Here is a 54,118-nt window from a genome sequence, read left to right on the forward strand (position 1 = left end):
GGTCGCGACCGAACAACCCGTCCTGTTTTGGGGACTCATCGCCTCGATGTGGATCGGCAACCTGCTTCTCGTCGTCCTCAACCTGCCTTTGATCGGCCTGTGGGTGAAGCTTCTGACGGTTCCCTACACGGTGCTTTTCCCCGCGATCCTCGCCTTCGCCTCCATCGGCGTCTACAGCGTGAATTCCAACACGTTCGATCTTTACGTGATGGCAGCGTTCGGCGTGTTCGGCTACGCTTTGTCGAAACTGGATTTCGAGCCTGCGCCCATGCTGCTGGGCTTCGTCCTCGGCCCCCTGCTGGAAGAGCATCTGCGCAGGGCGATGACGATTTCGCACGGCGACATCTCCGTCTTCGTCACGGGCCCATCAGCGTAGGGCTTCTGGCGGTCGCCCTCATGGTGCTGGTCGTCGCCTTTGTCCCCAACATCGCGAGACGTCGCAACGAGGTCTTTGTCGAGGAAGACTGATCGAATTGGAGCATAGCCTTGGAAAACAGAACCAACCGCGTACACAAGATCGCCTCCATCGCCGGAGACGGGATCGGGAAGGAGGTCGTTCCCGAAGGCATCAGGGTCCTCGAAGCGGCATCGAAAAAGTTCGGCTTCGAGCTCCGGATCGACAGCTTCGACTTCGCATCCTGCGATTATTACGTGAAGCACGGGCAGATGATGCCGGAGGACTGGAAGTCGCAGATCGGTGGTCACGACGCCATTTTCTTCGGAGCGGTCGGCTGGCCGGACCTCGTCCCGGATCATATTTCCCTCTGGGGTTCCCTGATCCAGTTCCGGCGTGAATTCGACCAGTATGTCAGTCTTCGGCCTGTGCGGCTGATGCCCGGCGTTACGTCGCCTCTGGCCGGGCGTGGCCCAGGCGACATCGACTTCTATGTCGTCCGTGAGAACACCGAAGGTGAATATTCGTCGATCGGCGGACGCATCTTCCCGGGAACCGAGCGGGAAACGGTTCTCCAGGAAACGGTGATGACGCGGATTGGCGTCGATCGAATCCTGAAATTTGCCTTTGATCTCGCCCAGACCCGCCCTCGCAGACGGCTCACCTCCGCGACCAAGTCAAATGGCATCTCCATCTCGATGCCGTATTGGGACGAGCGGGTGGAGGAAATGGCAAAGTCCTATCCGGATATCACCTGGGACAAATATCACATCGATATACTCTGCGCCCATTTCGTACTGAACCCCGACCGCTTCGACGTGGTCGTGGCATCGAACCTGTTCGGCGACATCCTTTCGGATCTGGGGCCGGCCTGCACGGGTACGATCGGCATCGCGCCTTCGGGAAATATCAACCCGGAGCGGAAATTTCCTTCGCTTTTCGAGCCCGTTCACGGAACGGCCCCGGACATCGCAGGGCAGGAGATTGCAAATCCTATTGGGCAAATATGGTCGGCGGCAATGATGCTGGATCACCTCGGCGAGCGTGAAGCCAGCGCTGCGGTGATGGCCGGCATCGAGACAGTTCTCGCTGATGAAAGGCTTCGAACACGCGACTTGGGTGGACAAGCGGATACTGTCACATGCGGAAAGGCTGTTGCGGAAACCCTCCGCTGAAAGCTCCGCTGCGGCATCGCGAAGGGCGCTGCGGCGTGCATTGAAGCCAACATGGCATTGCGAGCATATCGACGTGTGGAGACGGATCGACCCATACAGCCCAGTTATTCAAGTCTAATGGTGAGATTTCCATCACACACAATATACTTCGGCAATGCCAATTCGGCACCAATACAAATCATTCCGGCATTGGAATGTTCGACGTCGTTCTACTACTAAGGCTACGATCGGTTTGTCCGATCACTGCGGGGGTAGTCAGACATCCAAATGCTTAGAAACCGGAGATCAAAATGCGTATCGTAGACGTCTGCGAAGTTACCAAGCCTATCGCGTCGCCCATCCGCAACGCCTATATAGACTTCTCGAAGATGACGGCCAGTCTCGTTGCCGTCGTGACCGATGTCGTCAGGGACGGCCGCCGCGTCGTCGGCTACGGCTTCAACTCGAACGGCCGATATGGCCAGGGCGGCCTGATCCGCGAGCGGTTCAAGGATCGCATCCTGCAGGCGGATCCCGAAAGCCTGATCAACGACGCTGGCACCAACCTCGATCCGCACAAGATCTGGTCGACCATGATGATGAACGAGAAGCCCGGCGGTCACGGCGAGCGCTCGGTCGCCGTCGGCACCATCGACATGGCGATCTGGGATGCGGTTGCCAAGATTGAGGGTAAGCCGCTCTTCCGCCTGCTCGCCGAAATGAAGGGCCGGGAAGCCAATCCCAAGGTCTTCGTCTATGCGGCCGGCGGCTACTACTACCCCGGCAAGGACAACAGTGCGCTCCGCAACGAGATGCGCGGCTATCTCGACCGCGGCTACAACGTCGTCAAGATGAAGATCGGCGGCGCCTCGATCGAGGAAGACCGCGGCCGGATCGAATCCGTCCTGGAGGAAATTGGCTCGCAGGCGAAACTGGCGGTCGATGCGAACGGCCGATTCGATCTGGAGACCGGCATCGCCTACGCCAAGATGCTGCGCGACTATCCGCTCTTCTGGTACGAGGAAATCGGCGATCCGCTCGACTACGCGCTGCAGGCCGCGATCTCCGAATTCTACGATGGCCCGATGGCAACCGGGGAGAACCTCTTCTCCCACCAGGATGCCCGCAACCTGCTTCGCTACGGCGGCATGCGCGCCGACCGCGACTTCCTGCAGTTCGACTGCGCCTTGTCCTACGGTCTTGTCGAGTACCTGCGCACGCTTGACGTCCTTCGCCAGTTCGGTTGGTCACCGTCCCGCTGCATCCCGCATGGCGGTCACCAGATGTCGCTTAACATCGCGGCGGGCCTCGGCCTCGGCGGCAACGAGAGCTATCCGGATCTCTTTCAGCCATACGGCGGCTTCCCGGACGGCGTGAAGGTCATCGACGGCCACATCACGATGCCGGAACTGCCGGGTATCGGCTTCGAAGGCAAGTCCGACCTGATCAAGGTCATGCGCGAACTCGCCGAATAACGGCGTATCCCGTGGGGAGCGTTCCTGCCGCTCCCCACGCTATCTTATTAAGGATTGCTCGCCATCATCGATGACGTCCGACATAGGCGGAAGTAATACCTACGGCCTTGCCATTGCGCAGAACTGATACGATTTTGAACGGCTTGTAGTCTTCCATCGTCACGAAACGGTAGCAGAACGCGCATGTTCCGACACTAGTCCCTTCGGATTAGGGCGCCGTTCCAGTTGTTCCTGAATCCCATAAAAGCCAAGACACCAAACAGGAGATTCCACTCACCACCAGCATGAATGCATGGCCATAGATAAGCCGGTCTCGGTTGCCCATTCTGGCTTCTTTGTCGGTGGAATCCCCGTGATAGATTTCGACGCCGCTATCGACTGAATAGTCCCAGTCGTTGTTTCGATAGAATGCAAAGTCCTGGTAAGCCTTCCAGATCGAATGCAGGAAGACGGCCAGAAACAGAAGAAATATGAAGAGCAAGTAGGTTATCCCCTATAGCGCGTTCACTAGAGGCAATATGTATCTCAGCTTCGAAGAAATACAAGTCAGATCGGTTAGGTACTGCTTGTCAGAGATCTGTTCCAAAATAAAAGTTAACGAATTCGACTAGGCGGTCGTATGAATATAGCAAGGAAATGGCCATCAATAGACCAATACCGGTCCAGGTAAGGATTTTTGCGAGATAACCGCGTTTTGCCACGCCAAGTAGTTTTTCGGTCAAGAAATCAAAGAAGATATCCATTCAGTTCTCGCTGTCTATTTTGTGCTCGGCTGCAATACCCGTGCGCGTTAACCAAGACCAAGCGCGCGCTGATACACTCTCAGAATATCTTCCAGTACCAGGCGATTTACGTTCAACATCGCTGGTGAAATGTTAATCGTCCTAGTGTCCGATTCTGGATCGAAGTCGCCGCGAAAGCCCTTGTAAGTTGGAGAGAATGCTAGCTGGCTGGCATTATTAACGCGAAGCAGTATTTGCCACGCACGATCGATCTTTCGAGTTTCGATGCTCTGAATTCTTGTCCACGGAATAACGTCCGGCGATACCCGCATATCCTTAATGCCTTGAGCATTGATCGTCACAAGGTTTTTTGGTGCTGTTATTAACGAGCATAACATCAAACCGATGCCGCATACCCCAATCGGCATACAGACTGTTGAAATGAAATATCCCCATTCGGGTCGGTAGACGAGCTCGCTATAGCCAAAGACAATTCTGCCGCTAGAGAATGTCACGACTACCAGCCCGAGAATAATCAACGCGATCTTTAACCGCGACAAGCCGAACTCGTGGATTGTGGACGTATGCAACTGTTCAGGCCTTCTGTGTGATGGGTTCAACATTGTGTACGGCGGGAGCGCTCGCAGGATTACATGGAAGCTGATGATAATTGATCTTCCATTCATCGCAAGCGGGCTAACGGCCGCATCTTCGACCTTGACGAAATGGGAATATGTTCTCATTTTGTTCCCATGACAAGAACCATGAAGACTCTGGGGCAGGCGGCGCGCCAAGGCATGTTGGTACAGGTGATGTGCCGCAAATGCGAGAAGACTGGTTTCTTTGTTGCCAGCGATCTTGCCACCGTCAACGGCCACGGTCGTACATTCAGAAGCCTGAAATTTCGGTGCAGGGAATGTGATGTCGTCGATTGCGAGGCAATTCCCTTTGAAGATGACCGTGACCGCGTCAACAAGAAGCGAATCGTCTGGCGTCCGGTGCATGAATGAGCACGTGCGAGGCCGCTACCAAAACGATCAAGCAGTTAGCGCAAGGGTTTTCTACACCCTGGGTTACAGGTTCAAGTCCTGTCGTGTTCGCCAAATGAAACCACCACAGATTCGGGGCGAGCGAGAGCCACATGTCTCGCCCCATCCTGACGCCTGATCGGAACAGCGGCGAGGCGACCATTAAGGCCTCGCACCACGACTAATCGGCTTGTTGGTCAGCTCTTTGCCACAGGCTACGCCTCTTGGAATGCGGTATAAAAAACGTCACCCCCGTATACTTCCCCTTCATAGCCTGGAACTTTCACATTGATTTTTTTGAACCACCCGTTTTTGATCGATAAGGAATCCGGTCGACTGGCTTTGAAACCTTCATAAACGTCATTAGTCATCAGTATTTCTGGGGTGGTCGCGCGGATGGTTACTGGCTTTGTCGTTCGAATGAAGCTTTTCCAATATTGGTTTCGGTGAGATATCCAAGGGCGACCGCCTGAATGCTGCACCTCCAAATTCAACAAGAAATCGGTGTGGTCTTCTTCCTGCCAGGTCCAGCCCGATCCATAGTCGTAAGCTGCGCTAACGATAGCGTAGTTAAAGACCTCTCCTGATTTGTTGGCCAAATCAGTTAGCTTGGATGCAACGTTCGCGGCGCGACCTAGCCAAACAAGATTTCTATAGTTGTTCTGTTCAACTCCTTTTCGCCGAAATCCGGTCTTAGTCGCTAACATTCTTCCTGCATCGATGCCGATACCACATTTTACTTCGTCACTCTTGAAGTGCTTGTTTATGACATACCTAGCCGTCGAATTCATCAGAATGGCTGTGTCGACTGCGTTCGCGTACGCATTCTCTTTGTCAAATATGACCATCACCCTGTCGCCGATAATGCCGCGTACGTGCCCTCCGTAATGCCGCGCGCACTTTGTCATAGCTCGCACGAACGACGAATAAAGTTTTGCGACCGTTTTGGCTTTATGGGTGAGATTCAACTCCGTCGACCTGCGAATATCGATATACAACACACACGTCTCGATAAGTTTGCATCCCTGCGTTTGCGCATCTAGGTTTGGGAACGTTATTGACGGGTCGCCCGAATGCGGGACGCTATTGGTGTTGGTCACGTCGATCGTAAAACTGTTAGATAAAATGGTTGCCACTTCTTCGAGCAGCTCGTCGCGTATTTCTGGTATCGTTACCATTCAAATCCCCGTTGCAATCGTCCGCTTAAAGATGCTCATCTATGAAAAACCAGTAGAACAGGAGAGCAATTGGAGGCGTTAGCCAACCGATCAGTGCTATCGAAATGGCATACCGGAACAGCCGAAATTTCTTTGCCGCTATTCTGGAATTTACGATCATCTGTTGGATAAGCGACCTTTCCATGGGATTGGGGGGATCCCCAACTAGCCCATATTTTGCTAGCTCTCTGGCGTATCCACCTATACCTCCGCTATATCCCCGAAGAAGAGAAGGCTCGCAGGTTCTCGATTGTACCATTCGCCAGATTCGCGATGAAGCGAAGTCCTAGGATAGAATGTCGAGAAGGCCAATATTCCAGAGACGGAAAGAAAGGCGACGAGCACTTCGACGTAAATCTTTACCCAGAAGTTGTCGAAGATGCCCACGTTCCACGCCGCACCAATACCAACTATGATCGTGAAGTTTAGTACTGCAAGAGCGCCGTTTTTTGACTCGGCAAACTGAAGCATTGAATTTATGTTTTGAAATATTTCCGCTAGTGCGAGCGGTGATTTCAATAATTCTTGCGCGGCATTCGAATCGTTTTCTGACATATCGTCTCCTGCAACCTACCATAGCAGAATGCACTGATTCACAGTGGACACTACTCCGCAGATACACGGATATGCACAGTTGGTATGTTAAATACTGCCGCAATTGGCTTTGCTATCCTCGCAGCAGATCGCCAATTGCCAGGATCGTCTTCTGGGTGATGATGTGCAAGTGCCGTAGGTCGCCGGATAGAATATCTAGCTTTGGTCCGTACGTTCCGTCACCCAAGCTATAAAACATTTCCTCGATATGTTTGTTGAATGGCTTGTATCCGTCTTCCGCTCCCGTGTAATCGGAAACGAATATTTTGATGCCTGCGAGTTTTGCCGGTTCTTGGGTGATTTCAATGTCGGCCTTGGCAAATGCAATAACGGGGCCGCTGCTCTCCCACTTTGCCCATCCACCGTCTGCTCCGTTCAAAAGACGGCATGGGTCTACGGCCTATTCGTTACCCCACGGTTCCTTCCACTCTCGCTCCATCTCGACCCGCTCCAAATCGACGTATTCTTTATCTACCGCAGGTCCTGATACCGCGAGTCGGCCAAGATACTTCCGTGGTGTAAATTTATCAGAACCTCGTAAGACGAGATCATTTCTTCGCGACTAGTCATCTCCTAGACCCTACAGTTTGTGAGGAGTGCTCGATTTCTGTACGTCCTGACTAACCGTCAGCTCGCCGCGACGAAGCAGAATTAAAGGCTGACCGGGTGAGTGCATGACGGGTCTCAATATTCACGCATTTATGAGCTGAATTGATAAGGGCATTCCAGTTTTCAGGTCTAAAATGAATGACTACAGCGCATTAAATGTCCCTAACGCCAACCCCGTGCCTGGCCCCCCCCTTTGGGAGATCGATGATGGAACGCAAACTTGCCGCAATCATGGCCGCTGACGTTGTCGGCTACAGCCGGCTGATGGCTGAAAACGAGGCGTCCACTTACGCGGACCTGCGCACGGTGTTCGACGATCTCATCGGCCCCACAGTCGTGCGGCACGGCGGCCGCACTTTCAAAACAACCGGCGACGGCTTTCTCGCGATATTTCCGAGCGTCAACGAGGCCGTTGATGCGGCCCTAGCCATCCAGCAGGGTTTCGACAAGGGGCCGTTCAAGCTGCGCATCGGTATCAATCTCGGCGACGTTATCGAAGACAATGGCGATGTGTATGGCGATGGCGTCAACGTTGCCGCCCGTCTTGAGGCCATGACCGAACCCGGCCAGATCTTCGTCAGCGATGCTGTTGTAATGGCCGCTGACCGCAACCGCGCCGGTATTTTCGCTCGTGTGGGCCGCAGGCGTGCAAAGAACATTCCCGAGCTCCTCAACGTGTACCGCGTGCGGCGCATGGATTCGCCGTGGTCAGCCTGGCGGAGGCTGCCACACGTTCTGCGCGGCACCGCCGCCCGCTGGTCTTACGGCGTCGCCGCCACAGCCCTCATTCTCATCGGCACCCAGATCGCGCCCCTGCCGCTGGCGGCAATGGTCAGCCGTATTCCGGCTGCCCTGTTCCCTAACCAGACTCGCGAGGACCCGAGACCGTCGGTTGCGGTCATGCCGTTTACCACGATGAGCGGCGGGGGACAGGAACAGTCATACTTTGCAGACGGTTTGACGGAGGATGTGACCACGGCGCTCGCCCGGAACTCAGAACTTCAGGTTATCGCGCGCGACTCAACCTACGCCGTGCGCGGGCAGGATAGTGATGTGCGCAAGCTGGGGCAAAGGCTGGGCGTTTCCTACGTGGTCGAAGGCAGTGCCCGGCGCGAGGGTGACAGGCTTCGCGTCTCGGCACAGCTGATTGACGTCAAGACCGGCGCGCATCTGTGGTCGCGCAGCTTTGACAGGCAGGTTGCGGACGTCTTTACGGTCCAAAGCGAACTGACAACGGAAATCGTCGCGCAGCTCGCGCCGTATATCGGGAGGAGTGAAGCGGCCGCCGCCGCGCAGCGCCCGACAGACAATCTGCAGGCCTATGATCTTGTGCTGCAGGCCCGTAATCGTTACCGGCATGGCGCTAACGATGCCAAAGGCCTTTTGGAGGCGCGCGCCCTTTATCAGCGCGCACTGGAAATGGACCCGGCCTATGCCGCCGCTCGGGCGGGTCTGGCCCTGACCTATATCGCTGAAGTCGCGCAGCGGCCGGACGGCCAAACTGGCGGACTGGATACCGGTCTCAGTGAAGCGCGCCAGGCCGTGCGCCTCGATCCTAATCTCGCTCTCGGCTATCAGGTGATCAGCTTCGGACTCGCGGTGCAGGGCGACTACTCAGGTGGGTTGCAGGCCGCAAAACGCGCGGTAGAACTCAACCCCAACGACCCGGACAGCATGATGGCGCTCGCGAAGGCCCAGGTCCGGTTCGGTGAATATGATGACGCCGTCGTTAATGCCGAGCGGGCACGCCGGCTCCACCCCATGGCTCCGGAGTACTATGCCTACGTGCATGGTCAGGCCCTTTACGCCGCCGAACGGCGCGAAGAGGCCGACACTGTCATCTCGGAGTGTCTTGTGAGGGCACCCCGGGACACCAACTGCCTGCTGATACAGGCGGTTTTGCAGAGCGCTCGCGGTGACATAGAGGCAGCGCAGCTGACCATAGCGAACCTGATAGAGGCCCATCCGACTTTCTCGTTGGAAGCAGAGCGCGCTTATCGCCGGTTCGGCGACAGGCCGCTGATGGACCAGTTCTTAAGTGACTTGGCGCGCGCGAAGGCTCCGGAAACTGCCTGATCCGCTACCTTCCACTCGCGGAGGGAGCGCTCCTGCGGGTGCGTCATTCGCTAGCTTGAGATATCATCCATCCATGTCCCATCTGGCATTGCTTGTTTTCCGGAAGAGCTCTGATGCTGGTGACACGCCGTCGGTTGCTCGTTTCATAGAGAAATAGGAAATAATCCCAGATCGATACGAGCCGGCCTTCATTGGTCGCGGTGATTTCTGGCAACTTCGCCACCCCCCGTAAGCCATCTTGCATCAAACCAGCGGTCCGCCGGACCGTTATAGGGCAGCCGCGTGACATCCCAGTGGCTGACGAAGCGTGCGTAGGCGTCCCAGACCGGTGGGCCGCCGCCGATGAAGACGACACGGCCAGCAAAGCGCCTGAGCGTGTCCTCGGGATCCATGCTGGAGCGAACGACGACAAGTTCCCGATCCACCCGAGCAAAATCCGGAACGCTCGCGATCGTCTTGGGGCCGGCGAGCAAGACGTGTCCTCTCGTGACGTCGAAAAACCGTGCAACGTCAGCGACGAACTCCGGCGACCGGTCGCCTTCCCATGGAAGGCCGCCTTTGAGGCCGAGCTGCCCCGCTTGGCCGATGGCACAGACAACCCTAACGACAGCCTTCTTCATGAGAACTCCATCCATAGCTGGTCAAAATCGCATAATGGCTCGTACGGAACCGCATTTCAGAAACCATAAGTGGCTCTGCGGTTGGATTACGCCCAAGGCGATTATAACGTTTTGGTTGTGGCCCAAAGCCAACATTTGTTCGCGATGTCATAGAACCTTCATCAAGCGCCGATAGGCCCGTTTCCACGTATCGGATACGGGATCGTGGTATGCTGGCACCTAAATCATACGTCATATGCGGGACACCAAGAAGCGGTAGCACGCTCTTGTGCGATCTCTTGGAGAGCACAGGATTGGCTGGTCGACCCGCTTCGTACTTTCGAAGCCAGTCGATACCGCGATGGAGCCACCGCTTGAACGTTCCGATCACGGAAGATGCGCCTCCGGCCGATTTTGATTGTAGCTATATCAATGCCGTGATGAAAGCCGGTAGGGGTGGGACCGACGTATTCGGCCTTCGCCTGATGTGGGAAAGTGTCGATGAATTGTCGAGGCGGCTCGACGCCCTCTTTCCGGGACTGAAAGATGATCATGCTCGCTTCGAAAGGGCATTTGGACCAATGCTGTTCATCCATCTATCACGCACCGACAAAGTGTCCCAGGCCATTTCGCGAGTCAAAGCCATGCAGACCGGGCTATGGCACGTAGGCTCCGATGGGTCCGAACGGGAGCGAACCGGCCCTGCCCGGGACGCCGTATATGATCGTGACTGCATCGGGAAATATGTTGAAGAACTGACGGTACAGGACCAAGCTTGGACCGATTGGTTCGTGGATAATCGGATTGAGCCCGTACGTCTCACCTACGAGGCACTTTCTCAAGAGCCTAAAGGTACTTTGGAGACTGTATTGTTCGCCTTGGGTCTTGACCCGGCCATCGCCGCAGCCATTGAACCTAAAACGGCAAAGATGGGCGATTTCGAGAGTCAAAATTGGGAATTGCGTTTCCGTGCCAAACCAGATGCTCTCCGTAACTGACTCTTTTGGGCGATGTCTCCCAAATACGGTTCTTCCGCGATAAACCAGACAAACGACCGCTGTTGGCCGCGACTTTCAAACATAATAAGCTAGACGTTTCTTGCAGCAGCTCGGCGATTGTAGATTTTTTGGCGCCAATCGGATTCGACTAAAAATCCGTTATTATCGGCATTTTCAAACGAAGGTTTCCTGACAGGTTTTGTAATGAACAAATGCCGAATCCTGAGCAAGGATGGTCAAGATTTACCTGTTGGGAGGTGGGTTCGATACCGCTCAAGGCCTACCACCTAGCTCACCGTTTTAATAATGGTGGCTCGCGGTGGGGCGTAATGGGTGTCAGAATGAACTCTGCCCGTCTGCAGGTTTGGGTCCAAGTAGATCAGTTTGACAAACTTTGCCAAACTCAGTTAATCTGGGCGCAAATGGAGGCTTGTATGGCTACTATGAACGTGTCTCTACCGGACCCAATGAAAGATTGGGTCGAAGCCCAAGCAAGGACCGGGCGATATTCCAATGCTAGTGACTATGTGCGCGACCTGATTCGAAGGGACCAAACGCGTAGTGATAAGATTGCTGCCATGCAACGCTTCGTCGATGACGGTCTCAAAAGTGGTGTTGGCGGCCGATCGAAGGACGAACTCTTCGCCGCGGCTGCCGCGCGCACGGAAACGGCGCGCGGCAGCAGATAATGCGTTTTAGCCTTTCTGTCGAAGCGGAAGAGGACATCATTGTCATCACCGAGCAAGGTATCCGGATGTTCGGATCTCTACAGGCTAGGCGGTACCATGACGACTTGTTCGCGGTACTTGAACTGATCGCCGCGAATCCCCGAATGGCTCGTGAGCGAGAAGAGATTTCGCCGCCGGTTAGGATCCATCCGTTCAAAGCCCATCTGATTGTCTACCGTATCGAAGAGAATGGAACCATTTTCGTGATCCGAATAGGCCATGGACATGAAGATTGGGCCAGCGAACCTGCTTAGGGTCCGCCGATTGAACATACAAGCGCAGTTAAATTTAGAGTTAACCGCTAGGAATGTAACGCGTCTGAGATGGCCATTCCCTAAGCTGCAGTTATGCCGCTGAATCATCTCCGCATATCGTTTCAGATCGATGGTTCAATTCCCATCAAGGCGGTCACCGCAGCAGCCCTCATCTTTAGCTCGACATATAGAGGCACATCTGTAGCGATCTCACTAAACTGATTTTTACACGGAGCGAAAAAGAGGTTTCGCGCTGCTGCTCTTTCTCCGCCGGAGTCGCAACCTATAGTTCCATGGTTCCATCGTAACAGAATGTGGCCATCTACCCATAGCGGTCCGACGGCCGGTCCCACAGAGCTTTCAAGGGCGTCGCTTGAACATGTCGTGCCTCGTCATGCCGCCTTGAATCAGAATCCACCCGGCTTGAAATACCTCCAGACAGGATGTCACGTTACTTGCAAATTCATAAAATATAGGGTAGGGGGTTATGCTATGTCACATACAACCAAGGAAAAAGCCAAGCTGCTCGGACGCATCCGTCGCCTCAAGGGGCAGATGGAGGCCGTGGAGCGGGCTCTGGAAGCCGAAGCGCCCTGTGGCGACATCCTGAACCTTGTCGCTTCGGTGCGCGGCGCTGTGAATGGCCTAATGGGCGAACTCATCGAGGATCATATCCGCATGCATGTCGTGGATCCCGACAAGGAAGCCGATGCGGAGCGCGCCCAGGGTGCAGCAGAACTCATCGATGTTGTGAGGAAGTATCTCAAATGACCCATGACCACACAGTGCATCCGGAGGCAGGTGCTCACGACCATGTTTTTCTCGGTGACAATCATGAGCGCAACGAACGCCGCACGTGGCTCGTCATTGCCTTGACCGCAACGATGATGGTGGCGGAGATCGCGGCGGGAACGGTGTTCGGCTCGATGGCGCTGGTCGCTGACGGCTGGCACATGTCCACGCACGCGGCCGCCATGCTGATTGCGGCGTTTGCCTATCTCTATGCGCGCAAGAACGCCCGCAATCCGAGGTTCACTTTCGGGACCGGAAAGTTCGGCGATCTTGCCGCCTTTGCTAGTGCGGTCGTGCTTGCCCTGATCGCACTGCTGATCGGATGGGAGAGCTTTCTGCGCCTTGCCAACCCGATTCCGATCAGCTTTCCCCAGGCCATTTCCGTCGCCGTGATCGGTCTTGCCGTCAATCTTATCTGCGCTTGGCTCTTGCGCGACGACCATTCACACCACGGCCACGGACACTACCATGATGACCATCATCATGGTCACGGTCATGACAACAATTTGCGTGCGGCCTATCTGCATGTTCTCGCCGACGCCTTGACGTCCGTCCTCGCCATTGCCGCGCTTCTTGCTGGAAGCGTCTACGGCTGGCTTTGGCTCGATCCGGCGATGGGCATTATCGGTGCGCTTGTCATCGCAAAATGGTCGTGGGGTCTCATACGCGATGCAGGCGGCGTGTTGCTGGACTATGTTCCTTCGAGCGAAGATCTGCCGGAAGAAATCCGTGTCGCCATCGAGGAAGAGGGCGATGTGATCACCGATCTGCATGTCTGGCAGCTTGGTCCTGGACACCATGGCGCGATCGTTTCGCTGGTCAGCGACAATCCGAAAGCCCCTTCATCCTATCGCGCCAAACTTGCCCATATCCATGATCTCTCTCACGTGACGGTCGAAGTCGAGCCGAAGGCGGCTTGAACTTCAATCCTGGCTAGATCGACTTCGTGGTATTCGCCTGCTCGCGAAAGCCGTCACTCATCCCATCCTTGCCCGGGCGCACCGGACATCAGGCGAGTCCCGCTAGGCACCCGCGGTGTGCAATTGATCTACATCATTTCGTCCAATTGATTTGTTACGACCGTTACATTATGAAGTAGCGATGGTTAAAATCACTTGGCTGCTGCTCACCTATAAGGTTCCACCTGATCCGGCCTCCAAACGGGTCGCGCTGTGGCGTCGGCTAAAGGGTATGGGGGCGATATATCTGCAGAACGGCGTTTGCCTGCTGCCCAAGGCCGACGACCATGTTCGACGGCTCAAGATGCTCGGGAACGATATTGCCGAGATGGGCGGCGAGGCCGTGATTTTGGAGACTGTCGCATTGGATCGCAGTCAGGAAGACAAGGTCGTAGCCCGCTTCAAGGACGACCGGGACGAGCAGTATCGTGAATTTCTTGGCCGATGCGCCGATTTTGAGGCCGAGATCGCCAAGGAGATCGCGATCAACAAATTTACCTACGCAGAGCTCGAGGAAGAAGATACCGACCTGAAGAAGCTCCAGGGCTGGCTGGAAAAGATCCGAAAGCTTGATTTTTACGGAGCCACATTGGCTGACGAGGCTGCCGAAAGGCTTCGGGGCTGCGAGGCGTTGCTGGAAAGCTACGCACAGCGCGTCTTCGATGCCCACGATGAAAACAAATGAAACTGGAAGATCGGCAGCATCCGATGACAGACAGTATTGCAACGCCACAGGCGACTTGGCGCAATCTTCCAACGGGCGTGTGGGCGCTGGGGTTCGTTTCCCTGCTGATGGATATCTCTTCGGAAATGGTTCACGCACTGTTGCCCGTGTACATGGTGACGGTGCTCGGCACGTCGGCGCTGACCGTCGGCATTATCGAAGGCATTGCCGAAGCGACCGCCTCGGTCACCAAGGTCTTTTCGGGTGCACTGAGTGACTGGCTTGGCAAGCGCAAGCTCCTGGCCATCATCGGCTATGGTTTGGCGGCATTAACCAAGCCGATCTTTCCGCTCGCTGCCTCGGTTGAATGGCTGATTGCGGCCCGGTTCATTGACCGTATCGGCAAAGGCATTCGGGGAGCGCCCAGAGACGCGCTTGTTGCCGACATCAGCCCTGTTCATTTGCGCGGAGCCAGTTTTGGCCTCAGGCAGTCGCTCGATACGGTTGGGGCTTTCCTCGGACCGGTTTTAGCCATCGGCCTGATGTGGATGACGGCGGACCAATTCCAAGCGGTTTTCTGGATTGCCGTCATTCCGGCATTTTTGTCGGTCGGGGTACTTGTCGTAGCTGTCCGCGAACCGGAGCGCCCAAGAAATCTGCGCCGCGTTGCCATGCCATTGCATCGCAGTGAACTGAGGCGGCTGGGCACAACCTATTGGTGGGTCGTCGCCATCGCAGTCGTGTTCACCTTGGCAAGATTCAGTGAGGCATTTCTGGTGCTTCGGGCACAGTCAATCGGTCTGCCCCTGATGCTGGTTCCTGTCGTTCTGGTAATCATGAACATTGCCTATTCGGTGTCGGCGTTTCCGATGGGTATCCTGTCGGACCGTATCGACCGGATTCCACTCCTCGCCGTCGGTCTGGTGCTTCTGCTGGTTGCCGATGTGGTTCTGGTATTTGCGACTGACATTGTTTGGGTCGGCGTGGGTGTGGCTCTGTGGGGGCTGCATATGGGGTGTACACAAGGCTTACTTGCCACACTGATTGCCGACGCCGCACCCGAGGAACTCCGCGGAACTGCTTTTGGCATGTTCAATCTACTCACCGGACTGGCGCTTCTTGCCGCAAGCATCATCGCAGGTGCCGTATGGGAACTGCTGGGCGCGCAGAGCACGTTCCTGACGGGGGCAGCATTTGCGATGATTACGTTGATCGGTGTTGTTTCCGTACGTGGGCGCTTGATCGCCATCGAGCACAAGTGAGGGCCGGGTGTGGTCCAATTTCATAGCCGTCTGACCAACTGCGTCCGCTTAGTCAGGAATGTGCTCCTTCCTGTTCGCGTGCTCGGTAGAGAGCGTCGATAGCCGTCTGGATGTCCACCAGGTTCTTGAGCGGTCCCGGGTTTGCACCGTTTTGTGCAATCTGCAGGATTTCTTGGCGACGCGAAAATATCAACTCCTTTATCGCCGCATCGATTTCCTTGACGTGCTGAGCTGCCATTTGAGTCCTCCAAGACTGCTGAAGTTGTGATGTGATGTGCCGCCCGGGGAGATGGAAGTCAATCAATGAAGTCAGTAGGATATCGTAGAAGCGGTTCCCTGCGATTTTCTGCATTCTCGCCCGCAATGCCATGCAGGAACAGCTACCTTGGTAGTGCCGTCAGTTACCGATAAAAGTTGGCACTTCACTTGACTGAAACAAGACGGTTGGCGGCCCATATTCACCCGTGCCAGATTGCTCCTCGAAGGTCCATGCCAGGACGCCAGCGTGTTGACGCGCCAAATAGCGGGCCATACTGACGGCATCTTCCTCGGAATTTAATTGCATCGGGTTGTAGGCGGGCACGAGTTCACCGTTGTCGGCACGGCTGAATGCAACAACGACAATAAGGCGCATGGAATGGGCCATCACGTTGATCCTGATTAACTATATTTTATAGCACTCCAGTTTTCCGGAGCCACTGTTTCCCGCCAAGCAACAAGGGTGTGGCGGTCAGCCAACCGTCCGCAGACCACCATCGCCGTGCGAGCTACCCCGGTTTCCAACCATTCCAGCTCGTAACTGATCACGAGGTCCAGCGGTTCATCCAAATGTCTTAACGCGCTGCGCAGGCGCGACAGGGGAGCCTGTTATCGATGAAAGTCGGCGATACGACGGGTTTCATCATTTCGGGGCGCGGGTCAGGTTTCCGTTCGGCCAAACTTCAAAATCTGCTACAATATCGCTGGAGGAAAATTGGGAGGAGTTCGGTCATGCGCAACTTATCGAAGTGCATGCTTGCGGCATCGCTACTCGGAGCGAATGTTGCGTATGCAGAACCCATCACGTTTCATACACAAACATTCAGCGACCAGACGACTGTTACAATGGCGGTGACTTCAAGTTCCGCGTTGTCGCAACAGGAATACGACTACGGTGTCACGATCAACCTTATAGAAACCGACGCTACTGGGCTGGTCTATCATGACAATGGCTTGCACAAAGCACTGGTGAAATGCCGAGAAGATCCCGGAAAGATATTCGTTGGAGGCAAGGAATACAGGGTTGTCCCAGAGAGGGATGCCTCAGCACCGGACAAATGGAAAAACGATCTCTGGCGGGCGATCTGTCTGGAACCGCCTGTCTCTTGACCCTATCCGTTCGGGCCGTCTCGTTGCCCAGCGATCGTGATGGACAATTCCGGCACAAAACAGCATAACTTGCCCCGATAGTCACATCTGCCGCGTGAGCTCCGGAGCCTTTGATGTTTTTCCTCGTATCGAAAGTCCTCGGCTATCTCGTGCTCCCGTCGAACGTCATTGGCTTGCTTGGAGCTGCCGGCATCCTGGCGTTGGTCGTTGGACGTCGGCGAACTGGCGTCTCGCTTTTGGTGATTTCCGCTGTCCTGTTGGCCATCGTCGGCTGGTCTCCCTTAGGTCCCGCGGCATTGATGGTTCTTGAGGATCGCTTCCCGCGTCCGGCGCTTTCCGGTCCGGTCGCCGGAATTGTGATGTTGGGAGGAGCGGTCGACACGCACATAACGGGCGAGCGGGAAAGCCCGGCTCTCAACGAGGCTGCGGAACGGCTGACGGCAACCGCTGAACTCAGCCGGCTCTATCCCACCGCCAGAGTCCTTCTTTCGGGTGGCGCGAACCATCTCGTACACGACAACACACCAACGGAATCCCAGATCGCCAAAGATGTTCTCATCAGCATCGGCGTGCCAGAATCCCGCATAACGACCGAAGACATATCCCGAAACACCTGCGAAAACGGATCAGAAAGCGCCGCGGCATTCCAGTCGAAACCCGGCGAACAATGGCTGCTGGTGACATCCGCGGCCCACATGCCACGGGCGGTGGCATGCTTCCGGTCGGCCGGCGCAAACATCGTTCCCTATCCGGTCGACTACCGCACCCGGGGCGATGACGACCTTTACAGGCCCGTCGTTTCGATTGCCGCGGGTCTCGCGGCCTCTGACCTCGCTGCCCACGAATGGCTGGGATTGGTCAGTTACAGGTTGATGGGACTGACAGCGGAAATCTTTCCAACGAGTGCCGGGCCATCTTAGATGACGCCGGATCGGGGGCATGTTGATCTATTTGGCGGAACTTTATTCCGGTGTTACCGTTACGAAGACGGAGGCCGCACCGAAGTATGGGATGTATCCGCAAGTTCACTCAAATTCTTTTCGTAGGTCTGTTGGCACTCGTACTGGCGACATCAAGTGCGGGGGCTGAAATTCGCTCGCCCGAGGGCAGGGCGACCGCTGATTGTATGGGGATCCAACACGCTTTCCGCATCGAAACGTTTTCCAGCAAACATCATTCCGGAATCGCCTCACACTGTTGCTCAATCGGCCATTGCTGGGTTGCCATGCAAACAGAAGTACCCGCTATGACGGTTGAACTGCCGGGATTTCGTGTCGCAGACCTCACTCAACAGATCGCAGTCATTCCGGTCTCGACACAGCTCGAAAAACCTCCACAACGCCTTTGATTTTCCAGTTCATTTTCGACACGCCTGTCCTCGCGGACAGGTGCGTGAGTTCAATAGCAAATGAAGGAAATTCAAGATGCGTATTCTTACACCAGTCTTGGCCGTCGCAATCCTCATCAGTGGCAGCTCAATCGCTATCGCTCAGGAAGCAATGGGCGAGGATCACGACATGTCCGGCGGAATGATGCCTGCGGCCTGCAAAGCGACCGATGGAAAGAAAATGGCCAACCACCGCATGACCATGCCCAAAGCACCCAAAATGGACGCCGCCCATGCGGAACTGATGGACGCCATGATGGGCATGGTGAAGCCGGCCGCCATGCAGGGCATGATGGCAAAAGACCCCGATGTCGCATTCGTGTGTGGCATGATCGTCCATCATCAAGGTGCCATCGACATGGCCAATGCTGAACTCAAGAACGGCGACGACAAATGGGCGAAGGACATGGCCCAGAAGGTCATCGATGCTCAGACCAAGGAAATCGCCGACATGACCGCCTGGCTGGAAAAACAAGCCAAGTGACATTCAAAGAGGAGAAACATCATGATGCACCACACTGACGCCGATATGAAAGCCTGCATCGATGAATGCTTGGCATGTTACGCAACTTGTCTCTCGATGGCGACGGGTCATTGCCTCGAATTGGGTGGCAAGCACACGGAGAAGAAACATTTTACCTTGATGCTCGCCTGCGCCGAGATTTGCCGGACTTCGGCGCATTTCATGCTGATCGGTTCACCCCATCACAAGCACACATGCCGGGAATGTGCCGAGATCTGTAGCGAATGCGCGGACGACTGCGAGCGCATAGGCGACATGCAGGACTGCGTCGACGCCTGCCGTCGCTGTGCGGAATCTTGCAACAAGATGGCCGCCTGACATCACGACAACAAACGGGTGGCGGAATCGCTCCGCCACCCGCGAAGGGGCCTGTAGTTTCCAACAGGCGGAAGTCCACCTGATCTTCAAAGTTGCAAGGAGCAGAGATGCTATCCCGGAAAGCCGATTGCGACGTTTTGTTGAGGTCCTTGCGCGCGGGTGCAGTTCTTGCCATCGCAACAGTTTTAGTCGTCGGCGCATCGGCTGATCCGAACTCGCCATCGGACATTATCAAGGCACGTCAAGCTTCCATGAAGGCCATGGCCGAGGCCGGCAAGACGATTGCCGGCATGTTCGAGGGCAAGCTTCCCTATGACGCGGCGGCTTTCAAAAAATCGGCGGAGACAATCAGCCGGCATTCCGGCGATGCGATGGTCATTGAGTTTCCTGCGACAACGCTCGGCCCCCCGTCAGCGGCCAAATCCGAAATCGACCAGTCACGCGAGGAGTTTGACGCCCTGGCCCGAAAAGTCGCGTCGTTCGCCACAGTGATTTCTGCGGCAGCCGACAAAGCCCCAAACGGCATCACACAGGATATGAGAATGGGATCATCCTCCAGCATGGGCAGCAGCCTCTTGGGAAAACGCCAAGTGCCCGGCGAAGCAGACATTGCCAAACTGCCGGCCGAACATGCCTTTCATTTGATGCTCCAGGAGTGCTCGAGCTGCCACGCCAAGTTCAGGGAAAAAGTCAAATAAGCTGCAACCTTTGATGCCGTTCATTCAAACCCGAGGAAAGCCCCGCAATGTTCGTCCAACCAATCGACTACATCCTCGCTGGCTGGTTTGTGCTGGCGGCCGTGAGCACGGCTTATGTTGCCTGGGATCAATTCCGCAACAATCCCGAGCCGGCTGTGATGAAGTGGGGCTTCATTCTGGTTACGCTGTATCTCGGACCAGTGGGCCTTCTCCTCTACGTTCTCGCCGACAAGGAGCCGCGACCGGGCACGCACGAAGAGTTCATCCAACCGCTTTGGAAACAGGGTATCGGCAGCACCATCCACTGCGTCGCGGGCGACGCCACGGGCATCATCATCGCCGCCGTCATTACCGCCATGATCGGTTTCCCGATGTGGGTTGATATCATCATCGAGTATATTGCTGGTTTCGCCTTGGGTCTGTTCATCTTCCAGGCCCTGTTCATGAAGAACATGATGGGCGGCACATACTGGGAGAATGTCCGCAACTCCTTCATGCCGGAGTTCATTAGTATGAATGCCATGATGGCCGGAATGGCCCCGGTGATGGCTGTCCTGATGATGGGCCGCGACATGCGCGCCATGTGGCCAGGGGAACTCTTGTTCTGGGGCGTCATGGCCCTCGGCATCGGTGTTGGTTTCCTGACGGCCTATCCGTTCAACGTCTGGCTCGTTTCCAAGGGTCTCAAACATGGCCTGATGACCGAGCGGCAAGAACAGAAGCTGAAGCCCGAAGCAGCCCATGCCCACCATGCACCCGCGAAAGTGGGGGCGCACGGAGGGCATGCAAACTCGAGGGAACATCACGGATCGTCGCATGAGAAGCATCAACAGGGCAGGGGCGGCGGCCACGGTACCCATGGCGGTGCATTGCCCCCAGCCTTCGCCCCGACACGGACCCAGGTTACGGCCGTCGCGACCTTTACCACCCTGATGCTTGTCGGCGGGTTTGCTTATCCGTTCACCAAGGTCAACATGTATCTCACCGCGCATGAGGTCGGCGACGTGATTATGGCACCCGGAATGATCATGGATTTCGACACGCCGGCGGACTCCATGCGGGACATGGCGGCGATAGATCCCCGTCTGACGGCCTTCAAAGCCGACGCGGCATCACAGGGTGGCCAGGTTCTGGAGCCCCGCCTGGAGAACGGGGTAAAAGTGTTCGATCTCGAAGCCTCGGTCATCCGTTGGTCGATCCTGCCGGGTGAAACGGTCGAGGCTTATGCCTACAACAATCAGGTGCCGGGACCGACATTACGCGTGACCGAAGGAGATCGGGTTCGCATCAACGTGACCAACAAGCTTCCGGAAAGCACGACAGTGCACTGGCATGGCCTGATCCTGCCCAATGAAATGGACGGCCCCGCTGAAATCACGCAAGAACCAATCCAGCCCGGCAAGACCTTCTCTTACGAATACACGGTCGGTCAGCACGGCACTTATTTCTATCACACCCATGAGCTGCAAGAATGGTTGAAGCGGGAATGGTTGACCTATCCGTCGATGCCGATGGAGGGCGGCCAGCCGAACTTCTTCACGATCAACGGCAAGGCTTTCCCCGCAACCGACACCGTCATGATGAAGGTCGGGCAGTTGCTGAAGGTCCGCTTCATCGGGTCTCACACTACAGCCATCCATCCGATGCACATTCATGGCGGGCCGTTTCAGGTGGCGGCGATCGATGGTGAAACGCTGCAGGACTCAGCCCGGTATATGGCGGACACCGTCAATGTTGCTCCCGGTCAACGGTACGATGTTCTCTGGAGGGCTCAACGACCCGGCAAATGGCTTGTTCACTGCCACATCCCGCATCACACCACCAACAACAATGTCGAGACGAAGGGTGGCGGCGGGCTCATGCTCGTCGTTGAGGTGGAATAGCTCAAGATGTCACTAAGAGGTTGCCGCGAATGGTCCACATGCATTGGAGCGAGTCATCGCGGGGGGCGCAATCCAGTCAGTGTTACCGCGACGAGCCGGCGGACTGCGGCCTTGCCCGGCAAGCTGCTGGCAGCTGTGAGGGCGTGGAGGCAGAAGCTCGCAAGTTCATCGGGCGCAACGTCATCCCGAAGATCACCTTCCTTCGCGCCTTCGATCAACAGATCTCGGATGAAGTTGTTAAGCCGCTGCTGCGCACGGGCGACATGCGCGCCTTGATGCAGAAGTGCCGCGAGTTCGGTGCCGTGGTGCTCGTGGGAAATGAGCGCGAAAGCCTCGAGCACGGCTTCCAGTCGTTGACTGGCGTTGCCAGGTTGATCCCGGATTGCGGCAAGTTGTTCGAGGTGGCCGTTGACCTGGCGTTCGTGCCAGGCGATCAGGATCGCTTCGACATCCGAGAAGTATTTATACAGCGTCGCACGTCCGATGCCAGTCGCTTCGGCGATTTGCGACATCGTCACGGAGGCCAGCCCGTGCTCAGCCACCAGCGTCGCAGTGGTGTTCAGGGTCGCGTCTCGCACCGCGCGGCGGTGGGCCTTGATCGTCTCGTTCCACAGTTTCGGCATCGCTCAAATATACGTAGAGACGATGTGGTGTCAATCGAGACACTTCGACTTGATAAAGACAGATTGTCTTGATAAATTGTCGCGGTCTAAAGGTTTTGACAACGACACGCGGCCAAGGAGACACATATGGCAAGCCCGCCTCCCGATGATCGTATGCCTCGATGGGTAAAAGTGTCGGCTGTCGTAGGGGGCCTTCTCACCCTGATGATTGTCATCATGTTGTTGCTGGGCCACGGACCCGGACGCCATATTGCTGGGATGTCGAACAGCTCTCCGGAATTGCTTGCGGCAGATTTTTGATTGCGGGGAACGACGGATGATCATGACACCCCGCCTCAGCAAGTTCGCACTAACCGTGCATGTCACGTTCTCGGTTTCCTTGCTTGGTGCGGTCGCCGGCTTCCTCGCTCTCGCTGTTGCCGGCCTGATCGGCCGGGATGCGCAAATCGTGCGTGGAGCCTATGTCGCGATGGATGTGACCGCTTGGTACGTCATCGTGCCGTTGACCTTTGCCTCGCTAATAACCGGAATTATCCAGTCACTGGGCACAACTTGGGGATTGTTTCGGCACTATTGGGTTGTGGCGAAACTCCTGCTAACGATCCTTGTCACGATCGTCTTGCTTCTGCAGATGGGGCTTATCAGCCACACGGCGAGGGTGGCTGCAGAGACGACATTGTCCAGTGCGGATCTCTTTGAGGCGAGGATTTCACTCGTGGCCCACGCCGCCGGCGGTCTGCTGGTGTTGCTTTTGCCAGTGGTGCTGTCGGTATACAAGCCGCGGGGCAGGACCAGGCACGGAGCGCGAAAGCAGCACGATCAGCTTGCACTGTCGAAGCCGTAGATCCAGCGTATCTGCTCGGGCGCGTCTCTCAACGCGTCCATTCTATAACGCATTCGTGATGAACTTCGCATTTGACCTTCCGGCGATTGGAAGGTGCATGCTTCTTTTCAGCAAGGATGCCGATCGTCAAAGGAGAATACAGATGCTGAAGTTTACGGTCCCAGACATGAGCTGCGGACACTGTGTTGGTACGATAACCAAGGCCGTCAAAAGCGTCGATACAGACGCTACCGTGACCGTCGATTTGACTGCCAAAACGGTGACAATCGAGACCGGGGAGGAGGCAGCGAGCATTTCTAAAGCCATCGAAGCCGCTGGATATCCGAACCAAACCGCCGGATAATGTCGAAAGTAACCAGCCGGAGGAGCTACGGATGCGATCAGGTTTGAAACGGCTAGCACAATTTTGCCTGAGCCTCACCTTTTTGATCGTTTTATCGACTCATGCTGATTTGGCCGTTGCCCAAGATATGCGTGCAGTTGACCTTAAGGAACATACCCACATCCACGGGCTAGCAGTTGACCGGAAGGATCCAAGCCAACTTTTGGTTGCGACCCATCACGGACTTTATCGTGTCGCGGTCGACGGGAATGCCAAGCTCATCTCCGTCGTTCAGGACTTTATGGGCTTCACCCCAGACCCGTCTGAGCCCAACAGTCTTTTCGCCAGCGGCCATCCTGCTGGCGGCGGCAATCTCGGGTTCATCACTTCCACGGACAACGGCGAAACCTGGCAGCAGGTGTCGCCCGGTGTTGGCGGCCCGGTTGACTTTCACCAAATGACCGTCAGTCTCGCCGACCCGAAGGTTGTCTACGGTGCCTATGGTGTGCTGCAGATGAGCCGCGATGCCGGCAAAACCTGGTCCGAGGTCGGTCCCTTGCCCGACAATCTCATCGACATCGCCGCATCTGCCAAGGACTCGAAAACGCTATACGCTGCAACAGAATTCGGGTTCTCGGTCAGCAAGGACGAGGGCCGAACCTGGAAGGCAATTCTTGACGGTGCTCCTGTGAGTTTCGTCGAGGTGACAGGTGACGGAACCGCTTATGCCTTTATTCTTGGACGCGGCTTTGTGCGGTTTCACGAGGATAAACCAAAGCCCGAAACCGTCTCCAACGACTGGGGCAATCGTATTCCGCTGCACCTTGCCGTTGATCCGGCAAACGCAAAGCGGATGTTCGTTGCGACCCATAAAAGCGACATTCTTGTCAGCACTGATGGCGGCATCAAGTGGACGGTCCTGGGCGGCTAGGCAAACACGACCAATGAGACGGCTCCCGCTTTTCTTGTTGGTTGCAAGCGCGGCGATGGCCGCTGTCATTGGCGGCTATGTGTTGTTGCCGAGCAGAGCGACCGGATTGCTTGATCCACACAACCGCATGCTCGTCGCCCGAGGGGAAGGCCTTTATCTTGCCCAATGCGCTGCATGCCATGGACGCCATCTTGAAGGCCAGCCGAACTGGCGTGGCGTCGATGCTGACGGTTACCTGCCGGCTCCCCCGCATGATAAAACCGGGCACACCTGGCACCACCCGGACCAACTGCTGTTCAACATTGTCAAACTTGGAACAGCAAAGGCAGCCAATCTGAAGGACTACAAGACCAGGATGGCAGCCTTCGAGAATACCTTGAGCGATGACGACATCATTGCTGTCTTATCCTACATCAAGTCCCAGTGGCCCGAAGACATGCAAATCAGGCACGACAAGCTGAACCAGGCCTACGAGCTGAAGGACAAAGCAGCAAAATGAGGAGTGGGTCGAGGGCCATTCGAAATCCAATCATAAGCTCGACCCAATCTGCTCCCGCCAATTTCCGTCAACCTTTGCGGCATCGGCGAATTCGTGCCAACGTGAAACGGCTCCTGTCACCGCGCCAACACGACATTTCCTTAAATCCATCAAATTCCAGTGAGTGGCTGGTCACGAACGGCCGCCTGTGACACATTCGGGCCAATGACGAGACACTCCGCCATCCGTACTTTCATGTTTGCTTTCGCATTGCTCGGGCTTCTGCTCGGGCCGGTGGCTGTCTCCATGAGCGGTGCGGCAATGGCCGACCAGACCATGTCCGGCATGGGCAACATGGCGGACATGGCAAGCATGCCTGACGACATGCCATGCTGCCCCGAGAAACAGGCCAAAGTCCCCGACTGCGCGAAGGGCTGTCCGCTGAACGTTTTATGCCTCTCAGGACTTGCGAGCCTCTCGTCGGCACCCCTGAATGCATTTTCGTTCCCATTGCAAAAGGATTTGTTCCATCCTCTCGCCACGGAAGTTCTTGCTTCGTGGGCAGGCGATCCTCCGCACAGACCACCCAGCATCTGATTGTCATCGGCGCTTGAGCGCCAACTAACCGTACGGCGGAAGCCGTCGGTGAAAACTGCGTGGCCTTTGCCGCGTTGATTGCCGTACGCGAAACACGGCTGATGATTATCGGAAACTGGAAATATGACAAATATCGGTAGACTCATCGCGGGCCTGGCGCTCGCTTCCATCCTCGCATCCTCACCCATGGCGTATGCCGCACCTTCTGACTATGAATTCCAGCTGGTTCAGCCGGAAGCGAAGAGCGGTGAAGCGATCCTTGACGTCCGTCTTGTCGACAAGCGATCCGGCAGGTCAGTGCCGGACGCGGTGATCTTCGCCAAACGCATCGACATGGCACCGGACGGGATGGAAATGATGACCGCTCCTATCGAGGAGTTGCCCTCGACCGAACCCGGCATCTATCGGTTCAAGGCGCAGATCAGCATGGCTGGCGGCTGGCGGTTGTCACTCGGCGCGAAAGTGCAGGGTGAGGCCGGAACGGTCGAAAACAAGCTGGTGCTTCAGGCCACACAATGAGCATCCGGATCACTTCGGTGTTCCTCACCCTCGTCGCCATATCGGCGGCGGGGGCAGGGGGTTATTACGCCGGCAGCAACGGATTTCGCGTGGAGGGGTTGGCATTCTCCGGCCCGGCGACGTCCAAGCCTGCATCTGCCAGCGCAACCGGTCCGGTGATCTATTACCGCGACCCGGACGGTAAACCGTTCTATGCGGCGAGTCCTCGCAAGACGGCGGAGGGGCGCGATTTTCTGCCTGTCCTTGCCAGCGAAGATCTCAACTTCGACGACCAGGCTTCGTTGAAGGAAAAGCCGTCCGCTACTGGCGCAGAACCCTCGGCAGCGTCCGCAAGGAAGATCCTGTACTACCGCAATCCGATGGGGCTGCCCGATACATCGCCCGTGCCGAAGAAGGATTCGATGGGGATGGATTATCTCCCCGTTTACGATGGCGAGGACAGTGACGACGGAACCCTGAAGATCAGTCTCGGCAAGATGCAGCGCACGGGCGTGCGTTCCGAGCGAGCTGCAAGCAGGGTGTTGTCGGTACCCGTGCGGGCGTCGGGCACGATCCAACTCGACGAACGCAGGATTTCGGTTGTTGCCACGCGGTCCGACGCCTTCATCGAGAAGGTGTCCGATGTCACCACGGGAGACAAGGTTGCGAAGGGGCAGGATCTGGTCCGCCTCTATTCACCCGACATCGCGACGGCGGGAGCACAATATGTCACCGAACTCAGTGATCCGGAGCGCAGGTCTGTCCTGGGCGGTGCCCGGCAACGGCTCGAGAACCTCGGGGCACCTGCTGACCTGATCAAGGAAATCGAGCGCACACGCAAGGTTCCGCTGGCCGTAACCTGGACTGCTTCGCAGGACGGGATCGTGCTTGAGCGCAACGCCATCGACGGCATGAAGGCGGCGCCCGGTGACGTTCTCTTCCGCATTGCCGACGTTTCGACGGTCTGGGCACTGGCAGACATAGCCGAACGCGATCTGCCCAGAATCGCACCCGGCCAGGACGTGGCGGTGCGGGTGCGGGGCTTCGATGACCGGTTGTTTGCAGGCAAGGTCTCGCTCATCTATCCGCAGGTCAACAAGGAGACCCGCACGACGCGCGTACGGGTGGAACTGGCGAACCCCGACGGCATCCTGCGGCCGGACATGTATGTCGAAGCCGAGATTGCAACCGGAACCGAAATGCCTGTCACAGCCGTACCTGCAAGTGCGGTGATTGACAGCGGCACCCGCCAGGTCGTGCTGATCGACAAGGGCGAGGGCCGCTTCGAACCACGTGTGGTGACGGTTGGGCGCAGAGGCACGGATTATGTCGAAATCCGCGAAGGGATCGCCCCCGGCGACGACGTTGTGGTCGCGGCCAACTTCCTGATTGACGCCGAAAGCAATCTCAAGGCGGCTTTGCGCGGGTTAAGTTCGGATGCCCAGAAACCGGACCAGCCAAAGGAGAAGCCGTTATGATCGGCCATCTCATCGCCTGGTCGGCACGCAACCTGATGCTGGTCCTGATCGGCACGGTCTTTGCCGTCGCCGCGGGTGTCTATGCGCTCAAGACGTCGCCGCTCGACGCCATTCCGGATCTCTCCGACGTCCAGGTCATCGTCTACACCGACTATCCCGGCCAAGGACCGCAGGTTGTCGAGGATCAGGTGACTTATCCGCTGACGACGGCGATGCTGACCGTGCCGAAGTCGAAGGTCGTCCGCGGTTTCTCCTTCTTCGGCGTCTCCTTTGTCTATGTGATCTTCGAGGACGGCACCGATCCCTATTGGGCACGCAGCCGCGTGCTTGAATATCTGAACGCCGCAGCACAACGGCTGCCGCAGGGTGTCACGCCCGGTCTCGGCCCGGATGCGACCGGCGTCGGCTGGGTCTATCAATATGCGGTGGTCGCCAAGGACCAAACCCTTGCCGAACTGCGGTCGCTGCAGGACTGGGTCGTCCGTTATGCCGCGTCCAAGGCGGAAGGCGTGGCCGAAGTTGCCAGCGTTGGCGGGTTCGTCAAACAGTACAATGTCGTGGTCGATCCGCAGCGCCTGCGCTCGTTCGGCATCCCGCTCCAGACCGTCAAGGACGCCGTGCGCAATAGCAATATGGACACGGGCGGGCGTTCGGTGGAACTCTCCGAGTTCGAATTCATGGTCCGCGGACGCGGTTATCTCAAAGGCATCAGCGACCTCGAACAAATCGTGCTGAAAAGCGACGGCGGCACGCCCGTGCTGATGCGCGATGTGGCGCATGTAGAGCTTGGGCCTGACGAACGGCGCGGTGTCACCGAACTCAACGGTGAAGGGGAGGTCGCGAGCGGCATCGCCTTGCAGCGCTTCGGGGCGAACGCGCTTACGGTGATCGAAAACGTCAAGGCAAGCCTTGCCGAGATTGTGCCAAGCCTGCCGAAGGGTACGGAAATCGTTCCGGTCTACGACCGTTCGCAACTGATCGAGGCGGCGATCGAAACGCTGAAGAGCACACTCTTTGAAGAAAGCGTCATTGTTGCACTCGTCTCGATAGTATTTCTGTTGCATGTCCGCAGCGCGCTGGTCGCCATCCTGATGCTGCCCGTGGGCGTGCTGATGGCATTCGCCGCGATGCGTCTTCTTGGGCTTGGCTCCAACATCATGAGCCTCGGCGGCATCGCCATTGCGGTCGGTGCCATGATCGATGCGGCCATCGTCATGATCGAGAACGCCCACAAGCATCTTGAACGCGCTCCCGAGGACAAGCCGCGCATCGAGGTGCTGATCGACGCCGCAAGGGAAGTCGGTCCTGCTTTGTTCTTCAGCCTGTTGATCATCACAGTCTCGTTCCTGCCGATCTTCACGCTGGAATCGCAGGAGGGGCGGATGTTCGGACCGCTCGCCTTCACCAAGACCTTCGCCATGGCGGCGGCCGCGCTGCTGTCGGTGACATTGGTGCCCGCGCTGATGGTGATCTTCGTGCGCGGCCGCATCGTTCCCGAACACAAAAACCCGATCAACCGCTTCCTGATCTGGATCTACCGCCCGGTCATCAGCGGTGTGCTGCGTGCCAAGCTGCTGACCATTTTCCTTGCACTGGTGGTACTTGGCGTCTCGTTCTGGCCCGCCAAACAAATCGGCTCGGAATTCATGCCGACCCTTAATGAGGGAACGCTGATGTATATGCCGACAACCCTGCCGGGCATCTCGATCACCAAGGCAGCCGAACTTCTGCAAACCCAGGACCGCATCATCACATCCTTCCCGGAAGTAGCGTCCGTCTACGGCAAGGCTGGCCGGGCGGCGACCGCCACCGATCCCGCACCGACCGAAATGTTCGAGACCATCATCAACCTGAAACCGAAGGAGCAATGGCGGCACGGCGTCACCATCGACAGCCTCAAGCAAGAGATGGACAAGGCACTTCAGTTTCCCGGTGTCTCCAATGCCTGGACCATGCCGATCCGGGCGCGCATTGATATGCTGTCGACGGGGATCCGCACGCCTGTCGGCATCAAGGTGTTTGGCACGGACCTCACCCAGATGGAACAGGTGGCACGCCAGGTCGAAACCGTCGTCAAGGCCGTGCCTGGTACATCAAGCGCCTATGCCGAACGCGTCATCGGCGGTTACTACCTCGACATCGTTCCGGACCGGGCGTCGCTCGCCCGCTATGGCCTGATGATCAATGACGTGCAGGACGTGATCGCCACCGCCCTTGGCGGTGAGGCGGTGACAACGACGGTGGAAGGTCGTGAACGCTATACGGTCAATGTCCGCTACCCCCGCGACTTCCGCAGCGATCCGCAATCGATCGCCCAGAACGTACTCGTGCCCTTGCCGAATAGTGGCACAGTGCCGCTCGGCGAGGTTGCCAGTGTTCAGCTCACGCGTGGCGCAACCTCGATCCGAACGGAAAACGGCCAGCTCGCGATCTACATCTTCGTGGACATCGCCGGGCGTGATCTCGGCAGCTATGTGGCCGCGGCGCGCGATGCGGTTGCGAAGGACGTGGTTTTCCCGCAAGGAACCTATGTCGCCTGGAGCGGCCAGTTCGAATATCTGGAGCGGGCAAAGGCGCGACTGAAGATCGTCGTTCCGGTGACGCTGCTGATCATCTTCCTGCTGCTCTATCTCAACTTCCGCAGGCTGACCGAAACGCTGATCGTCATGCTGTCGCTTCCCTTCGCACTGGTCGGCGGTCTGTGGCTGATGTGGTGGCTCGGCTTCAACATGTCGGTTGCCGTCGCCGTCGGCTTCATCGCGCTTGCTGGCGTTGCCGCCGAAACGGGCGTCATCATGCTGATCTACCTCGATCAGGCGCTGAACGAGCAGCGAGACGCGGCAAAGGCTCAAGGCCGGAGTTTCAACCGTTCGGACCTGCATCACGCCATCATGGAGGGTGCCGTCGAGCGCGTGCGGCCGAAAATGATGACCGTCGTCGCAATCATGGCGGGTCTGATCCCAATCCTGTGGAGCACCGGAGCAGGGTCCGAGATCATGCAGCGCATCGCCGTGCCGATGATCGGCGGCATGGTGTCGTCGACGCTTTTAACCCTCGTCGTCATCCCGGCAATTTACGGCCTGGTGAAGGGTTGGCGCTTGCCTGTCTTGCAGGCGGCGGATGGGACTGTTCGTGAAAGCCGTACAGACGGTCTGAAGGTGGCCGCCGAATGACGGTCGAAGCGACAACTGGCTGGTTCGGTTCGGAAGGGAGGTGTCAGAAAGAATGGATGCCGACAGCAGTGAGTGGACAGCACTTTGGCCTTACGGGCTGCTCTTGATTGTCCTGGCAGCCTGGGCGATCCATCTTTTCCTTGCACCTTCAAGCTGGCCCGAGTGGGTCGGCGCAGCGTTGTTGCAGGTTTTCATCGTCGCGCAGATGTACGGGTTTCCGCTCACCCACTATTTTCTGACAACCATTGTGCCCATCGACATCCCGGCGGTTCGTTCCAGCGGTCACGTTTGGGCGACCCTGTTGGATTATGGGACGTTCGCCATGGTGCTCGAAATGATGCTCGGCTCGGTGTTAGTGTTTGCCGGGATGCTTCTGATTGTCAAAGGTTGGGCAGAGGTCTATTTTCATGGCGACAGGTTGATCACCGAGGGTGTCTACGGCGTTGTAAGGCATCCGCAATATGCAGGCATCTTTCTGGTGGTCTGCGGGACGCTGATCCATTGGCCGACGATCCCGACATTGCTCCTCACTCCGCTGATCGTGTGGCTGTATGAGCGTCTGGCCAAGAGGGAAGAGGCCGACCTGATCGGGCGATACGGCATTCAGTACAAGCAATACCAGGAACTGGTGCCAATGTTCGTTCCCGGTGGGTAAAAGTCCGCACGTGTATAGGGAGGCTCCCGGAGCCCGTTCAGACAGTTACAAATGAAAGGAGGTCCGCAATGTACCGTTCATTGAAATTCCTTGGGTTGGCCGCCACAATAGGGGCTGGGCTTGCCCTCGCATCACCGATCGTTGCTGCCGATGACAATCAGTCTCCCGGATCAAACATGGGATCTGGCATGATGGAGCACGGCGGCATGATGAACATGATGCAGCAGATGAGCCAGATGATGGAAAGCTGCAACAAGATGATGCAAAGCATGCCCGATTCCGGGAAGCCCAACGAGCAAGGCCCCATGAATATGCCGATGCAACCCGACAAGAAGGGGTGATGAAGGACAATCTGATGAAGAGACGTGAATTCATATGCACGGGCATGGCGGCGATTGCCGTGGCGCTAACCGCGGAAAAGGCAGGTGCGGAGCAACATTGGTCGATGACCGTTTACAAGGATCCAAACTGCGGATGCTGTAACCTCTGGTCCAAGGCCATGGAAAACGCCGGGTTCACAGTCTATCGGGTGGATACTGACGATTTGCCCGCCGTCAAGAGGCGCTTTGGCGTGCCCGCTGCAGTCGAGGGCTGCCATACGGCGGTTGTCGGCGGCTATTTTCTAGAGGGGCATGTACCGTTGGAGGTGGTGGCAAAACTGCTTTACGAGCGGCCCGATCTCGCCGGATTGGCGGTGCCTGGCATGCCTGCGGGATCGCTCGGCATGGGCAGCGATCCGAACGCCAGCTATGATGTCTACGCCGTCGCCAAAGGGCCAGAGCAGAAGACGTCGGTTTATTACCAGGTCAGACCCAAGAACTGAGTATCAGCGGCGGCGGTGACCGTCACTTAGGCTGGACTCAAGGACCGATATCACTTCACTGCAGGAGCCCAGCCGGAGAAACGCTAACTCCCTCAGGCAGGGCCCAGCTTACAATTTCACAGTCCTCAGGCGTAGCGCGTTGGCGACCACGGACACGGAAGATACACTCATCGCCGCTGCCGCGATCATCGGCGAAAGCAACATCCCGAAAATCGGATAGAGGACACCTGCGGCGACGGGCACGCCAAGCACATTATATATGAAGGCGAAGAACAGGTTCTGCTTGATATTGCGGATCGTCGCCTCCGCCAGATGCCGGGCACGAACAATGCCAGTCAGATCGCCCTTGACCAGTGTAATGCCGGCGCTTTCCATAGCGACGTCGGCACCAGTTCCCATAGCGATGCCCACATGGGCGGCAGCCAGCGCCGGCGCGTCGTTGACGCCATCGCCTGCCATGGCGACCTTCGCGCCCTTTGCCTGAAGTTCATCGACCAGTGCCTTCTTGCCTTCCGGCAAGATGTCGGCGCGCACTTCGTCTATGCCTACCCTTGCGGCGACCGCCTTCGCCGTGCGCTCATTGTCGCCCGTAGCCATGATGATCCTCAAGCCGCTCTCGTGCAGGGCGCGGATTGCCTCCGCAGCCGTTTGTTTGATCGGATCGGCAACGGCAACAAGGCCTGCGAGCTTGCCGTCGATCGCCACGAACATCGCCGTCTTGCCGTCCGAGCGCAACTTATCCGCCAGGTCCTGGAGTGACTTGGTATCGAGCTTCAGTTCCTCCATCATCGCCGCATTGCCGAGTACCACGGTCTTGCCGGAAACCTCGCCCGTAACACCCTTCCCGGTGATCGCATCGAAATCGGCGACGTTGGACAGTTTGACGCCGCGTTCGTTTGCGCCCTCTACGATGGCCTCCGCCAGCGGATGCTCGGAGCCTTTTTCAAGGCTTGCGGCGAGCGCCAGCAAATCGCTTTCCTCAAAACCATTTACCACGAGGACGTCGGTGAGCTTGGGCTTACCCTCGGTGAGCGTGCCCGTTTTGTCGACAAGCAATGTATCGACCTTGGCGAAACGCTCCAGCGCTTCGGCGTCCTTGATGAGAACGCCGGCTTGAGCGCCGCGACCCGTCGCCGTCATGATTGACATAGGCGTTGCAAGGCCCAGAGCACACGGACAGGCGATAATCAGCACCGACACTGCTGAAACGAAAGCATAGATCATGCGCGGCTCAGGGCCGAGCAGGGCCCAGATGACAAAGGATACGATGGCGATCAATATCACCGCCGGCACGAAATAAAACGAGACCGCATCTGCCAATCCCTGTATCGGTGCGCGCGAACGCTGCGCCTTGGCCACCATGTCCACGATCTGCGAAAGCATAGTGTCGGATCCGACCTTTTCCGCCCGCATGATCAGTGAGCCGCTCTTGTTGAGCGTTCCCCCGGTCACGTTATCACCTGGCGTCTTCTCGACCGGAACAGGCTCGCCAGTGATCATCGATTCGTCGATCGAGGAGCGGCCCTCAATGACAACGCCATCGACGGGAACACTGTCACCAGGGCGGATGCGCAGCCGATCACCTGATAGCACCTCATCCAGAGGAACATCCGTTTCCGTGCCGTCTTCGGCGATACGCCGCGCGGTTTTTGGCGCAAGGTCCAGCAACGCACGAATAGCCGATCCCGTGCGTTCACGCGCCCGCAGTTCGAGCACCTGTCCCACGAAAAGGAGCGCAACGATGACGGCTGCTGCCTCAAAATAAGTTGGCACTGACCCGCCATGACCACGGAAGGAATGGGGAAAGATATCCGGGAAAAGCGTTGCCACCACACTGTAGGCGAAGGCCGCGCCGACCCCGATCGAGATCAATGTCCACATATTCGGGCTGCGATTGACGATTGAGTCCCAACCGCGCTTAAAGAACGGGAGCGCGGCCCAGAGGACGACGGGCACAGCTAACGCCAATTCGAACCAGGCTGCGAGGCGTTCGCCGATCCAGTCGCGAACTGGCAGACCGAACATCGGCCCCATGGTTAGTATGAGCAGCGGGATCGAACACACGCCGCTCACCCATAACCGCCGCGTGAAATCGACCAGTTCCGGATTGGGGCCTTCGTCGCCAGTCGGTACGCCCATCGGCTCCAGGGCCATACCGCAGATCGGGCAGGAGCCCGGCTTGTCGCGAATGATTTGAGGATGCATCGGGCAAGTATAGAGCGTCCCAATCGGTACTGCTTTGGGCGGCAAAGTCCGGCTGTCCAGGTATTCCTCCGGATCTGCCGTGAATTTCTGCTGACAACCAGACGAGCAGAAATGGAATATTTTGCCCTTATATTCCGCCGTCGGTTTGCCAGCCTTCGGATCGACCGTCATTCCACAAACGGGATCGCGAAAAGCATCAGTCTTCGCATCGATGACGTGGGGATGATTGTGCGTTTCCTGCGCCATTATACCGACCTTTCAGGTACGTCATATATGATCAGGATGGAACATACAGCTTCCTATCGTGGGAAGGTCAAGAACGCTCCATCAGTGCGCTATCCTCCTCAATTCGAGGCATGCAATAACGAAATGATGGGAGCGTTGTCTACACAATGACAATTTGTTGGCGCTATCTATCAGGCACCGTTTTTGGTCTGCCCGGTATTAGGACTGCCGCGTCGCCCGAGGATGTCATGATCACTAGACGATGGTTCATTGCAGGATTAGCGATAACGGTGCTTGCGCCGGGCAGCGCCTTGGCCCAGTCAAAGAAAAGGCCCTTCGAGTTGGATCCGAAGTTCGAGCCGCACAGTGTTCCTTACGAAACGGATCTGCCTGCCGGATCGGTGGTGGTCGACCCGAAAAACAAGTTCCTCTACCTCATCGAAAATCCGTACAGCGCACACCGCTACGGCATCGGCGTTGGTCGTGCAGGTCTTGCATGGTCAGGTGAAGCGGTCGTGGGCCGAAAGGCCGTCTGGCCACGGTGGATCCCTACAGATGACATGATAACAAGGGACCCTGCCAAATACGGAAAATATGCAGTGGGCGTGGATGGCGGTCCGGAAAATCCGCTCGGGGCGCGTGCTCTTTACCTGTTTCGCGATAACCGCGATACCTACTACCGCATACATGGCACAAATGAACCATGGACCATCGGAAAAGCGGTATCGAATGGATGCATCCGAATGATAAATGATCACGTCATCGAATTGTACGACTATGTCGGCGTCGGTGCCACGGTCGTCGTTTTGGGCTAGCCAGTGGGGCCGGCCTCATGGAAGCCAGTTCGCCTTTCGAACGAATCCAATGGTGTAAAATTACCAACTTGATCAGGGAGTTTTGTATCACAAAACTCTATCGGGATGGTATTGGCTGCAATCCTGCAGGAGTTTATCGCGTTCCTGAATGAGGTCTGCTGCAAACTCATCCACGAGCCTCGATCTTGCCCTCTGTGGCGGCACGATCTGCAGTGTCACGAAGTTGACGGTGGGAACTAAGGGGCGGGCAATAAGTCCTGCTTTTTCATACCCCTCCGAGACATAGCTGAGAACGTTGGCGACGCCCACGCCCGCGCCTTCGAGCGCCAGTTGGCAGACGGTGGCGGAAAATTGCGTTTCCACGATCATGCGGGGCGAAATACCCGCGACAGCCAGATGACGGTCGAGCTGTTTTCGGGCAGTGTCCTCAGGCGCGAGACAAATCAGGCGCTCCTGATGGAGATCACTCGGGCTCACAATGCGTTTACTCTCCAGGGCGTGGCCTCTCCGAAACACACATACGCCGTAACTTTCGATGAAAGGCTCGGCGACCAGATTGGTCGTATCGATTTCGTCTGCACAAAGCCCAAAATCGAATAAGCCGCTGGCCACCAAATCACGAACTGCAGACGAACCTGAGATTTCGAACGTAATCGACACGGCAGGTCGGCGTTTCAAATACTTAGCGATAACCCGCGGCATGAAGCTGAGGCCAAGGGCAGCGGAACTTGCTACCTTCAGCGAACCCGTCCCCACTTCTCGTATCCGCGCGGCTGCCTGCCGCAACCTGTCCAGGCCAGCATGGGCCGCCTGGACCTCGCGGTAAAGCAGAAGGGCTTCAGGCGTTGCCGTGAGCCGTGGACCAGACCGTTCGAACAGCTTGAGTTTGGTCGTGTCCTCGAGCCGCTTCAAACCACGACTGACCCCGGGCTGTGAAATTCCCAGCAGGGTGGCGGCCCTAGTGGTCGAGCCCGTTTTCATCACCGCGCTAAATATTTCAATCAGGGCAAGATTCATGTCAATTCATTATAACCAAGATGAATGATTTGGTGATCACTATGCATTTGTGGCGTGTCTATCACAAGTCTACTGTCGGAAGCAGACGAGGGATTTCAACATGCACGACGACACCAGATGCCTGCAGATAGACGACGCCACCGCGCCATCCGGCTTTCAAAGCCTATCGTTTCCGGTTTTCCGCGGGTCCACAGTGGTGTTCCCCACAGTCGAAGCATACCAACGCAGGCGTGAGACATTCTACGACGGTTACTCCTACGGACTGTACGGCACGCCAACTTCAAGAGCGCTCGAAGCTCGGATCGCCTCGCTCGAAAATGGAGCCACGTCTCACGTAGTGCCGTCTGGTCTTGCCGCCATTGTTTTGACAATTCTTGCGGTAGCGAAAGCTGGTGATCAGGTGCTGCTGCCTGACAGCGTATATGACCCGGTAAGGACACTGTCCGACAACTTTCTGTCTTTTCTCGGAATTCAAGTTGGCTACTATGATCCGCTAATCGGGGGCGAGATCGCGGCACTTATAGATGACCGCGTCAAGCTGGTCTTGGTTGAATCGCCTGGCTCGGCAACGATGGAAATTCAGGATATGGCGGCGATTGTAAGCGCCGCACGGGCAAACGGTTCGCGCGTGGCTGCCGACAACACATGGGCAACCCCACTTCGCTTCAAACCCCTCGATATGGGCATCGATTTTTCCATCTGTGCAATATCAAAGTATCTCGGCGGTCATTCGGACGTGCTTATGGGGTCTGTGACTGTCCGCGATGAGGTCCTCTACAGACGCCTTCGGGATGTGTCGCGTTATCTCGGTTATGGCGTTTCACCGGAAGACTGCTCTCTTGTTTTGCGCGGCATCGAGACCCTTCCAGTGCGGCTTGATCGGTCAGAGGCGAATGCCTTGGCGATTGCAAAGTGGTTTGAGGATCGTCCCGAGGTCGTCGACGTCCTTCACCCGGCGCTCCCCTCCCATCCCGGGCACGAACTATGGCAGCGCGATTTCTTGGGGTCTTCGGGCTTGTTCTCAGTCATTTTACAACCGTGGACGCGCCCGCACCTTGCATCGGTGATCGAGTCCTTGGAGTTCTTCAGCATCGGTGCGAGTTGGGGTGGCACGAAAAGCATCGTGGCAGTGATGGATCCGCCCCCGGTTCGTACAGCGACCAGGATCACTGAACAGGGCCCCCTGATCCGTTTCAGTATCGGCTTGGAGCACGTCGACGACCTGCTGGCCGATCTGGAAAGGGCATTTCGGCTACTGGAAGCCGAAATGGTGGAACCTCTCACGCCGTCCATCCGGCAGGGGATCTAGATATCAAATTAACAAAAAAGGGAACATGGCCATGAAATTGAAAACATTCAAATCGCTGGCAGTAGCAAGTGTCGCAATCGCCGCTTCGGCTCTACTCGGAGCGTCGGCAGAAGCCCAAACGGTAGTCAACAAGATCAAAGAGCGCGGCTATGTGAGCTGCGGCGCAAGCCAAGGCGTGCCGGGGCTCTCGCGGCCGGACGAGAAAGGCTATTACCGCGGCTTCGACTCCGACATTTGCCGCGCCTTCGCGGTCGCCCTTCTGGGCGACAAGGACAAGATCCGTTTTGTGCCCCTCAATGCAGGCCAGCGGTTCTCAGCGCTGCAGACTGGCGAGATCGATATCCTCTCCCGTACGTCCACATTGACCTATACCCGCGATATGGTGGTCCGCTTTGTGTGGCTGACGCTCTACGATGTCGACGGGCTTCTGGTTCGAAAGGCCGACAACATCACGGATCCCAAGCAACTGGATGGCAGGACGGTGTGCCTGCAAGGTGGCGGAAGCCTCACGGAGACTGCAATTCAGGAGACCGAAGACGAGCACAACATATCGATGCAGAAGGTCTACTTCGACTCCACGATCCAAGCGCGGGATGCCTTTTTCGGGGGACGCTGCGACAGCTACGTCACTGACGGGACTGCCGCCGCCGGACAACGCGCTTCGGTCGCCAAGAACCCGGACGATTACGCCATCATAAGAGTGGGACACACCGTCGAACCAAACGGCGTCGCCATTGCCCGCGGCGACGACCAGCTTTTCGACATCGTACGCTGGACGGTCAACGCGTTGCTTTGGGCCGAGACCAACGGTATCGACTCGAAAAACATTGATGAGAAGCTCAAGACCGGAAGCGATGAAGTGAAGCGTGTTTTGGGGGAGGAGCCCGGTTTTGGCAAGCCGATCGGACTTGACGACAAGTGGGTCTACAACGTCGTCAAGCAGATGGGGAACTATGCGGAAATCTGGGACAACAACCTCGGCATGAACAGTCCCCTGAAGGTGGAACGCGGCATGAACGCTCTCGCCAAGGACGGCGGTCTGAACTACCCGCTGCCATGGAACTGATCGTATCGGAGTCAACGGTCACGAAACAGGAGGGCTAGATGCTCAACGACGCGAAGGCCAGGGCGATCGCTATTCAGGGCGTTTTGATATTTGCGCTCGTTGGGTTTACCGCTCTCCTCTTTACCACGACGGTCGCAAATCTGGAGGCGCGTGGCATTCCGATAGGGTTTGACTTCCTTACGATGCCGTCAAGGCTCGTGATATCCGAGTCAATTCTGACCTACGGGTCACGTGATCCTTACTACTGGGCGATTATCGTCGGAATAGGGAACACGATCCTTATTTCCGCGCTGGTCATCATCTTCTCGTCGATCATCGGCTTGATCCTGGGGATCACGCGGTTAAGCAGCAATCCGCTCGCCTCAGGCACATGCAAGGTGTGGATCGAGATCGCGCGCAATACGCCTCCGATTGTCCTGCTCATCTTTCTCTATTCATTGTGGTGGAAGATTCTTCCGCCAATTGGCCAAGCCTTCAATCTTGCGCCCGGCGTCTACGTGTCAATGCGTGGTCTCGTGATGCCGGCCGTTGACGCCAGCCTGCAATCGATCGGATGGGGTCTCCTTGGAGTTGCGGGCCTGTTGATCGGCGCACATCAAGTCCGCAGGTTCTTCAGGCGCTTACAGTGGGTCGCCATCATTGCGCTGCTGGGTGCAGCGGTGCTCGGCTTCTGGTCAGCAAAGACGTCAATCAAGGTGGATTGGCCCATCTTTACGGGGTTTAGTTTCCGGGGCGGAATTGGGCTGACACCGGAACTCAGCACAATTCTCGTCGGTTTGACGATCTACACCAGCGGGTTTGTTGCTGAAATCGTTCGGGGCGGCGTCTTGGCCATCGGCAAGGGCCAATGGGATGCCGGCCGCTCACTCGGTCTGTCCCGCGCCAAGATATTGCGACTGATCGTCATTCCGCAGACGCTGCGTATAATCCTGCCTCCTCTGAACAGCCAGTACATCAACGTCGTGAAGAATTCGACGCTGGCGATAGCGGTTGGCTATCCCGACTTCCTTGCCGTCATGAACACGACCATCAGCAAGTCTAGCCATTCTATCGAAGGGCTGTTCATCATCCTCGGCGTCTATCTTGCGCTGAACCTGACTTTGTCGGCGGTCGCCAATTGGTACAACCGCCGTATTGCAATAGTGGAGCGATAATCATGAAATCGTTGTCGGCAGAACTTGCCGGGCGGCCAATCGTGCCTACCGTCTCATCAGGAGCATTCACCGACAAGGTTCGGCAAACGGTCAAGCTCCTCTTCGGCACGCCGCTGAACGCAATACTCACCATAGTTTTTGGCGCTGTCTTGTTTGCCGTTGTGCCTCCAATGTTTCGGTGGTTCGTTTTGGACGCGGTTCTGTTCGACCCTGATCCCAATGCCTGCCGTGCGGCGTCGGGTGCCTGCTGGAGTTTCATCTACGCAAAATCCGGTCAACTGCTTTTCGGGATCTATCCGTTCGACGAACGCTGGCGTCCGGCATTGGTGTGTGTGCTCATCATTGCACTCCTAGCCTGGTCGGTTCGGCCGGCCAGTTGGACACCGCGACTGTTGCAGCTTTGGATCGCGGCCCTCGCGCTCGTCGGATGGCTGATGGGTGGCGGACTTGGGCTGGCACCGGTTCCCACGTCATCCTGGGGCGGCCTTCCGGTGACGTTGATCTTGACCGTTGTGGCCATTGGGGTCGCTTTCCCCATAGGCGTCCTGTTGGCACTTGCACGCCGCTCGACGACGATGCCTGCGATGCGGATCATCGCCGTGGCCTTTATCGAAGGAATTCGTGGATTGCCGCTGCTGTCTATCCTGTTCGTCGCATCAATCATGCTACCGCTATTCTTGCCGGACTATCTCCTGCCGGATAAGTTCGTGCGTGCGTTGGTCGCCCTGACGCTGTTTGCATCGGCATATTTGGCTGAGGTGATCCGCGGTGGACTGCAAGCCGTTCCAAGTGGGCAATATGAGGCTGCCGAAGCTCTCGGCCTCTCGTTCTGGCGTACGCAGCGATTGGTGATTTTGCCACAGGCAATCCGCGTCGCTATCCCCGCGCTGGCAAATACCATCATCGTGATGATCAAGAACACCAGCTTGGTGCTTGTCGTCGGCCTGTTTGACCTTATCAGTTCAGGCAAGGCTGCGTTGGCCGACCCTGCTTGGCCATCACCAGCAGCCGAAACTTTCCTGTTCATTGGTGCGATCTTCTTCGCGCTGTCCTTCTCCTTCGCCCGGTTCTCCGATTTTCTGGAGCGGCGTGGTCACATCGGTTATTGAGAGGTTGCATGACACTTTCCATCGCAAGCCACCCCAGTCCTCAGCAGGCTTCTCGGGATGATGAAGTTGCCGTCGCGTTGACGGGCGTGAACAAATGGTATGGCGATTTTCACGTCCTGAAAGATATCAACCTGAAGGTGATGCGCGGCGAGCGAATTATCGCTTGCGGCCCGTCCGGCTCGGGCAAGTCCACCATGATCCGGTGTATCAATCGGCTGGAAGAACATCAAAGCGGCAAGATCCTTGTTGATGGGATTGAACTCACCAACGATCTGAAAAAGATCGACGAGGTGCGCCGCGAGGTCGGCATGGTATTCCAGCATTTCAACCTGTTCCCGCATCTGACAATCCTCGAAAACTGCACGCTGGCACCAATCTGGGTGCGCAAGATGCCGAAGAAGAAGGCCGACGAGATCGCGATGCATTATCTGGAGCGCGTCAAGATTCCCGAGCAGGCCAACAAGTATCCGGGCCAGCTTTCCGGCGGTCAGCAGCAGCGTGTGGCGATTGCCCGGTCACTCTGCATGAACCCGCGCATCATGCTGTTCGACGAACCGACCTCGGCCCTCGATCCGGAGATGATCAAGGAAGTGCTGGATACGATGGTTCAGCTTGCCGAAGAGGGGATGACCATGGTCTGCGTCACCCACGAGATGGGGTTCGCCCGTCAGGTGGCCAACCGGGTGATCTTCATGGATCAAGGCCAGATTGTCGAGCAGAACGCCCCCGCGGAGTTCTTCGACAATCCGCAGCATGAGCGCACCAAGCTGTTCCTCAGTCAGATTTTGCACTGAGGTTTTTGCGCTTCTTCAGCGTGTCGGTCCCGTGTCGGACCGATTTTAAACCGGATTGGCTCGCTTTGAACGGACCGCTCTGCGTTTGGAGAGTTCCCGGTAAAGGGCTTCAGAGCTGGTACCCATATCTTCGGCAACGGTCTTCCATTCGCCCTTGGGAGGAAACTTACCATCATTCCATGCAATCCAGGCGTCAAGCCGCGCCGCGACCGTCCTGAGCGAGATGATCTCCGCGCTGCGGCGGGCATTCTGAATTTCGCGGGCCATATAAGCGTTCCACATCTTCGCCAATTCCGGATTGCCGAATATTTGATCGACTAACAGCGTTTTTCTGATCGAAACCAGTTTCGATGGAAGCAGCGCGACCGCGTCACAATGATAGCGATCCGAAAACAGAGAAGCTTCTGCCAGGATTGATCCGGCCGTAGCGCGTTGCATCACGATCGCCGCGCCATCTGATTGATGCCGCAGCAACCGGACTGCCCCATGAACAACGAGATAAATAAAGCTGACTTTGGAACCTTGAGCGAACACGACTTCGCCTTCACCGAACGGCATCTCGTTCGAAGCCAACTTTCGAAGCTGCTCAATCATTTGATCCGACATGATCGCTATCATGTCCCAAGTTTAAAGCCCGTGGCAACCTCTTCGGGCATCAAAGTCGTTGGGAGCGCAAAACCATGGAATTTGTACGCATTCTAATATTGCTAGCCGCGTTGCTTCCCGCTGCAGTTTACGCTCAGGGTCATCAGCATGGCGAAACATCCGCATATGCGGGAGAAGAGACCCGCGAGATCAAAAGCTTATCGGACGAGGAAATCGCAGATTTACGCAAAGGCGCTGGCAGCGGCTTGGCCAAGGCTGCGGAATTGAATGGCGTACCGGGACCTTCACATTTGTTGCAGTTGAAGGACGAAATCCAACTCGACCCGCAACAGACCGCCGCCATACAAAAAATCTTTGATCACATGCGCTCGGACGCGATTTCGGAAGGAAACCGCCTAATTTCTTACGAGAGCGCATTGGACATCGAATTCAAAAACGGGACGATCACCGACGAAATCCTATCAAGAATGATCGCCAAAATCGAAGAAAGCCGAGGCAAGTTGCGTTATATCCATCTGTCCGCACATCTGAAAACGAGGCTGATACTGACCGTGGATCAGATTGAGCGATACAATTCCTTGCGGGGATACGCTGATCCCAAATAATAATAGGGCTGCCCGGCTTAGAGGCGGAAATTTATACACCGCCACGGAATAGCCGTTTTGGTTTCCGATGTCATAGGCGACGATGATTCTCCTCGAACGATTGCCGAATTAAACGCATGATGGGTTCCCGCAAAAACTGGCGTTCAGGTTTTCACACGGCTTCGATGTTCATGCTTGTCATTACAGCCATCATGCAATCGGCCGTTTTCGCTACCCCGCTGATGACTACCTTGCAGCATGTCCATGTCGAACAAAGCAGCGGAAAAACCGCCGCGGCCGGGGAAACAACGGTCTTAAATGTTGGGGGTGACTTAACATCGTTGTTGGGTGACGCGATCGAACAAAATTGCGAACAACACTGCCTATCAGGCTTCTACCTGCCTGATAGCGACCCAAACACCGGACAGGCCACGTCGAGGCTCGTTGTGACTTTCGCCGACCAACATTTGAAGCGTCGCCACGCCGAAACCAGCGACCGACCGCCCAAGACAGTCGTCTGACCATTCGCCGGAAGGCGAAGTAACCGCGTGGCCACTCAGGCCGCGCGTCGGTCCTCCTGTCCTGGAAGCTCACTCATGATTCTGGATTTCTGCGCGATGCCTGCATGGCACGACTGCATCTCTGTCGGTTTTGGGGGAAGACACCCATGACACCTCCCGTTCAATCGACGACAACCGACACACGGCAGTGGACGAGGGACATCCGGTCCGCAGGTTTGCGAGCCGCTGTGCTCGTCATTCTGTTCACTAACCTCATTTTGGGCAACGATCACGACAATTTCGCCGTCCATACGACCGTCGTACTTGGCTATCTGGTGCTCAGTCTCCTGTCGCTGGGAATGGCGATCACCAGACGCGGAGCCCCCTGGACGGACACGTTCTTCGTCTCCGTCGATGCCCTGCTGGTCATCATCGTACTTTATGAACATCTTTTCCGCTTCGATGTGACGGAGGATCACGGGCTCACGACGCCGAGCCTCGCGATCGCCTTTCTGCTTCTCAATCATGTCGGTCTCAGGCTCATGCCTTGGCTTGTCATACTCTTCAGCAGCATAGTTCTTGCGGGATGGCTATTTCTGCTGCTGCTCATGACCGCCCGGCATTGGTCAAGCGACACCGATACCCACTTCGTCACATCCTTCGGTGAAGACCTCGGATTGGCGGCCGCCTTCGCCTTTGCCGCCATCGTCGTATACCTCCTGACGAGAGACCACCGGACCATCATGCGTGTGGCGATTGAGAGCGAGGAGCGGCGCATGAATCTCTCGCGTTTTTTCTCGCCCTCCGTGGTCTCGGACCTGCAGGTTGCTAGCGATAGCCTAGACCTCGAACGCCGGGAAGCGGTCGTCATGTTCGTGGATCTGCGGGAATTCACGCGTTTTACCGAAACCGCTCCCGCCGCCGCACTTGCTGAAATCCTGGCAGAATACCGCAGCATCGTTGCTGGCGAAGTGTTTCGCACAGGGGGCACCGTAGATAAGTTCATGGGGGACGGAATCATGGCCGTGTTCGGTCAGCCGAAGCCTTCACCGGACGACGCGGAGCGCGCGCTGCAATGTGCACTGCAGCTGGTGCGAATTCTCGATGATTGGACAAAGTGGCGACGCCAGGAAGGAAAGCCCGCACTTGACGCAGGCATCGGCTTGCACATGGGCACAATCATCGGCGGAGTGCTTGAGAGCGGGTTTCACGATGAGTTCACGGTTTTCGGCGACGTCGTCAATGTCGCGCAGCGCTTGGAAGCAATGACGAAAACCCTTGAGGCATCGCTTGTTGTGTCAGCGGCAATGTTGAGCCGCGTTCCCGCGTCCTTATCGGCCGCGGACTGGAAAAGGAAGGATGAAGTCGAACTTTCCGGGCGGCGTGGAACAATCGGAATTGCTTATTTGGAGCGTATGGGTTGGACTCAAACCCAGGATCTGTTGTCAGATGTCCATCGAACAGTCTAGGGAACGCTGCCGGAAATGGGGCGATTTGTGGGCCTAAGAAAGGCGACATTGGGCCGTACTGTGTGAATTTCGTAATGTTCGATCACAACTTAAGCGTGAGACCGCGCTGCAGCCATTTTTGCGTTGACAATTTTTGCGAACACCTGTGGAAAGACATGATGAAAAGGTTCATGCACCGATTTTGGGGAAGCGGTTCAGCGCCATTCAAGGTGCTGCTGGCTCTCGCATTGCTGGTCATGACCTCCATGCAGTTTGCGGCATACGCTCAAAACAGCGCGGAAATTTTGCAAACATACAGTTCTGTTCAAACGCGAGTGGGCGGTCATTCTCATGAGGGTGGCCATCATTCTGCAGATGTTGATGAACCCGCGGTTTCGAAATCCGGTTTGGCTGTAGAAAAGCATTCTCCCGAACATCCGTCCGCGGATATGGACTGTGAAGTTTATTGTTCGCCGCTTGCCGCATTTGCTCCAAGCTACTTCCAGCCGATGCTTCAGTCCAAGCGCAGTTTCGAGCCTGTTTTGCACCGCGTCCTTACGTCGAGTGCCTACGACGACCAGTCGCGCCCTCCCAAACACCTGATCTAACCTTTCCGTCTGTCGACGGGTGAACTCTGCGCAAACGTCTGTTCGCGCGGTTTCAAGACCTCGTTCAAATTCAGGTTAGAGCATGAAAATCGCTGCATTTCTTGCGGTGGCATCGGCGCTGGCTGGTGCTGGATGCACTGCATCACCACGGCTAGCCGATCTGGCTAACGAACCAGCCGCCAATCCGTCGTTTAGCACGGCTTCCGGCCACTACCGTTCTGTGTTGGGCTCCTATCAGCATAGGGAACCCGTTGATCCGAAGAACTGGCGACAGCTCAATAAAGATCTTGCTCCGAAAGGAGAAGGTTCATGAGGCGGGCGTTTTTGAAAATTGTCGTCGCTGTCACAGTTCCTCTGGTGGTCTCGGGCTGTGTGGCTTCGGCTACCACAGCTTCGGTTTCGGATCCTGCCGCTGGGTTCAGCGCGGTACAAGCCAGGACGACAGGCGCAATTGGCAAACAGGCGGTCTGGGCACAAACCCAGGCCGAAACCAGGGCAATGGCTGAGCGAACTCGCAGTCTTGTCTACAAGAAGACGATTGGTCCCGATACCGCCGTTCAAGTGGCGCTTCTCAACAATCGCGGCCTGCAGGCGGCCTATGCCGAGGTCGGGATATCGGCTGCCGACGTCTGGCAAGAGACGATGCCTGTGAATCCGACCGCCTCCGTCAGCTACAGTTCCATCGGCATCGGCCGCATTATCGAAACGGCGATCACCGGCAACATCCTCGCACTGATCACCCAGTCCAGACGCGTCGGCGTCGCCGATGCACGTTTCCGCCAGGCGCAGTTGAAGGCGGCAGAGGAGACGCTGCGGGTAGCGGCTGACACGCGGCGCGCCTGGATCAACGCGGTTTCAGCGTGGGAAACCGTGTCCTACCTCAACCGTTCCCAGGTGGCGGCGGATGCCGCATCGGACCTTGCGCAAAAGCTCGGCGAAACCGGAGCGTTTTCCAAGACCGGACAAGCACGAGAACATGTGTTCAATGCCGAACTCACCGGAGAAACTGCAAAGGCGCGCCTTAACGCAAGGCTGGCCAAGGAAGAACTGACCCGGTTGATGGGGCTGTGGGGTCAGGACGTGGACTACAGTGTCCCCAACGCTCTCCCGCCGTTGCCGAAGGGGCCGAAGACCAAATCCGGCATTGAGGCGGAAGCGCTGCGCAATCGGGTCGATCTTGACGTGGCGAAACTTGAACTTGAAGCCACCGCGAAATCCTACGGTCTTACCAACGCGACGCGATACGTCAGCGATCTGCAGCTCATGGGCGGCGTGGAAGTCGAACAAGAGGAAGAAGAAGGCGAGAAGAAGGACGTGGTTTCGGGTGCGGCCGAACTGGAATTCACCATCCCGATCTTCGATACCGGAAAGGCGCGTATGCGGAAGGCGGAACTGTCCTATATGCGCGCGGCAAATCTTGTTGCGGAGAAGGCAGTCAATGTCCGCTCCGAGACGCGCTCCGCCTACCAGGCCTATCGGTCCAACTACGATATCGCCCGGCATTACCGCAACAGCGTCCTGCCGCTGCGGGCGAAAATCGAAGAGGAATCGGTCCTCACCTATAACGGCATGATCACCAACACTTTCGAACTTCTGGCAGATACCAGGGCCAAGATCACTTCCAACATTTTATCCCTCAACGCCAAGCGCGAATTCTATCTGGCCGAAGTCAACCTCGGAACCGCGATCTATGGCGGCGGTTCCGGCGGCGGAAGCGGCGAGACCGAAGTCGCCAGTGCCGCGGCGGAGGCAGGCGAAGAATGAACAAGGAGCCGACAATGTTTTCAAGACGTCAACTATTGGGCGCTGGAGCTGTTCTAGCAGGCGCCGCTGCCTGGACCAAAACATCGGCCATGGGTTTGCCCGACGCTCCGACCATGGAAGCGCCGGAAACACAACCACCGCTGTTTCCGACTTCAGGTCCGGATTACCAACCCGTCGCCACGCTCAACGGCTGGACGCTGCCGCACCGCATGAACAACGGCGTAAAGGAGTTTCATCTGGTGGCCGAACCCGTTGAACGGGAGTTTGCGCCCGGCATGACTGGCTATCTGTGGGGCTACAACGGCCAGTCGCCCGGTCCGACGATCGAAGCGGTGGAAGGAGACCGCGTCCGCATCTTCGTCACCAACAAACTGCCCGAACACACCAGCGTCCACTGGCATGGCATGATCCTGCCCTCGGGCATGGACGGGGTGGTTGGTCTCACTCAACCTGGTATCCCGTCGGGTAAGACATTCGTCTACGAGTTCGATCTCGTGAAGAGCGGCACCTTTATGTATCACCCGCACGCCGATGAAATGGTACAGATGGCGATGGGGATGATGGGCTTTTTCGTCATCCATCCGAAAGACCCGAAGTTCATGCGTGTTGACCGGGATTTCGTATTCCTGCTCAACGCCTATGACATTGACCCCGGCTCCTATGTTCCACGCGTCATGGAAATGACCGACTTCAATATCTGGAGCTGGAACAGCCGGATTTTTCCGGCCATCGATCCCCTCGTCGTGTCGAAGAATGACAAGGTGAGGGTGCGCGTCGGCAATCTGACGATGACCAATCATCCAATCCATATGCATGGTTACGACTTTGAAGTTACCTGTACGGATGGCGGCTGGGTTCGTCCCGAAGCCCGTTGGCCGGAAGTATCGATCGACATTCCCGTCGGGGCCATGCGGGCCTACGAATTCGACGCTATCTACGCCGGCGACTGGGCAATTCACTGCCACAAGTCGCACCACACGATGAACGCCATGGGACATGACGTGCCGACGTTTATTGGTGTCGACAAGTCAAAACTGGCTGAGAAAATCCGCAAGGTACAGCCGGAATATATGCCCATGGGCAATCGCGGCATGGCTGATATGGGCGAAATGGAAATGCCCCTGCCGGACAACACGATCCCCATGATGACCGGGACAGGGCAGTTTGGTCCCATCGAAATGGGCGGCATGTTCTCGGTCGTCAAAGTTCGCGAGGGCATTTCGGAAAAGGATTACGCGGATCCCGGATGGTACCAGCATCCGAAAGGCACTGTCGCCTTTGAGTGGACTGGTGACCTGCCAGCTGCCGAGAAGGCTATCGGGCCTGAAACCCAAACGCCTGACACCACCAAGCATTCCCAAGGGCACAAGGGGTGAGGAAACCCGCATCAACAATCACACGGAGACCGAAGCATGAAAACTGAGTTGAAATTGGTACTCGCCTTAGTGGCGGCAATAGTCGTCACTCCGGCATTCGCTGCCGGCAATCACGCTGGAGGCCATGATGTCATGGAAATCGGCAAGCCCGGCACCAAGGCAGCGGTAAAACGCACCGTCACCATCTCGATGAAGGAGAAGGACGACGGCTCGATGGTCTTCGAGCCGGCGGTATTGAAGGTCAAAAAGGGAGAAACCATCCGCCTCAAATTCAAGAATACCGGCGAAACCGACCATGAGTTCGTCATGGACCGCTACGAAGGCATTCAGGAGCATAAGGCTCTCATGGAGAAATTCCCGGAAATGGAACATGCCGACCCCAACTCCATCCGCCTTGCCGCCGGGGGCAGCGGCGAAATCATCTGGACTTTCGCCAAGGCCGGAGAATTCGGCTTCGCCTGCCTCATTCCCGGACACTACGAGGCAGGCATGAAGGGTGACATCACCGTCGCTCCATAAATCCATTCCCAAAAGCAACCATCGATAGAGGAAACCGAAATGAAATCCATCATCAAGACCGTATTGATCGCACTTGCCGCAGCTGCAATTTCGAGCGCGTCAATGGCCGCTGAGTTCACTAAGGGCGAGGTGAAGAAAATCGATCTCAAGCAGAAGAAAATCACCATCAAGCATGAGGAGCTTAAAAGCTTGGATATGCCAGCAATGACCATGGTGTTCGTTGTCAGCGACGATGCCCTGCTTGCCAAGGCAAAACAGGGCTCATCGATCGAGTTTGTTGCCGAGAAGGTCAACGGGAAACTGACGGTCACTGATATTAAGTAACCCCCGAGCAACCGATTGTTATCAGCGGCTCCGAGGAAATGCTGACGAAGTTGCAAGACGCCAGCGGCTACACATAGCCGCTGGCGCTATTTTTTTGGAATTAATCGAATTCACTATATCCTTGTCGTCGATCTCGATTTTGAACCGAAACATCGCGGTAGGTGTTTCGCGCCACAAGCCTGATCTCAAGGGCGGGTCTGGCGGACAGATGCTCGGACACGCCCTTCTTCAAAATCTAGCCTGGAGGCCCGGTGTACCCGATCGCATTCGGCCCACCGTTCATGTCTCGAAGCTTGATTACATAGTTTCGCGGGCGCAGCCAGATGCCCGGCGTTTTGTACCCCATGGAGCGCGCGATGTTCCCCACGAAGGCATTGCAATTGTTGACGGTTGCTTGCCAGAAATGGGTACGGGCCTGGAGCTTGCGTATGTACGCGACGACTTGCCTGTATTCGGCTTCGCTGAGCATGACGCGCCAGCTCGCGGATCGGTATCTGTCGTCCAGGTCGCCGTCGCTCGCTCCGGTCTCGGCCGGCACCGGGATGTAATGGCCAAGAACGTAGGGAACGGCACTATTCGAAGCCGGGTGGAGGCCGGCCACATCACGATCGATCACCTTGCCCGACTTGTCCAGACGCCCAAAAATCACATAGGTGTGGCCGTAGGTGAGCGCATAGCGAGAGCGGAACTCTATGAAATACCGCCCAACCTTTTGTTGGGATCGCCCTGCCGCCGTGGCTCCATTCCGTGGTGTTGTCGCGGATGTTGTCGCAATGGGTACGTCATCACCGGACACGGAACGCGACTTGGTCTCCCCACGTGTCGGAAGTGCCGCTGCCGTTAGCGCGAGAAAGACCACAAAGAGTAGGCGAGAAATCATGAGCGAGTCCCATCCACACGAGTTTCGAAAAGCGGGCCTAAAGTTAGCCAACAGCCGTAGGCCCAGATCACTTACCAAGACGTAGATGATGCTGGGCCCTGTCGGGATGGTTTGTGAACTCGCTCACGCATCCCGGCAGTTCGAAAATGCATTTGAGCAAAAAAGGTTCCAAAGAAGGGAGGGTGCGGGCCGTGGCGGAAAGCGAACCATGGTCAATTAGAATTTATCATCCAAGCAATTAGGATGGCCTGATGAGTTACATTTGACACATCGTCGTCTTTATCCCGCGCTATGGCGAGGCAATTAAGTCAAGGATCTCCAAGGGGAGAAATGCCATTAATCTACACCTGCCCGACGTTACCCTCACGAGTTACACGAACGGCGAGATCGTCGCTGGCCCAAATCGTTTGAACTTTGAGGCCATGACGGAACTGATCAAGCCTGTCGTTGATTCCGATGCTGAATTCGACAAGTTTGTCGAAGAACTCATGAACGAAGGCCGATCGTCGATCAAACCCAAGGACCGCCCGAATAGCGAGATTATCGTTGCTATGGTCCAATCGTCGTAGTCAAAAGTAGCCCAAACAGCCGATTTTGCGATACTTGCTATATCAGACGAGAAGTGTGCAGTCGGGGGGATTTTGCGGCTGCTGACCCAGGTAGAAAGATTGGGATGGAGGATACGCTGAAATCTTCGATCTACGTCACCGGTGCATCGTGTTCAGGGGTGACAACGCTCGGTCGCGGCCTGGCTTCAGCGATTGGATTGCGTCATATCGACTGCGATGACTTCTATTGGTTCTCAACCAATCCCCCGTTCACGACCAAACGTCCGCCTGCCGATCGAGTCGGCCTGATCCGCGAAGCGTTGGGAGAGGAGGGCTGGGTACTGTCCGGATCGTTTGACGGTTGGGGAGACTCCCTCATTGAACGCGTCAATCTGATCGTATTCATCTACACCCCGACGGCAATTCGGATGGAACGGCTCCTGGCACGGGAACGGGCACGCTACGGCAACCGGATATTGCCGTCGGGCGACATGTACGAAATTCATACCAATTTCGCGGCTTGGGCCGCTCAATACGACAAACCCGGTTTTCCCGGACGAAATCTGGCCCGCCATGAGGATTGGCTGGAGAAGCAATCCGCTCCCGTGTTGCGTCTTGATGGCACCCAAGATCCGCTGGCGCTCGTCTCACGGGTTCTCGATAATCTACAGCGAACCGGTTGAGCTATCATCCTGCGAACAAAGCGCGCCAAATCGACTAATGAAGGGATGTGGTCAGGTGGCCCACCGACGTTTACGATATCTTGATAGCATCATCATAAATCATAGTTCCGGGCCATCCATAGGAATATAGTTGATGCAATCAACAAAAGAGATACGGCGCTTCAACGGCTTCTCTACAGCGAAAGATAGTACGGATTAGTAACCAGACATTGGAGACATCGATTAGAGGAGTGGTGGCATTGTAATATACGTTTGCTGCGGCCGCCGCATATGGCATGCTGTCGAACACGATTGCATTCTTATTGTGGATTGAAGCCATCAATCCCGCTAGCCCTCCACCGAGAGAGTGACCAGTTAATACGATATTGTCTCCGGCAAGCGACACCACGTCCTGATAAAATAGAGCTGCAGCCTTCGCCTGCGCAGCTTCCCAACCAGCCCCTCCCAACCAGCTCTCGGCGTCGGTCCAAGCACTACCGAAGGAATCAGTGTCGTTCCCGCGATATGAGATGACGATCACTTGACCGATTCGATACGCAACAGCGCTAAAGCCGACATCGTTTGGGGCATTCCTTAATATGACCTCCGCCGTACCGATTTGATTGGCGAACGGGCTGCCACCCAATTCAACAGCCCTGACATCATCTTGATTATAGGCATCCATAGCCAATACTGCTCGAAGGAGTTTAGCATCGGTCATTCGTCAACTATCCTTTCTGTTTCCAGGTCAGCCCCAGATCTCATTGCGAAAGCGAGACATGCGCCATAATTGCATTTGACACGACCGCGTGTCCGATGGTGATATTATCGTCACGGAAGCGCAGTGTGCCCTCCATGCCAATCGAGACGATCATGGGCAAATATCGAGACCATCGCGAGCCACGCCGGCATCGGCATGACGATGACCTCGTTTCCTTTTCGGAGCGGACGTCCGAGCCAAGCTACTTTCAGCGCCCGTCGACTATGACCGCAGACCCTGTCGACGCGGAGCTGATTTGGTTCAACGCCAGCAAGGGTTTTGGTTTCGTCAAACTGTCGGATGGCACGGAGGCTTATCTGCACGTCCGACAGTTGGACGCAGCCGGAAGCCGCGGTGTTTCCGGGGGGACGCGTCTCAAGGTCACGGTCGAAGAAAGTTCCAGAGGCCATCAGGTCGTGCAAGTCCTGGAAATAGGCCATCAGATCGCTAAAACTCTGGCACATACGCACCGCGCGGGAGAGTCCACTGCCAAGACAGGTGACCAGCTGGAGCGCGCGGGCACGGTCAAATGGTACAATCCCGAAAAGGGCTTCGGATTCATTGCTCCCGATAACGGTGAGAAGGACGTCTTCGTCCATGCCACAGCGCTGACCCGTTCAGGGCTCAGCATGCTGGAGGAGGGACAGAAGGTTTTTGTCGAATGCGGGCAGGGCAAGAAAGGCCTGGAAGTCCGGAGCATTCGCTTTGGCTAGACGCCACCGCGTGGCCCATGCCCAGAAATTGCCACTCATACAAAGAAAAAGCCCTCTGCCGGCTTAAAGATACGCCTTGCTTTCATGTTGAACGGTATCTATGTTATGTTCAACACAGGAGGCCAGCATGGGTGCCCAAATCCGTTCCGCTGCAGAAAGCGAGGCAAAGGTTGCGTTGACCCGCAACAAGCTGGTGCTTGAGCAAGCGCGGGCCGTTGGCCTGCTCGGTACCGCGAAAAACACACGTTTGTCGGGGCGAGTACCATCGGAGTTGATCGACGCTGCGAAAAAGCGAGCTCACGTCACTTCCGACACCGAACTGTTGGAACTGGCACTGTCGCGGTTGGCACTGGAGGACGACTTTGGCGCCCGCCTCGTCGGCCGGAAAGGCAGCATTCCAGCGGACATCGATCTTGGGATTTGATCTCTTCGAGACGCTCCGATCACTGAAGCCCCAGAAACGCCTGGGAACGCTCGAACGTCGGGCCGATGATGATTTGCCTTGGGTAGATGACGAGCCAACCATTGGTGGTCCATTGTTTCTGGACACCAGCGTCTATCTGGACGTGCTGCAGGGGCGATCGCCGGCAGAGGTGGATGCGCTTCTAACGTATCGGGTATGTCACCATTCGGCTGTGTGTCTCTCTGAGCTGACCCACGCATTTGGCCGCCTGGATCCGAAACATGCTTCAACGAAGTCGGTCCTGGAAACAATTCAGGCGACGGTAGACGACATCCCAGAGCACAGACTTTATGCCCCAGACGCATCTATTTGGGGGCAAGCCGGCGTCCTCGCCGGCTCGCTCTTTCGGTTGAGCAACTTGCCAAAGGGAGAGGGTCACGAGCGCCGGTTTGTCAACGATGCTCTAATTTTCCTGCAGGCGCGGCAATTGGGTGCGAGTGTGCTTACCGGAAACATCCGGGATTTCGATTATCTTTCCCAGATCATTCCAACGGGGCGCGTCATTCTGTACCGATCTCCTTCAGCGCCACGATGATGAAATGCGG

The 54,118-nt window shown here is 56.6% G+C and carries 62 protein-coding genes, 1 tRNA gene and 1 pseudogene (1 of these 64 cut by a window edge); 48 read left to right on the forward strand and 16 right to left on the reverse strand.

The genetic code is table 11. From position 1 onward, the window contains the following. The 3 genes and pseudogenes from BLM14_RS22670 to BLM14_RS22680 all read left to right on the forward strand — a co-directional run. Positions 1-468: pseudogene (locus BLM14_RS22670) on the forward strand (tripartite tricarboxylate transporter permease); it begins 1,037 nt to the left of the window's first position. An 18-nt stretch (positions 469-486) separates the two neighbouring features. Beyond that, positions 487-1,569, forward strand: coding sequence for a tartrate dehydrogenase (locus BLM14_RS22675; RefSeq protein WP_100002096.1), 1,083 nt, complete (start codon positions 487-489; stop codon positions 1,567-1,569). A 290-nt stretch (positions 1,570-1,859) separates the two neighbouring features. Beyond that, positions 1,860-3,023 (forward strand): mandelate racemase/muconate lactonizing enzyme family protein, encoded by a 1,164-nt coding sequence (locus BLM14_RS22680; RefSeq protein WP_100002097.1) that lies wholly within the window; start codon positions 1,860-1,862, stop codon positions 3,021-3,023. A 569-nt stretch (positions 3,024-3,592) separates the two neighbouring features. Here BLM14_RS22680 and BLM14_RS31235 read toward each other — a convergent pair. Further along, positions 3,593-3,766 (reverse strand): hypothetical protein, encoded by a 174-nt coding sequence (locus BLM14_RS31235; protein ID WP_157929583.1) that lies wholly within the window; start codon positions 3,764-3,766, stop codon positions 3,593-3,595. 47 nt (positions 3,767-3,813) lie between these two features. Next, positions 3,814-4,749: a hypothetical protein gene (locus tag BLM14_RS22690; RefSeq protein WP_133123897.1), complete on the reverse strand. Its 936-nt coding sequence runs from the start codon at positions 4,747-4,749 to the stop codon at positions 3,814-3,816. A 4-nt stretch (positions 4,750-4,753) separates the two neighbouring features. Here BLM14_RS22690 and BLM14_RS31240 point away from each other — a divergent pair. Beyond that, a tRNA-Arg gene (locus BLM14_RS31240) sits at positions 4,754-4,848 on the forward strand. 140 nt (positions 4,849-4,988) lie between these two features. Here BLM14_RS31240 and BLM14_RS22700 read toward each other — a convergent pair. From BLM14_RS22700 to BLM14_RS22710, 4 genes are all read right to left on the reverse strand, one after another. Next, positions 4,989-5,951, reverse strand: coding sequence for an adenylate/guanylate cyclase domain-containing protein (locus BLM14_RS22700; protein WP_100002101.1), 963 nt, complete (start codon positions 5,949-5,951; stop codon positions 4,989-4,991). A gap of 25 nt (positions 5,952-5,976) precedes the next feature. Then, the gene (locus BLM14_RS32915; RefSeq protein ID WP_472459583.1) at positions 5,977-6,249 is read right to left on the reverse strand and encodes a Pycsar system effector family protein; all 273 of its coding nucleotides are present in this window, start codon (positions 6,247-6,249) and stop codon (positions 5,977-5,979) included. Then, positions 6,192-6,545, reverse strand: a complete 354-nt coding sequence (locus BLM14_RS22705; protein ID WP_100002102.1) for a Pycsar system effector family protein — start codon at positions 6,543-6,545, stop codon at positions 6,192-6,194. Before BLM14_RS22705 ends, BLM14_RS32915 begins: the two co-directional genes overlap by 58 nt. Positions 6,546-6,657: 112 nt before the next feature. Beyond that, positions 6,658-6,963, reverse strand: a complete 306-nt coding sequence (locus tag BLM14_RS22710; protein ID WP_100002103.1) for a hypothetical protein — start codon at positions 6,961-6,963, stop codon at positions 6,658-6,660. A 437-nt stretch (positions 6,964-7,400) separates the two neighbouring features. Here BLM14_RS22710 and BLM14_RS22715 point away from each other — a divergent pair, with 437 nt between their 5' ends. Then, positions 7,401-9,269: an adenylate/guanylate cyclase domain-containing protein gene (locus BLM14_RS22715; protein WP_100002104.1), complete on the forward strand. Its 1,869-nt coding sequence runs from the start codon at positions 7,401-7,403 to the stop codon at positions 9,267-9,269. 188 nt (positions 9,270-9,457) lie between these two features. Here BLM14_RS22715 and BLM14_RS22720 read toward each other — a convergent pair whose 3' ends face one another. Beyond that, positions 9,458-9,889 carry a thymidylate synthase family protein gene (locus tag BLM14_RS22720; protein ID WP_100002105.1) on the reverse strand — a complete coding sequence of 144 codons (432 nt, stop codon included), beginning with the start codon at positions 9,887-9,889 and terminating at the stop codon, positions 9,458-9,460. A gap of 209 nt (positions 9,890-10,098) precedes the next feature. Here BLM14_RS22720 and BLM14_RS22725 point away from each other — a divergent pair, with 209 nt between their 5' ends. The 7 genes from BLM14_RS22725 to BLM14_RS22755 all read left to right on the forward strand — a co-directional run bounded on the left by BLM14_RS22725 (position 10,099) and on the right by BLM14_RS22755 (position 15,525). After that, on the forward strand, positions 10,099-10,866 hold the full coding sequence (locus BLM14_RS22725) for a Stf0 family sulfotransferase (RefSeq protein ID WP_100002106.1): 768 nt from the start codon (positions 10,099-10,101) through the stop codon (positions 10,864-10,866). Between the two features lie 434 nt (positions 10,867-11,300). Continuing rightward, the gene (locus BLM14_RS22730) at positions 11,301-11,555 is read left to right on the forward strand and encodes a type II toxin-antitoxin system ParD family antitoxin (protein WP_100002208.1); all 255 of its coding nucleotides are present in this window, start codon (positions 11,301-11,303) and stop codon (positions 11,553-11,555) included. After that, the gene (locus BLM14_RS22735) at positions 11,555-11,848 is read left to right on the forward strand and encodes a type II toxin-antitoxin system RelE/ParE family toxin (protein ID WP_100002107.1); all 294 of its coding nucleotides are present in this window, start codon (positions 11,555-11,557) and stop codon (positions 11,846-11,848) included. Before BLM14_RS22730 ends, BLM14_RS22735 begins: the two co-directional genes overlap by 1 nt. Positions 11,849-12,340: 492 nt before the next feature. After that, positions 12,341-12,619, forward strand: a complete 279-nt coding sequence (locus tag BLM14_RS22740) for a metal/formaldehyde-sensitive transcriptional repressor (protein ID WP_100002108.1) — start codon at positions 12,341-12,343, stop codon at positions 12,617-12,619. Then, positions 12,616-13,560: a CDF family Co(II)/Ni(II) efflux transporter DmeF gene (gene dmeF, locus BLM14_RS22745; RefSeq protein WP_100002109.1), complete on the forward strand. Its 945-nt coding sequence runs from the start codon at positions 12,616-12,618 to the stop codon at positions 13,558-13,560. Before BLM14_RS22740 ends, dmeF begins: the two co-directional genes overlap by 4 nt. A gap of 181 nt (positions 13,561-13,741) precedes the next feature. Then, a complete protein-coding gene (locus BLM14_RS22750; protein ID WP_100002110.1) occupies positions 13,742-14,284 on the forward strand; it encodes a Chromate resistance protein ChrB in 543 nt (180 codons plus the stop codon). A 23-nt stretch (positions 14,285-14,307) separates the two neighbouring features. Further along, entirely contained in the window at positions 14,308-15,525 is a 1,218-nt protein-coding gene (locus BLM14_RS22755; RefSeq protein WP_100002209.1) for an MFS transporter, read from the forward strand. 52 nt (positions 15,526-15,577) lie between these two features. Here the strand turns inward: BLM14_RS22755 and BLM14_RS22760 are convergent, their stop codons facing one another. Next, on the reverse strand, positions 15,578-15,763 hold the full coding sequence (locus tag BLM14_RS22760; RefSeq protein ID WP_100002111.1) for a hypothetical protein: 186 nt from the start codon (positions 15,761-15,763) through the stop codon (positions 15,578-15,580). A gap of 159 nt (positions 15,764-15,922) precedes the next feature. After that, positions 15,923-16,171, reverse strand: a complete 249-nt coding sequence (locus BLM14_RS22765; RefSeq protein ID WP_100002112.1) for a hypothetical protein — start codon at positions 16,169-16,171, stop codon at positions 15,923-15,925. 227 nt (positions 16,172-16,398) lie between these two features. Between BLM14_RS22765 and BLM14_RS22770 the strand changes: the two genes are divergently transcribed. From BLM14_RS22770 to BLM14_RS22795, 6 genes are all read left to right on the forward strand, one after another. Then, positions 16,399-16,893, forward strand: a complete 495-nt coding sequence (locus tag BLM14_RS22770; protein WP_100002113.1) for a hypothetical protein — start codon at positions 16,399-16,401, stop codon at positions 16,891-16,893. 113 nt (positions 16,894-17,006) lie between these two features. Continuing rightward, positions 17,007-17,813, forward strand: a complete 807-nt coding sequence (locus tag BLM14_RS22775; RefSeq protein ID WP_100002114.1) for a YdcF family protein — start codon at positions 17,007-17,009, stop codon at positions 17,811-17,813. A 504-nt stretch (positions 17,814-18,317) separates the two neighbouring features. After that, the gene (locus BLM14_RS22780; protein ID WP_165788393.1) at positions 18,318-18,764 is read left to right on the forward strand and encodes a DUF305 domain-containing protein; all 447 of its coding nucleotides are present in this window, start codon (positions 18,318-18,320) and stop codon (positions 18,762-18,764) included. Positions 18,765-18,788: 24 nt separating this feature from the next. Continuing rightward, on the forward strand, positions 18,789-19,121 hold the full coding sequence (locus BLM14_RS32030; protein WP_100002211.1) for a four-helix bundle copper-binding protein: 333 nt from the start codon (positions 18,789-18,791) through the stop codon (positions 19,119-19,121). A gap of 107 nt (positions 19,122-19,228) precedes the next feature. Then, a complete protein-coding gene (locus BLM14_RS22790; RefSeq protein WP_100002115.1) occupies positions 19,229-19,819 on the forward strand; it encodes a c-type cytochrome in 591 nt (196 codons plus the stop codon). Positions 19,820-19,866: 47 nt separating this feature from the next. Continuing rightward, positions 19,867-21,702 carry a DUF4396 domain-containing protein gene (locus tag BLM14_RS22795; protein ID WP_100002116.1) on the forward strand — a complete coding sequence of 612 codons (1,836 nt, stop codon included), beginning with the start codon at positions 19,867-19,869 and terminating at the stop codon, positions 21,700-21,702. A gap of 53 nt (positions 21,703-21,755) precedes the next feature. Here the strand turns inward: BLM14_RS22795 and BLM14_RS22800 are convergent, their stop codons facing one another. Further along, a complete protein-coding gene (locus tag BLM14_RS22800; RefSeq protein ID WP_100002117.1) occupies positions 21,756-22,325 on the reverse strand; it encodes a TetR/AcrR family transcriptional regulator in 570 nt (189 codons plus the stop codon). Positions 22,326-22,641: 316 nt separating this feature from the next. Between BLM14_RS22800 and BLM14_RS22805 the strand changes: the two genes are divergently transcribed. The 4 genes from BLM14_RS22805 to BLM14_RS22820 all read left to right on the forward strand — a co-directional run bounded on the left by BLM14_RS22805 (position 22,642) and on the right by BLM14_RS22820 (position 24,921). After that, the gene (locus BLM14_RS22805; protein ID WP_100002118.1) at positions 22,642-23,169 is read left to right on the forward strand and encodes a hypothetical protein; all 528 of its coding nucleotides are present in this window, start codon (positions 22,642-22,644) and stop codon (positions 23,167-23,169) included. A gap of 142 nt (positions 23,170-23,311) precedes the next feature. Continuing rightward, the gene (locus BLM14_RS22810) at positions 23,312-23,512 is read left to right on the forward strand and encodes a heavy-metal-associated domain-containing protein (RefSeq protein ID WP_100002212.1); all 201 of its coding nucleotides are present in this window, start codon (positions 23,312-23,314) and stop codon (positions 23,510-23,512) included. Positions 23,513-23,639: 127 nt separating this feature from the next. Then, a complete protein-coding gene (locus BLM14_RS22815; RefSeq protein ID WP_157929584.1) occupies positions 23,640-24,422 on the forward strand; it encodes a F510_1955 family glycosylhydrolase in 783 nt (260 codons plus the stop codon). A 55-nt stretch (positions 24,423-24,477) separates the two neighbouring features. Then, complete coding sequence (locus BLM14_RS22820) at positions 24,478-24,921, forward strand: c-type cytochrome (protein WP_237143592.1); 444 nt, start codon at positions 24,478-24,480, stop codon at positions 24,919-24,921. Between the two features lie 149 nt (positions 24,922-25,070). Here the strand turns inward: BLM14_RS22820 and BLM14_RS31245 are convergent, their stop codons facing one another. After that, the gene (locus BLM14_RS31245) at positions 25,071-25,286 is read right to left on the reverse strand and encodes a hypothetical protein (RefSeq protein ID WP_133123896.1); all 216 of its coding nucleotides are present in this window, start codon (positions 25,284-25,286) and stop codon (positions 25,071-25,073) included. A 334-nt stretch (positions 25,287-25,620) separates the two neighbouring features. Here BLM14_RS31245 and BLM14_RS22830 point away from each other — a divergent pair, with 334 nt between their 5' ends. The 6 genes from BLM14_RS22830 to BLM14_RS22855 all read left to right on the forward strand — a co-directional run bounded on the left by BLM14_RS22830 (position 25,621) and on the right by BLM14_RS22855 (position 32,124). Beyond that, positions 25,621-26,016 carry a FixH family protein gene (locus BLM14_RS22830; RefSeq protein ID WP_100002121.1) on the forward strand — a complete coding sequence of 132 codons (396 nt, stop codon included), beginning with the start codon at positions 25,621-25,623 and terminating at the stop codon, positions 26,014-26,016. After that, positions 26,013-27,473 carry an efflux RND transporter periplasmic adaptor subunit gene (locus BLM14_RS22835; RefSeq protein ID WP_100002122.1) on the forward strand — a complete coding sequence of 487 codons (1,461 nt, stop codon included), beginning with the start codon at positions 26,013-26,015 and terminating at the stop codon, positions 27,471-27,473. The genes BLM14_RS22830 and BLM14_RS22835 overlap by 4 nt, the downstream gene beginning before the upstream one ends. Further along, complete coding sequence (locus BLM14_RS22840) at positions 27,470-30,646, forward strand: efflux RND transporter permease subunit (protein WP_100002123.1); 3,177 nt, start codon at positions 27,470-27,472, stop codon at positions 30,644-30,646. Before BLM14_RS22835 ends, BLM14_RS22840 begins: the two co-directional genes overlap by 4 nt. Before the next feature lie 52 nt (positions 30,647-30,698). Continuing rightward, positions 30,699-31,301: a methyltransferase family protein gene (locus BLM14_RS22845; protein WP_100002124.1), complete on the forward strand. Its 603-nt coding sequence runs from the start codon at positions 30,699-30,701 to the stop codon at positions 31,299-31,301. Between the two features lie 68 nt (positions 31,302-31,369). Beyond that, complete coding sequence (locus BLM14_RS22850; RefSeq protein WP_100002125.1) at positions 31,370-31,642, forward strand: hypothetical protein; 273 nt, start codon at positions 31,370-31,372, stop codon at positions 31,640-31,642. 14 nt (positions 31,643-31,656) lie between these two features. Continuing rightward, complete coding sequence (locus BLM14_RS22855; RefSeq protein WP_100002214.1) at positions 31,657-32,124, forward strand: DUF411 domain-containing protein; 468 nt, start codon at positions 31,657-31,659, stop codon at positions 32,122-32,124. Between the two features lie 108 nt (positions 32,125-32,232). Here the strand turns inward: BLM14_RS22855 and BLM14_RS22860 are convergent, their stop codons facing one another. Then, a complete protein-coding gene (locus BLM14_RS22860; RefSeq protein ID WP_100002126.1) occupies positions 32,233-34,575 on the reverse strand; it encodes a heavy metal translocating P-type ATPase in 2,343 nt (780 codons plus the stop codon). A 227-nt stretch (positions 34,576-34,802) separates the two neighbouring features. Between BLM14_RS22860 and BLM14_RS22865 the strand changes: the two genes are divergently transcribed. Beyond that, the gene (locus BLM14_RS22865; protein WP_100002127.1) at positions 34,803-35,369 is read left to right on the forward strand and encodes a L,D-transpeptidase; all 567 of its coding nucleotides are present in this window, start codon (positions 34,803-34,805) and stop codon (positions 35,367-35,369) included. 87 nt (positions 35,370-35,456) lie between these two features. Here the strand turns inward: BLM14_RS22865 and BLM14_RS22870 are convergent, their stop codons facing one another. Next, the gene (locus tag BLM14_RS22870) at positions 35,457-36,386 is read right to left on the reverse strand and encodes a LysR substrate-binding domain-containing protein (protein WP_100002128.1); all 930 of its coding nucleotides are present in this window, start codon (positions 36,384-36,386) and stop codon (positions 35,457-35,459) included. A 100-nt stretch (positions 36,387-36,486) separates the two neighbouring features. On the opposite strand from BLM14_RS22870, the gene metC reads away from it, so the two are divergent. The 5 genes from metC to BLM14_RS22895 are packed head-to-tail and all read left to right on the forward strand — an operon-like array spanning position 36,487 to position 41,818. Further along, complete coding sequence (metC, locus tag BLM14_RS22875) at positions 36,487-37,695, forward strand: cystathionine beta-lyase (RefSeq protein ID WP_100002129.1); 1,209 nt, start codon at positions 36,487-36,489, stop codon at positions 37,693-37,695. Between the two features lie 31 nt (positions 37,696-37,726). Beyond that, positions 37,727-38,761, forward strand: coding sequence for a transporter substrate-binding domain-containing protein (locus BLM14_RS22880; protein ID WP_100002130.1), 1,035 nt, complete (start codon positions 37,727-37,729; stop codon positions 38,759-38,761). A 38-nt stretch (positions 38,762-38,799) separates the two neighbouring features. Next, on the forward strand, positions 38,800-39,915 hold the full coding sequence (locus BLM14_RS22885) for an amino acid ABC transporter permease (protein ID WP_100002131.1): 1,116 nt from the start codon (positions 38,800-38,802) through the stop codon (positions 39,913-39,915). Positions 39,916-39,917: 2 nt separating this feature from the next. Further along, complete coding sequence (locus BLM14_RS22890) at positions 39,918-41,024, forward strand: amino acid ABC transporter permease (protein ID WP_100002132.1); 1,107 nt, start codon at positions 39,918-39,920, stop codon at positions 41,022-41,024. Between the two features lie 8 nt (positions 41,025-41,032). Beyond that, entirely contained in the window at positions 41,033-41,818 is a 786-nt protein-coding gene (locus tag BLM14_RS22895) for an amino acid ABC transporter ATP-binding protein (protein ID WP_100002133.1), read from the forward strand. Positions 41,819-41,863: 45 nt separating this feature from the next. Here the strand turns inward: BLM14_RS22895 and BLM14_RS22900 are convergent, their stop codons facing one another. Then, positions 41,864-42,424, reverse strand: coding sequence for a Crp/Fnr family transcriptional regulator (locus BLM14_RS22900; RefSeq protein ID WP_237143593.1), 561 nt, complete (start codon positions 42,422-42,424; stop codon positions 41,864-41,866). A 74-nt stretch (positions 42,425-42,498) separates the two neighbouring features. On the opposite strand from BLM14_RS22900, the gene BLM14_RS22905 reads away from it, so the two are divergent. The 9 genes from BLM14_RS22905 to BLM14_RS22940 all read left to right on the forward strand — a co-directional run bounded on the left by BLM14_RS22905 (position 42,499) and on the right by BLM14_RS22940 (position 49,547). Then, positions 42,499-43,029, forward strand: a complete 531-nt coding sequence (locus tag BLM14_RS22905; protein WP_100002135.1) for a hypothetical protein — start codon at positions 42,499-42,501, stop codon at positions 43,027-43,029. A 116-nt stretch (positions 43,030-43,145) separates the two neighbouring features. Continuing rightward, positions 43,146-43,529, forward strand: a complete 384-nt coding sequence (locus BLM14_RS22910) for a hypothetical protein (RefSeq protein WP_133123895.1) — start codon at positions 43,146-43,148, stop codon at positions 43,527-43,529. A gap of 146 nt (positions 43,530-43,675) precedes the next feature. After that, entirely contained in the window at positions 43,676-44,977 is a 1,302-nt protein-coding gene (locus tag BLM14_RS22915) for an adenylate/guanylate cyclase domain-containing protein (protein WP_100002137.1), read from the forward strand. A 158-nt stretch (positions 44,978-45,135) separates the two neighbouring features. After that, the gene (locus BLM14_RS22920) at positions 45,136-45,564 is read left to right on the forward strand and encodes a hypothetical protein (protein ID WP_100002138.1); all 429 of its coding nucleotides are present in this window, start codon (positions 45,136-45,138) and stop codon (positions 45,562-45,564) included. A gap of 82 nt (positions 45,565-45,646) precedes the next feature. Then, a complete protein-coding gene (locus BLM14_RS31250) occupies positions 45,647-45,877 on the forward strand; it encodes a hypothetical protein (protein ID WP_133123893.1) in 231 nt (76 codons plus the stop codon). After that, positions 45,874-47,328 carry a TolC family protein gene (locus tag BLM14_RS22925; RefSeq protein ID WP_100002139.1) on the forward strand — a complete coding sequence of 485 codons (1,455 nt, stop codon included), beginning with the start codon at positions 45,874-45,876 and terminating at the stop codon, positions 47,326-47,328. The genes BLM14_RS31250 and BLM14_RS22925 overlap by 4 nt, the downstream gene beginning before the upstream one ends. A gap of 14 nt (positions 47,329-47,342) precedes the next feature. After that, entirely contained in the window at positions 47,343-48,704 is a 1,362-nt protein-coding gene (locus BLM14_RS22930; RefSeq protein WP_100002215.1) for a multicopper oxidase family protein, read from the forward strand. 36 nt (positions 48,705-48,740) lie between these two features. Continuing rightward, complete coding sequence (locus BLM14_RS22935; protein WP_100002140.1) at positions 48,741-49,223, forward strand: cupredoxin domain-containing protein; 483 nt, start codon at positions 48,741-48,743, stop codon at positions 49,221-49,223. 39 nt (positions 49,224-49,262) lie between these two features. Then, positions 49,263-49,547: a copper-binding protein gene (locus BLM14_RS22940; protein ID WP_100002141.1), complete on the forward strand. Its 285-nt coding sequence runs from the start codon at positions 49,263-49,265 to the stop codon at positions 49,545-49,547. A 235-nt stretch (positions 49,548-49,782) separates the two neighbouring features. Here the strand turns inward: BLM14_RS22940 and BLM14_RS22945 are convergent, their stop codons facing one another. Further along, positions 49,783-50,427 (reverse strand): hypothetical protein, encoded by a 645-nt coding sequence (locus tag BLM14_RS22945; RefSeq protein ID WP_100002142.1) that lies wholly within the window; start codon positions 50,425-50,427, stop codon positions 49,783-49,785. A 422-nt stretch (positions 50,428-50,849) separates the two neighbouring features. On the opposite strand from BLM14_RS22945, the gene BLM14_RS31255 reads away from it, so the two are divergent. Together BLM14_RS31255 and BLM14_RS22950 are read left to right on the forward strand one after the other, a co-directional pair. Beyond that, a complete protein-coding gene (locus BLM14_RS31255; protein ID WP_157929585.1) occupies positions 50,850-50,996 on the forward strand; it encodes a hypothetical protein in 147 nt (48 codons plus the stop codon). A gap of 104 nt (positions 50,997-51,100) precedes the next feature. Then, positions 51,101-51,658: an ATP-binding protein gene (locus tag BLM14_RS22950; protein ID WP_100002143.1), complete on the forward strand. Its 558-nt coding sequence runs from the start codon at positions 51,101-51,103 to the stop codon at positions 51,656-51,658. Between the two features lie 139 nt (positions 51,659-51,797). On the opposite strand, the gene BLM14_RS22955 is transcribed toward BLM14_RS22950, so the two are convergent. After that, a complete protein-coding gene (locus tag BLM14_RS22955; RefSeq protein WP_100002144.1) occupies positions 51,798-52,358 on the reverse strand; it encodes a Tle-like phospholipase domain-containing protein in 561 nt (186 codons plus the stop codon). A gap of 152 nt (positions 52,359-52,510) precedes the next feature. Between BLM14_RS22955 and BLM14_RS32485 the strand changes: the two genes are divergently transcribed. The 3 genes from BLM14_RS32485 to BLM14_RS22970 all read left to right on the forward strand — a co-directional run bounded on the left by BLM14_RS32485 (position 52,511) and on the right by BLM14_RS22970 (position 54,108). After that, positions 52,511-53,110: a cold-shock protein gene (locus tag BLM14_RS32485; RefSeq protein WP_100002145.1), complete on the forward strand. Its 600-nt coding sequence runs from the start codon at positions 52,511-52,513 to the stop codon at positions 53,108-53,110. A 127-nt stretch (positions 53,111-53,237) separates the two neighbouring features. Then, positions 53,238-53,534 carry a hypothetical protein gene (locus BLM14_RS22965; RefSeq protein WP_100002146.1) on the forward strand — a complete coding sequence of 99 codons (297 nt, stop codon included), beginning with the start codon at positions 53,238-53,240 and terminating at the stop codon, positions 53,532-53,534. Further along, the gene (locus BLM14_RS22970) at positions 53,524-54,108 is read left to right on the forward strand and encodes a type II toxin-antitoxin system VapC family toxin (protein WP_100002147.1); all 585 of its coding nucleotides are present in this window, start codon (positions 53,524-53,526) and stop codon (positions 54,106-54,108) included. The genes BLM14_RS22965 and BLM14_RS22970 overlap by 11 nt, the downstream gene beginning before the upstream one ends. Positions 54,109-54,118 lie beyond the last annotated feature (10 nt).

Source organism: Phyllobacterium zundukense, from assembly GCF_002764115.1.
GTDB classification, from domain to species: Bacteria; Pseudomonadota; Alphaproteobacteria; order Rhizobiales; family Rhizobiaceae; genus Phyllobacterium; species Phyllobacterium zundukense.

What these genes read in the sequence shown, in the direction of transcription:
- BLM14_RS22815 (WP_157929584.1), top strand. Translation starts at nt 23,640, where the DNA reads ATGCGTGCAGTTGACCTTAAGGAACATACCCACATCCACGGGCTAGCA.
- BLM14_RS22680 (WP_100002097.1), top strand. Translation starts at nt 1,860, where the DNA reads ATGCGTATCGTAGACGTCTGCGAAGTTACCAAGCCTATCGCGTCGCCC.
- BLM14_RS31245 (WP_133123896.1), bottom strand. Translation starts at nt 25,286, where the DNA reads ATGTCGTCAGGCATGCTTGCCATGTCCGCCATGTTGCCCATGCCGGAC.
- BLM14_RS22775 (WP_100002114.1), top strand. Translation starts at nt 17,007, where the DNA reads ATGTTTTTCCTCGTATCGAAAGTCCTCGGCTATCTCGTGCTCCCGTCG.
- BLM14_RS22945 (WP_100002142.1), bottom strand. Translation starts at nt 50,427, where the DNA reads ATGATTTCTCGCCTACTCTTTGTGGTCTTTCTCGCGCTAACGGCAGCG.
- dmeF (WP_100002109.1), top strand. Translation starts at nt 12,616, where the DNA reads ATGACCCATGACCACACAGTGCATCCGGAGGCAGGTGCTCACGACCAT.
- BLM14_RS22935 (WP_100002140.1), top strand. Translation starts at nt 48,741, where the DNA reads ATGAAAACTGAGTTGAAATTGGTACTCGCCTTAGTGGCGGCAATAGTC.
- BLM14_RS22855 (WP_100002214.1), top strand. Translation starts at nt 31,657, where the DNA reads ATGAAGAGACGTGAATTCATATGCACGGGCATGGCGGCGATTGCCGTG.
- BLM14_RS22925 (WP_100002139.1), top strand. Translation starts at nt 45,874, where the DNA reads ATGAGGCGGGCGTTTTTGAAAATTGTCGTCGCTGTCACAGTTCCTCTG.
- BLM14_RS32030 (WP_100002211.1), top strand. Translation starts at nt 18,789, where the DNA reads ATGCACCACACTGACGCCGATATGAAAGCCTGCATCGATGAATGCTTG.
- BLM14_RS22770 (WP_100002113.1), top strand. Translation starts at nt 16,399, where the DNA reads ATGAAAGTCGGCGATACGACGGGTTTCATCATTTCGGGGCGCGGGTCA.
- BLM14_RS22765 (WP_100002112.1), bottom strand. Translation starts at nt 16,171, where the DNA reads ATGGCCCATTCCATGCGCCTTATTGTCGTTGTTGCATTCAGCCGTGCC.
- BLM14_RS22950 (WP_100002143.1), top strand. Translation starts at nt 51,101, where the DNA reads ATGGAGGATACGCTGAAATCTTCGATCTACGTCACCGGTGCATCGTGT.
- BLM14_RS22700 (WP_100002101.1), bottom strand. Translation starts at nt 5,951, where the DNA reads ATGGTAACGATACCAGAAATACGCGACGAGCTGCTCGAAGAAGTGGCA.
- BLM14_RS22965 (WP_100002146.1), top strand. Translation starts at nt 53,238, where the DNA reads ATGGGTGCCCAAATCCGTTCCGCTGCAGAAAGCGAGGCAAAGGTTGCG.
- BLM14_RS22740 (WP_100002108.1), top strand. Translation starts at nt 12,341, where the DNA reads ATGTCACATACAACCAAGGAAAAAGCCAAGCTGCTCGGACGCATCCGT.
- BLM14_RS22865 (WP_100002127.1), top strand. Translation starts at nt 34,803, where the DNA reads ATGATCACTAGACGATGGTTCATTGCAGGATTAGCGATAACGGTGCTT.
- BLM14_RS22840 (WP_100002123.1), top strand. Translation starts at nt 27,470, where the DNA reads ATGATCGGCCATCTCATCGCCTGGTCGGCACGCAACCTGATGCTGGTC.
- BLM14_RS22955 (WP_100002144.1), bottom strand. Translation starts at nt 52,358, where the DNA reads ATGACCGATGCTAAACTCCTTCGAGCAGTATTGGCTATGGATGCCTAT.
- BLM14_RS31235 (WP_157929583.1), bottom strand. Translation starts at nt 3,766, where the DNA reads ATGGATATCTTCTTTGATTTCTTGACCGAAAAACTACTTGGCGTGGCA.
- BLM14_RS22895 (WP_100002133.1), top strand. Translation starts at nt 41,033, where the DNA reads ATGACACTTTCCATCGCAAGCCACCCCAGTCCTCAGCAGGCTTCTCGG.
- BLM14_RS22890 (WP_100002132.1), top strand. Translation starts at nt 39,918, where the DNA reads ATGAAATCGTTGTCGGCAGAACTTGCCGGGCGGCCAATCGTGCCTACC.
- BLM14_RS22885 (WP_100002131.1), top strand. Translation starts at nt 38,800, where the DNA reads ATGCTCAACGACGCGAAGGCCAGGGCGATCGCTATTCAGGGCGTTTTG.
- BLM14_RS32915 (WP_472459583.1), bottom strand. Translation starts at nt 6,249, where the DNA reads ATGGTACAATCGAGAACCTGCGAGCCTTCTCTTCTTCGGGGATATAGC.
- BLM14_RS22780 (WP_165788393.1), top strand. Translation starts at nt 18,318, where the DNA reads ATGCGTATTCTTACACCAGTCTTGGCCGTCGCAATCCTCATCAGTGGC.
- BLM14_RS22915 (WP_100002137.1), top strand. Translation starts at nt 43,676, where the DNA reads ATGACACCTCCCGTTCAATCGACGACAACCGACACACGGCAGTGGACG.
- BLM14_RS22835 (WP_100002122.1), top strand. Translation starts at nt 26,013, where the DNA reads ATGAGCATCCGGATCACTTCGGTGTTCCTCACCCTCGTCGCCATATCG.
- BLM14_RS22725 (WP_100002106.1), top strand. Translation starts at nt 10,099, where the DNA reads ATGCTGGCACCTAAATCATACGTCATATGCGGGACACCAAGAAGCGGT.
- BLM14_RS22790 (WP_100002115.1), top strand. Translation starts at nt 19,229, where the DNA reads ATGCTATCCCGGAAAGCCGATTGCGACGTTTTGTTGAGGTCCTTGCGC.
- BLM14_RS31255 (WP_157929585.1), top strand. Translation starts at nt 50,850, where the DNA reads ATGACGGAACTGATCAAGCCTGTCGTTGATTCCGATGCTGAATTCGAC.
- BLM14_RS22735 (WP_100002107.1), top strand. Translation starts at nt 11,555, where the DNA reads ATGCGTTTTAGCCTTTCTGTCGAAGCGGAAGAGGACATCATTGTCATC.
- BLM14_RS22930 (WP_100002215.1), top strand. Translation starts at nt 47,343, where the DNA reads ATGTTTTCAAGACGTCAACTATTGGGCGCTGGAGCTGTTCTAGCAGGC.
- BLM14_RS22810 (WP_100002212.1), top strand. Translation starts at nt 23,312, where the DNA reads ATGCTGAAGTTTACGGTCCCAGACATGAGCTGCGGACACTGTGTTGGT.
- BLM14_RS22750 (WP_100002110.1), top strand. Translation starts at nt 13,742, where the DNA reads ATGGTTAAAATCACTTGGCTGCTGCTCACCTATAAGGTTCCACCTGAT.
- metC (WP_100002129.1), top strand. Translation starts at nt 36,487, where the DNA reads ATGCACGACGACACCAGATGCCTGCAGATAGACGACGCCACCGCGCCA.
- BLM14_RS22715 (WP_100002104.1), top strand. Translation starts at nt 7,401, where the DNA reads ATGGAACGCAAACTTGCCGCAATCATGGCCGCTGACGTTGTCGGCTAC.
- BLM14_RS22705 (WP_100002102.1), bottom strand. Translation starts at nt 6,545, where the DNA reads ATGTCAGAAAACGATTCGAATGCCGCGCAAGAATTATTGAAATCACCG.
- BLM14_RS22920 (WP_100002138.1), top strand. Translation starts at nt 45,136, where the DNA reads ATGAAAAGGTTCATGCACCGATTTTGGGGAAGCGGTTCAGCGCCATTC.
- BLM14_RS22795 (WP_100002116.1), top strand. Translation starts at nt 19,867, where the DNA reads ATGTTCGTCCAACCAATCGACTACATCCTCGCTGGCTGGTTTGTGCTG.
- BLM14_RS22690 (WP_133123897.1), bottom strand. Translation starts at nt 4,749, where the DNA reads ATGCACCGGACGCCAGACGATTCGCTTCTTGTTGACGCGGTCACGGTC.
- BLM14_RS22845 (WP_100002124.1), top strand. Translation starts at nt 30,699, where the DNA reads ATGGATGCCGACAGCAGTGAGTGGACAGCACTTTGGCCTTACGGGCTG.
- BLM14_RS22860 (WP_100002126.1), bottom strand. Translation starts at nt 34,575, where the DNA reads ATGGCGCAGGAAACGCACAATCATCCCCACGTCATCGATGCGAAGACT.
- BLM14_RS22730 (WP_100002208.1), top strand. Translation starts at nt 11,301, where the DNA reads ATGGCTACTATGAACGTGTCTCTACCGGACCCAATGAAAGATTGGGTC.
- BLM14_RS22760 (WP_100002111.1), bottom strand. Translation starts at nt 15,763, where the DNA reads ATGGCAGCTCAGCACGTCAAGGAAATCGATGCGGCGATAAAGGAGTTG.
- BLM14_RS22940 (WP_100002141.1), top strand. Translation starts at nt 49,263, where the DNA reads ATGAAATCCATCATCAAGACCGTATTGATCGCACTTGCCGCAGCTGCA.
- BLM14_RS22830 (WP_100002121.1), top strand. Translation starts at nt 25,621, where the DNA reads ATGACAAATATCGGTAGACTCATCGCGGGCCTGGCGCTCGCTTCCATC.
- BLM14_RS22805 (WP_100002118.1), top strand. Translation starts at nt 22,642, where the DNA reads ATGATCATGACACCCCGCCTCAGCAAGTTCGCACTAACCGTGCATGTC.
- BLM14_RS31250 (WP_133123893.1), top strand. Translation starts at nt 45,647, where the DNA reads ATGAAAATCGCTGCATTTCTTGCGGTGGCATCGGCGCTGGCTGGTGCT.
- BLM14_RS22720 (WP_100002105.1), bottom strand. Translation starts at nt 9,889, where the DNA reads ATGAAGAAGGCTGTCGTTAGGGTTGTCTGTGCCATCGGCCAAGCGGGG.
- BLM14_RS22800 (WP_100002117.1), bottom strand. Translation starts at nt 22,325, where the DNA reads ATGCCGAAACTGTGGAACGAGACGATCAAGGCCCACCGCCGCGCGGTG.
- BLM14_RS22905 (WP_100002135.1), top strand. Translation starts at nt 42,499, where the DNA reads ATGGAATTTGTACGCATTCTAATATTGCTAGCCGCGTTGCTTCCCGCT.
- BLM14_RS22820 (WP_237143592.1), top strand. Translation starts at nt 24,478, where the DNA reads ATGGCCGCTGTCATTGGCGGCTATGTGTTGTTGCCGAGCAGAGCGACC.
- BLM14_RS22900 (WP_237143593.1), bottom strand. Translation starts at nt 42,424, where the DNA reads ATGTCGGATCAAATGATTGAGCAGCTTCGAAAGTTGGCTTCGAACGAG.
- BLM14_RS22850 (WP_100002125.1), top strand. Translation starts at nt 31,370, where the DNA reads ATGTACCGTTCATTGAAATTCCTTGGGTTGGCCGCCACAATAGGGGCT.
- BLM14_RS22755 (WP_100002209.1), top strand. Translation starts at nt 14,308, where the DNA reads ATGACAGACAGTATTGCAACGCCACAGGCGACTTGGCGCAATCTTCCA.
- BLM14_RS22870 (WP_100002128.1), bottom strand. Translation starts at nt 36,386, where the DNA reads ATGAATCTTGCCCTGATTGAAATATTTAGCGCGGTGATGAAAACGGGC.
- BLM14_RS22910 (WP_133123895.1), top strand. Translation starts at nt 43,146, where the DNA reads ATGATGGGTTCCCGCAAAAACTGGCGTTCAGGTTTTCACACGGCTTCG.
- BLM14_RS32485 (WP_100002145.1), top strand. Translation starts at nt 52,511, where the DNA reads ATGGGCAAATATCGAGACCATCGCGAGCCACGCCGGCATCGGCATGAC.
- BLM14_RS22880 (WP_100002130.1), top strand. Translation starts at nt 37,727, where the DNA reads ATGAAATTGAAAACATTCAAATCGCTGGCAGTAGCAAGTGTCGCAATC.